A 57,671-nucleotide genomic window follows, 5' to 3' on the forward strand; every position below is an offset into this window, starting at 1 on the left:
TGAATATGGTACTCTTTTGATTAAGACAATAGACGAAAAATCAGGTGATGCGTTAAAAGGCGCCGAGTTCTCCCTTTATCATTATATGGGGGATGAGGACCTTGTTGCGAAAGTTGTGACGGATTATAAAGGCACGGCTGAATTTAAAAATTTAGCGGCAGGCAAATATATGCTGGAAGAAACGGAAGCACCAACGGGCTATACACGTTCGTCGGAAAGAACCGTTGTCACGATTAAAGGTGGCGAAATGACGGAGTTAACGTTTAAAAATGCGGAATCTTCAACGACTGAAGCGGCGATGACAAGTGGTACGAAATCAGCCGATACATTGCCGAGAACAGGCGAGGAATCATCCATGCTCTATATGCTTGGCACTGTGTTGCTCGTAGCGGGTGCGTATATGTTTATGAAAAAAGGGAAGCGTGCGTAAAGCAAGGCGATGTTGAGAAAAGTCATTGCGGTTATCTGTATCTTGGCAGCAACGGTATTAATTGCGGCTCCCTTTTTAAAATATGAACTGCTAGAAGCGAGTACGAAAAAGTATGCAACTGTGCAGTTATCGCCGGAGGAAATTCAACAAAATAATGAGCGGCCGGCGGAGTTTAATATGGAGACGATTGAGCCGTTGTCTGTTTTAGATGCAGTGACAAAAGAGACAGATGTGGAAAAGTCAGCGATTGTCGGGCACATCGAGATTCCGTCTGTTCATCTTCGTTTGCCTATTTTAAAAGGAACGACGAATGAGAATTTGCTTGTCGGGGCAACGACAATGCGGGAAGATCAGTGGATGGGGCTTGGCAATTATGCGCTTGCTGGTCATCATATGAAGAAAGACACGCTTCTTTTCAGCCCGCTTTTACGCGTGGAAAAAGGAGCGCTTATTACTGTAACAGATTTAACGTATGAATATACATATGAAGTAACAGAACTTGAAATCGTTCATGAAAGCCGTGTTGATATTTTAGACAATACAATTGATCCCGTCATTACGCTCGTCACCTGTTATGCATCGGATGAACCTGAAAAGCGATTTATTGTGCATGGCAAACTGGCCAAAACAGAAAAGTATGAATAAAAGAGCAGCACCAAGAAGCCGTGTAAGTAGGCTTGTGGTGCTGCTCTTTTGCGTTTCATTCGTAGGTTAAATAAGCATGCGCGCCTGCTGTATTGTACTGTACAGGATAAAAGCTTTTTAAGTCGCTCATGACGAGTACGGTGCCGCCTGTTGTGGAAGCTGTTTTTGCACCGGCATCCGTGAGCCGTTTTAAAACAGACGGATCGATCAGGTTTGCACCTGTTCCATGAGAAGCGACGGCATAAAGCGGTGTGACTTCGTCAATGAACGCCTGTGTTGTCGCTTTGGAAGCCCCATGCTGTGATACTTTTAACACATCTGCGTTTAAATGATAGTCATCGACAAGTTTATTTTCAATCGCTGCACTCGCGTCAGACATAAGCAAAAAGCGGACATCGCCATGTGTTAAATCGAGAACGACTGATCCGTCATCTGCATGTTGTGCTTCGCTGTTTGCGTTTAATACAACAGCGGAAACAGATGAATCAGCGGAAAGGTCCATGTTTACTTTTGCTTGTATAGGTGTTAAATCAGCTGCCTTTGCAGCGTTCGTATAGTCGGTATATTCTGGCGATGTACTTTTCAAGCCAGAGTCAATGATGCGGTGAACATTGAAGTTTTCAAGTACGTAATCCGCACCGCCGATATGTTCAGGATCGGGCTGTGTGGCAACGAATGTATGAATATCTTCGATGCCCATAAAATCGAGTTCTGCTGCAATGGATTCGTCATCCGGTCCGGCGTCAATAAGCATCACTTCGCCGCCCGGGAATGTAATGAGTGCAGCGTCACCATGTCCGACGTTTAGAAATTCAACGGCTAAGGAGTCAGCGGGCAGAGAGAAAAGGGCCCGTGACAGGAACGCGGCAAATTGTCCGCGTGTAACAGCATTATTCGGTTTGAAGGTGCCATCTTCATAGCCGTATGTAATGTCAGCAGCAACGATCTGTTGAATATAGGGATAAGCGGCAGCTGTTTTGGAGACGTCTGTAAAATCAACTTCGGCTGTTTCAGTTAAATCGAATGCTTTTGCTAAAATAATCGCCATTTGACCGCGTGTAACCGTTTGCCCAGGGCGGAATGTGCCGTCCGGGAAGCCGGAAATGATTCCTTCTTCTACAGCGGATTCGATGTAGCCGGATGCTGTATTGGATGTGTTGACGTCAGAAAACGATGTTTTTCGTTTCGTCCCGTCCAGTTCGAACGTTTTGCCGATTAAAATAGCGGCTTGCGCGCGTGTGACCGCCTGTTCGGGTTTAAATGTGCTGTCCGGAAAGCCGGTAATAATTTCGGCGTCTGATAAAAAGTCAATATCGTCAAAAAAACGATGTGAGTTAGGCACATCTTTAAAAGAAGCAGCCTGTGCAAACGGGGTAAAAAGACTGAATACGATGATGAAACTAAGAAAAACGGGCAGAAATTTTTTCAAGTAAAGTATCTCCTTTCGCGTATTACACCTAGTATAAAGAGTGGCTGGAATATCAAATAGGGTATAAATACCTATATAGGAGAGAGGAAGGATCAACATACAGTTTTTCATCAATCAGATCCTTTTTCGTTCTTGTAAACTTTTTATGGAAGATGTTGCATTTTTTAAAAAACACTGTATTATATATATTAATACAGTTAGTACGGTTTACGCAGAAAGGATGCGGGACGATGTTTACGATAGATACCAGAAGCCGGGTGCCGATTTACGAGCAGCTGACTGAGAAGCTGAAAGAGCTGATTATTCGTGAGGTGATGAAAGAAGATGAACAGCTGCCGTCCGTACGGTCGCTGGCACAGGATTTGACGATTAATCCGAATACGATTCAAAAGGCGTACCGGGAGTTGGAGCGTGAAGGCTACATTTATTCCATCCCAGGCAAAGGAAGCTTTGTGTCGCCGGTCAAAAACGAGATTAATAGGGAGAGACTGGAGATGTTGAAAAAAGAGCTTGAGCGTATTGTGGGAGAAATTTTGTTTTTAGGTGTACCGAAAGAGGAAGTCATTCGAATCATTCATACGATGAAGGAACCGGAAAGGGGCGGCGACGATGATTAAGGCAGATCATGTATCGAAGCGATTTGGCCGCTTTGATGCCGTGAAGGATGTACACATTCATGTGAAAAAAGGGTCCATTTATGGATTACTCGGGTCTAATGGGGCCGGGAAAACGACACTGCTGAAAATGATAGCAGGCATCATTCGGGCGGATCAGGGTGTGCCAACGATTGAAGGCGAATCTATTTTTGAAGCGCCGGATGTGAAAAAACGGGTGCTGTTCATTCCCGATCAGCCGTATTTTTTCCATCAAACGTCCCTTATGCAGATGGCTTCATTTTATGAAGCTGTGTACGACCAGTGGAATGGAGAGCGGTTTCATCAGCTGCATGAGCATTTTGCCCTTAATCCGAATGCATCGCTTTCCCGGATGTCAAAAGGAATGCAGCGGCAGGCGGCCTTTATTTTGACACTGTCCGCAATGCCGGATGCGCTTATTTTAGATGAACCGTTTGACGGCCTTGATCCAGTCGTGCGCCAGCAAGTGAAAAATTTGTTGATTCAAGATGTGAGCAGCCGGGAGATGACGGTGCTTGTTTCATCGCATAATTTGCGGGAGATGGAAGACTTTTGCGACGCGGTTGGTGTGATGCATAAAGGCGGTCTTTTATATGAACGGGATCTGGAAGAATTGAAGACAGATATTAGCAAGCTGCAGGTGGCGTTTAAGAAAATGCCGGATGAATCGTTTTTGGCGGGGATGGATGTTGTGCATTATGAAAAGCGGGGCCGTGTGCTGACGTGTATCGTACGCGGGACGGAAGACGAAATTGACCGTTACGTCCGTTCGTATGAGCCGGCCATTTATGATGTGCTGCCGCTTACGCTGGAAGAGATTTTTACGTATGAAATGGGGAGTGTCGGCTATGAAATCCGGAATCTTATCGTTTAATAAAGGGCTGTTCATGCAGCACTCACGCTCCGTGTTATGGATTAGTATTTTCTTTTTGTTATCGCAAATTATCCTGCTGCCGCTCGGACTGATGATGGTGCTGCGTAATGAACGGGAGTTTGAGTATATTCTGCAGACAGATTATCGCAATGTGCTGTTCGCATTTACGTACGCGTTTCAGTACTTGTCGTATCTTGTATTTCCAGTGATCACGGGGATTGTATTGACAAGTTACATGACGAAGAAAGGCTCGTCTGATTTTATGCATAGCTTGCCGTTTAAACGAAGTACGCAGCTCTTTCACGTTTATGCAGCGGGTGCCATCACACTAGCATTGCCGATTATAATTAATGCGGTTCTATTGCTTATCATGCGGCCGTTTATTAAGCCGCTTACCTATTCAATTGGACATTTACTTGAATGGCTCGGTGTCTCACTCTTTATTACCCTGTTTATGTTTATTGTGACGGTCATGATTGGTTTGTTTATCGGACCGGCTTTGCTGCAAGGCATTATGGTATATGGCATTCTTGTGCTGCCGGCAGGGTTAATTATGATTACGCTGTATAATGCACGTTATTTTGTGAAAGGACTGGCGATTGATTCGTACACGTCGAAAATAACGGCGGATGGCATCTTTTTAGTCCGCGCCGGTGAGTATGTAAACCGGCCGTTTACTGGGATGGAATGGGCTATTTATCTCGTCCTTGCAGCCGTAATAGTTGCTGTTTCTTTTTATGTGTATAAAGTGCGTCCGGCCGAAGCGGTGGATGAAACGATTGTGTTCCCGTTTTTCCGGTGGGCGTTCATTTTTGTTTTAACATACGCAGCGACGCTTGTTGGCGGCGTGTATTTCGGAGAATTTTTAGGTGGATCGGCGGCGTGGCTGACTGTTGGTTATGCGATCGGCGCATTTGCTGGCTACACATTGCTACAAATGATCGTTCAAAAATCGCTTCGTCTCGTTTGGCCGTGGAGAGGGTTTGCGTTTTACGCACTTTCCATTCTCGTGCTGCTCATTCCGGGTACATTTGCAGCGAAAGCGTATGAAAAAGCCATTCCGGAAGCGAATGAAGTGGAAAAAGTGTATATCGGTGATAGTGGGGAACCGTTTGAACACATATTTTACACAGGAGCGGAAGAATTTAAAAAAGCAGATGCTGGCTTTATGAAAGGGGCCGATTCAATCAATGATGTGCGGAATATTCATGCACAGTTGATTGACGCTGGAGTCGGTGTATCCGATATGGACGGGTATTCAGTTTCCGTTACGTACGGGTTAAAAGACGGAAGCCGCGTGCAACGCCAGTACACCGTGCCGATGGATGAATTAGGAAAGATGACAGAGGACCTCCGGAAAAATGTTGAATTTATTAAAACGTCAAATCCTCTATTTGCCATTGAGAAACCGGAGAAAATTACGTATTTAAGCGGGTATGACAGCACGACAGGCAGACAGCTCGCCAATGTGGCGGAAAAAGAAGATATTGAAGCGATCCGGTCCGCTATGGAAAAAGATGCATTGTCCGGAAAAGCAGAGCAATTTAATATGAATGGCGGAGCGAGTGCGGGGACGATTGAATACTGGATCGGGAAAGAAAATCAGATTCAAATATCTGTCAATGTGAATCTGGATGATGAACGTACAATTCAAGCGATTCGCGAACGTATTCCTGGAAGCGAGTCCTTTGCCTCTGCCGACAACGTGGAAAAAGCATTCATTGTGACAGCCAATACGGAAGAACAGAAAAAAGAGCTAACGGATTTTATCTGGACCGATAATGGAGAAGAGCCGAAATGGAGCGACATACCAGTGCCTTATGAAGAAATAAAGGATGAGGCCGCTATTAGCGAGTTGCTTAATCCGGCACGCTTAACCGAAGACAGCAGCCGTCTGCTCGTCTTAAAGTGGAAGGAAAACGGCCATGTGGGTTATACCGTTTCAGTCGTTGGGTTAAAAGAATAAGAAAGAAGGGATGATTCCTAGTCGGTTTTCACCGACTTTCGGGATAATCCCTTCTTTTTTTGTATCATCAGCATATACTCAGACGTTCGAATAAATAGAGGAATGGGCGCTACATTGCTTCATAGACTTAGAGAAGTAACAATCATAAAAAACTAGTTCTATAGAAATATTTTTATTTTTAAGCAGCAGGATTTAAATAGGGTATGAGCGAATATATATGAACATTGAGGGGTATAACGAACTGAATCGTTCATACTACATTTGCATTTTTAAGAGGGGGAATTAGGTTGTTTAAAAAGTTGATAGGAGGTATCCTTTTTCTGCTGCTTATTAGCATGGGGGCTGCAGTATATGCTCAAGATAATAACAGAGTAGAAGGAAATATTTCTAAAAGCAGCGGAAATATTGGAAACGGACTAACGATGGGAGAATTATCAGGTGTTTTGAATACTGATCAAAAAGTAACGGATTTCATTAATGGAAATCGAATGCAATTTGGCATTCAAAATAAAACGGAGAAATTAAAATTAACAAAGAAAACAATAAATAAAGAAACGAATAAAAAGCATTATTTGTACCAATTAACTCATAAAGGAATTCCGGTTTACGGAAACTATGCAGGGGTGCACCTTAATAATCAAAACAAAGTGTATGCGGTGGACAATGATGTAGAGATAAAAGCTATCAATCTACCTACTTCTCCGAATCTGAGCGGTTCACAAGCGATTGCTAACTTAACAACTGCAGTGGAGAAAGAATTGGGGAAAAAGATTGAACTGGGATCCAGTAACGAAATGATGCAAGTAAAAGAACCAAGCGCGAAATTAATCATTTATCCTTCAAATGGAAAACATTATTTGGTTTATGAAACGAAAATCAGCTTTTTAAAACCAACGATCGGAGAATGGGTCGGCTTTGTGGATGCCCATACAGGCCAAATCATTGAAAAGTACAATACGCTGAAAGATTCGAGCGCAACGGAACCTAGTAAAGAAAAGAAAACGCCTTTAAGCTCGTACACTGTTGAAAAAGGTGAAGGGGACAGTAATAATGGCGGGGTTAAAGCATTAAATATTGTGAAAGAAAACGGATGGTATTACTTGGTGGACACAACGAATCCAATGGCTAATGATGGAGCCATTGTCACTCGTGATGAGTTCAGCCGGGAGATTGTTTCCAGCGGTTCTTCTCATTTTAATGATAAGCATGCTGTAGATGCTCATTACAACGCTGACATCGTATATGATTATTATAAAGAAGAATTCGACCGCGACAGCATTGACGGAAAAGGAATGGATATTGTTAGTTATGTGCATGTTCCTGAGTATGGCGCTCCGATGGATAATGCCTATTGGTGGGAGGATGCCATGTGGTACGGAGATGGAGATCAATTGAATTGTTTCAGCTGTGCACTGGATGTCGTCGGCCATGAAATGACGCATGGTGTCACAGAGAAAACGGCAGGCCTTGATTATTGGAAACAATCGGGTGCTTTAAATGAATCCTTTTCTGACATTATTGGATCGCTTATAGACGGAGACTGGGAATTGGGTGAAGAAACAGGGTCTGTAATTCGGGATATGGAAGATCCAAATCGTTATGGCCAGCCAAAACATATGGATGAGTACATGTATATAGAGTGGGATAATGGCGGAGTTCATTTTAATAGCGGGATTCCCAACTTTGCCGCTTATCAGCTGGCGACATCATTAGATCAAAGAGGCTTGGACGGGAAAAAGATTTTAGGTCATATCGCTTATAACTCGTTGAATAATTATCTGCATCCAACTTCTCGATTTTCAGATGCACGGGATGCATTTCTTTTGTCTGTAGATGACTTAACATTCTTGGAAAGTAATCAAAAAGACATTGTAAGAGAAGAAGTGGAAAATGCCTGGGCAGCAGTTGGGCTTCCATTTGGAGAGCAGGCTCTGATTAACTTAGAGGTGAGCGAATCCTCTCTCAATTTAAATGTTGGTGAAACACATCAGCTAACGTTAACAGCTGTTTACTCTGATGGTTCTAGAGAAGACGTAACATCTTTGAGCAACTGGGAGTCAGGCGATCCGGACATAGCAACTGTGGAAGCCGGGCTTGTTGAAAAAATAAACGACGGTGAAACCATCATTTGGGCATCCTATCAGGGAGAAGAAACGGCTGTTGAAATCGTGGAAACGCCTAATGTAAAAGGAAAAGTGAGCGAAGGCCCCTCCTCTGAAGATATAGGAGAAGGCTTAATGTTTATTGAATCAACAGATGGGGATGAGTACGACTATTTTACTTTTGATGAAAACTCAGAATTTAGTTTTTATCTAAAGCCTGGGAAGTATAAAATTACAGCAATGTACTCTTATAAATCTGAAAAGGAAGAATACATTGATATTTTGGATCAACCATTTACGGTTGGCAAAAAAACACTTCAGTTGGATGTCGTCATTCCTCCTGTAACGGTTACAGGTAAAATCGAATTTTCTGACCCTGACATACTTGAACAATATGATGAAATTGGTCTGATTCTTGAAAATAACGACGAGTATTTGTGGATTGACGTTGAAGAAGACGAGTCGTATAAAGGACGCCTTTCAAAGGGTACGTATAACGTTGTCGAGGTTTTTGCTTATACGTCTGATGGTTCTTTAGAGGATCTGCTTATCCCGCTTCATGATTCCATTAAAATTACCAATGAATCAAAAGTGATCGTAAAAAATATTAAAGCAAACGGTGAAACTTCTCTTATACATGTAGATCCAGTAAAGGAAAACAGCACAGCTGTAACAGGCAGCACAGATCCCAATATGACTATTGAGATTTATAATGAATCATCAAAGACAAAGACGATTGGCAAAGGGAAATCAAAATCGGATGGACATTTCTCTGTTAAGATTCCGAAGCAAAAATTGGGCACGATTTTAACGGTTATGGTCAAAGATGCACATGGGAATCTAACAGCCGAAACAGAAATTAAAGTTCAAGATGGCACTCCTCCAGAAGCGCCAAAAGTAGATCGTGTCACTGATCAAAGTGAGGTTGTGGAAGGGACAACAGAATCGAATGCGACGGTAACTGTGAAAGCAGGCACTGAACACTACACAGGAGAAGCGGGTGAAAACGGTCACTTCAGTGTAGCAATTGATAAATTAAAAGCAGGCACGACGATTTTAGTCACAGCAACGGACATAGCAGAAAATATAAGTAAAGAAACGAAAATGGTGGTAGTGGATGGCACAGCGCCGGACGCGCCAACCGTAGATATTGTGAAAGAGCTTCAAAAAGCGGTAACAGGAATGGCGGAACCGGGTGTGACTGTTACGGTTACCCACGGTGGAACAGTTCTTAAATCCGGAAAAGCGGATAAAAACGGAAAATTCTCCGTGAGCGTGAAGATGCCAGCAAAAGGAAGTAAGCTGTCACTCACAGCGAAAGATGCAGCTGGAAACGAAAGTAAAGCGGCAGAGGCCATTGTTCAAGATGGCACAGCGCCGGACGCACCAAAAGTAGATCGTGTCACTGATCAAAGTGCCGCTGTGACGGGAACAACAGAAGCGAATGCGATCGTCACGGTGAAAGCAGGCGCAGATCAGTATACAGGAGAAGCGAATGACCAAGGTGCATTCGATGTAGCTGTCGACCAACTAAAAGCGGGTATAACGATTTTAGTCACGGCAGCCGATGAAGCAGAAAATGTAAGTAAAGAAACGAAAGTCGTTGTAGCGGATATAACGGCTCCGGCTGCACCAGAGGTAGATGATATTACGTCTATGCAAAAGGTTGTAACAGGCAAAACGGAACCTAATGTCACCGTAACGATTAAAAATGAAGCAGGAAAAGTATTGCGTTCCGGTAAATCGAATAAAAACGGAGAATTTAAGCTCAGTATTTCTCCCCAGCCAGCCGGATCTGAAATTTATGTAACCGCAACAGACAGTGCTAAAAACACAAGTGAAGCAACCGTTAAGGTTGTATCATCTGTAGTAATAGGTGTTTTATTACCTTAAGCATGAAGATTTATGTAAATAATAATAAAAAAGCTCACTGAGGATTCCTCAGTGAGCTTTTTTACATCAAATAGCTAAATCTTGAGGGTAAATGAATGGAAAGCCACTTACTTTACTAACTTTCGCCATGAACTGGCATGGTGGACAGCAATTTGACATTCACATTCTTTCCATACCTTTTTCATTTCCGCTTCGGCATATGCAGGACTTTTGCCGAAAAAAGAGATGCCTTCTGCTTCTGCATTCTCGATCGTTTCGACCGCAATTAATACTTTTTTACCAAGCGCTTTGCCGATATTTAATTCATTCTCTGCCGCTTCTATGATTTGATCTGCACGGTCACGGTAGGCCATAATGACGGTATAGTCGGCGGTTTGAATAGCCAGTTCAGCAAGAGACCCGCTACCCCTGGATGGAATTTCATCGTACCAGAAGGGGATATCAATACCGAGAAGAAATCCGCTGGCCGCTGCTTTTTTCAACAGCTTTTCATACCGGTCAATGGCCTGGCTTTGATCATTTTCCCATTCGGGTGATAAATACGGCTCTATATCAAGATGAATGCCATCCCAGTTCAGCCTTTTCACGTTTTGCAAAAAAAGAGCTAGATCTGCTTCTGTATAATCAGGCGATCCATCGAGTGCGTGAACACGAATATTGTGCTTGTGTGCCGCGGTTAAAAAAGAACGGTATGTACTATTTGCCGTATTTGGATCGACTTGAACATACACATCACGCACTTGCTTTTCTTCAAAGAACAGCAGCCATTTTTCCTGTTCGCCATGAAGTATAGACGCATCCCATATCCAGGTTGCATATTCAGGTTCATTCATACGGCAGCCTCCTAAAAAAAGTATCATTACAGCCAAAAGCCATTTTGTTTTCACAAAAGGATCAATCCCCATTCGTTGATTTTCCTATAAGTATAACTGACCACTCCCACGGCTGAAGCATGGGGTTCTTTTTCGCGAACATCCCACTTGCCTTCTTTCATCGAAAGAGGCAGAGGCGGAACTTAGGCGAACAACTCTTGAGAGAAAAACAGTCCTTCAAGAGGGCAAGGTCTGTGCCGACTACGCCATCCGACTGGCGATACATGATTCTTTTTTCGTTCGATCGTTTCGGTGTTTCGTTCTTTGTCTTTGTTCATCTGACAAAAACCGTTTATACCAAACGGGCTGCTTGTAGACAACAGATAATAGCTGCTTCACATCCACGTGGTGTTGTTTGCGGGCAATGTTTTGCGCGCCGTTGACATCACGATGGATTTCTGTTTGGTGAACAGAACAAGTAAAATGTCGTCCTCTGGCATGGTGCCGGCCGCCACAAAACGGACAGTCTTGTGACGTATAGCTTTCTTCTGTTTCTTCCACTTGGATGCCTTTTAACTGCGCCTTATAGGTGAGTTTTTGCTTGATCTTTCCCTGATTCCACAAAGAAAGCTGTTGTCTTCGTTTTTTGTTTGTCCTTTGTTTCTTTTGTCTGTTTGTCTTCGTGTTTTTTTCGATGCCCGATACATGTCCAATCACAAAATTTGTGACGTGTTCTTTTTCTAAAAACGCCACAATTTCTTTCGTTGTTTTATGTTCCAGTTCATGGAGTTGGTTTTTGCTTTTTTGACGAATCCGAATTTTGGCTTGTTTGTACTTTTTCCATTGGTTCGATCCTTTTTTGCAGCGGGACATTTTCTTGCTCAAATCCGCTAATACCTTGGCGCGAAATTGAGAAAGACTGCGCATCGCCCGTCCCGATACTAATAAGGCTTTGTCCTCCGTTGCCACCGTCACCGCATGAATTTCCCCTAAATCGCCACCGGCTACTTTCCTGTCATACGCAGAAAGATCTTTTTCAGGAACTTGAACGGAATAACAAAACCAATACGCTTCGTTTCGCCACACGATTTCCGCATAATTGCACGTTTCAAGATCTTCTTCGGATCGATTGGGAATAACAACTGCTTTGTTTTTCTTCGGAACCATTTCCGTCCACACATTCTTTTTCTTTTTTGTTAACAAGTCTGAAAGGGCGTATCCATATTCGGCTTTTTTAATCGTGATCGTGTCTTTGGAAATGGTCATGGACGCTTTTTTTAAAGGGATACAGTAATAGTACTTTCTCCGCCATGGATATTTGGCTTTTTTGTCCGTTTTTCGCAGCTGCCGGATCGTTTCATGGTTCGCCGCGTACTTATCCGCAATCGCTTGAACCGTTTGAGAATGAAGATCGTAGATTTGTTTTCGAATCGCTTGAATCTCTGTTTTACTCAGCCGTTTTTTACACGTGAAATAATAAGAAGTCGCTTCTCGAACGATGTCATTCCAAACAGAAGCGGCTTCCTGCTGCATCATTCTCAATTCATTGTATAGCTCTTCATCATAAGGAATTCGAAAGGAATGTGTGACAAACATATGGGCGCCCCCTTCCTCACTTGATACGATCATCATAACAGAATGTACGTTCCCTACACAAGGGTAAGCGTCGAAAAAACAAAAAAATCGAACGATTAATGTGCCAAAAGACACACCCCGCTCGACCTCACTCTCATCCCTTGTCTAAAGACGACGGGCTTTCCCGTTCGGAAAATCTGTAAATCGTCCTTATACACCAACAAAGAGTCTTTTTGTTTTTTTTGTGACAGTTCATTTTCCGCTGGAATCTGATTGATTTTCCTATATAATAGAAAAGATGCGTTTTCCGTATATAACCGACAATGAAAGACTCATTATGATATGATAAAAATCTACGAATTTGGAAGGAAAGAGGACTTTTCATTATGAAGAAAGAGAAGACATTTTGGCTGCTTGCTCTGGCATTTCTCATCTGGCAGCCGGTTATCGATGTGCTCACAAGCGCGTCATTGCTTCTGTTAAATGTAAATCTGACCATTGGTGTTATTGCCCGTGCTCTATTTATGGCTGCTATTGTGATAGTGCTACTACTTTTAGCCCGCAGCCATCGTTTGGCGAGAAAATATGTCTTTTATTTAATCGGACTGGCTGTGTTGATCGGTGTGAACATGGCGATGAATTTTAATATAAAAGATCCATATTACATTGCCAGCGAATTGAAGTATTTTAATAAAGTTGTTTATTTCCCTATTGTATTTGTTGGTTTTAACATGCTTTATCTTTATTTAAAGAGAGAACACGAGCCATTTAAAGAAAAAACAACCACGTATTTTCTTTACGCCTCGCTCATTATCAGTGCCGTTTTTATCGTCTCCTTCTTAACAGGGACAAGCATGTCAAACTATTCCCACACAAAAATTGGCTTTACCGGTTGGTTTTTCGCGGGCAACGAAATCGGTGCGATCATGGCAATCATTTTGCCGCTCACCGCACTTTATGCGATTGAACAGACAGATAAGATGAAAGAATGGCGCTACTGGATTCCGTTTGTTTTGCTGGCCGTTTCCATGCAGTTTCTCGGAACAAAAGTAGGCTATGGCGGTATTGTAATCGTCCTGGTTGCGACATTTATTACGATGTTTATCTTCTACATGACGAAAGAACGGACAGAAAAAATACGTTCCAATATGTTACTGTCACTCATTTTATTGGCGGTTCTCGTTGTGACGACACCGATTACGCCTGTCTTCCATAATATGTTTGCGCATTTAAGCTTGTTGAATATTGAATTGGACTTTGGCGAGAAAGAAAAAGAGTACGATCCGGAAACGGGAGAAGAGATTCCGTTCGAGGAGAATGAAGAAGAGCCGGAAGTGACGAATGAACAAATTCAAAATCTTGTTTTCAGCAGCCGTGAAAAATATTTGGCTGATATGAAAGATGACTTTGCGGATGCGCCGATCGAACAAAAATTGTTCGGCATGGGCTTTGCAGGGAATTATGTAGAACCGGGTCCGGGTGTTGGTCCGAAACTGATTGAAATGGATTTCTATGATCTCTTTTTCTCACTCGGTATCGTCGGCTTCCTTTATATGATGTCTGTACCGCTTTACTATGTTGTAAAGTTCATTCTTTATTTCGTCCGTAATATAAAAGAAACATTTACGATTACAAATGTGATGTACAGCGTGTCGTTTATTTTAGCGCTCGGTATTGGCGCTACTGCCGGACATGTGTTAACAGCACCAGCCGTGTCCATTTATGTCGCTGCTGTTATGGCATTGCTTATGGTACGTGAAGGAATTGTAAAAGAATAGTAGGATATAGAATAAAAAACCGCTCTGTTGTCGCGATCAGAGCGGTTTTTTGGTACCTCTTTTTAAAAAGGAGGATTGCAGAGAATAGGCGAGCCTGGTGAATTCTTTCTTTAATTCAGGAAGCTACGATAGAAATGTTAAATGAATGATGACAGGCTATGTTTCACTGATGAAGTTTATTAGTTCTCCCCGATCGACTAACTTTACACCGCTTTTTTTCGCAAGATTGCAGGCGTTTTTTGTAAACGTATTGTTCGTCACGATCCATGCCTCATGGGCCCTGTAATACGTTTTAGCAGAAAAAACTTGCTGGACAGAAGAAACATCAACTTTTTTTTCATATTTTATAACTTGAACAGCGATAAATTTACCGTCTTTTTTTAATAATAAATCCACACCGTACTTACCGGCGGAAGAAGTAATGTCCACTTTATAGCCCATGTTTTTAAACAGCTTTTCTACATACAGTTTAAATTCTATTCTGCGCATGGAATCAATCTTTTTCATACTGGATTGCAGGTTTTCTTTCTGTGTTTCATTATGTCTATTCGATCGTAGATATGCGTATACAGCAACCGAAATAACAATGAGTACGGTAACGATCAAAATTTCTAATCGGGCTTGAATAACTAAGGGAAGAACAAAGTAACTAATAATTAAAAAAGTCATTAATCCTAACAAAGTTTTATCAAAAAGTGTGTCTGTTTCTTTTTTATATTTCATCTAAGCCACCTATCTTATTCCTTTGATGTATTTAAGTGAAGTTAGCTTACTCTTTTATTGTATTCTTTACTGATTTATGTATCTTTATCCAGCGAAGTTGAACAGCCATATATGGCAGCGAATAAAGATGTTATGCGCCAAGTATTGACCATGCGTCATTCCTTCTCTTTACTCGAACGGAAATTTTCATTTCATTCCCTCAAATTTTCCTAATCAGGAAATAATGAAATCCTCTTCTTATTTATAAAATTGTAAATAAATGGGCCCTAGGCACATGGACAATGCTTTAAGCATAAGATGAAGTGCATTGCATTGAAAAAGAGGTAAAGAAAGGTGATAAAAATGGCTAATGTCAGAAAAGAATCACAAGATGAGGCAGGATCACAAGAGGTAAAACTTTCTGTTGGACCTAAAGGGCCGAGAGGACCGAGAGGAAATGCCGGACCACCAGGTCCCGCGGGAGCAGTAGGCCCACAAGGACCTGTGGGAGTAGATGGAAAAGTAGGTCCGCAAGGACCTGCTGGAGCAGACGGAGCAGCAGGACCACAGGGGCCTGTGGGGCCAAGAGGCCCACAAGGACCTGCTGGAGCAGATGGCGCCGTAGGACCGGAAGGTCCGCAAGGACCTATGGGACCTGCAGGCCCGCAAGGACCTAAAGGAGCAGACGGAGTTGAAGGTCCACAGGGGCCTGCGGGAGCAGACGGAGCAGCAGGACCGCAGGGACCTGCAGGGCCAATGGGTCCACAAGGACTTGCGGGAGCAGAGGGACCGCAAGGACCCGAGGGGCCGGCGGGTCCCGAAGGGCCAATGGGACCGGAAGGTCCAGAAGGACCTAAAGGGCCGGCAGGAGGACCGGAAGGCCCGCCAGGACCGGAAGGCCGAGTAGGACCACAGGGACCAGAAGGCCCGGAAGGACCAATGGGGCCAGAAGGTCCACAAGGACCTAAAGGTGATCAGGGACCGGCAGGGGCAGCAAGTACATTAAATGGGCTTGATTCCACTCAATTTTTGCGTTCAGATACATCAGGTACATTGAATGGAGAGTTAACCATTACTCAAGGTTTAACGGTAGATGGAGCTTTTATTCGTTTTCCATTAAGTTCTGTGCCGCCTGCATCCCCTGAAACAGGTATGGTTTTTTACAACACGGCCACTAATAAATTACAAATATTTACAGGTACGATGTGGAGAACACTGTTCACTATGTAAACTATTTTTAAAAAGGTATAAAGAATGTCAGCTAAAAGGGGTCTGGCTCGTCCTTTTTAAAAAAGAATAGATGCAAAAGGTCTAAATGCTCAAGAAGTAAAATAATTAATAAAACAAGGGGAATGTGATTGATCGTCTATTCCTCCGTGTTGCATCTTAAATAGCCTCGGTGAAAAGGAGGAAGATGAATGAGTACCAATAAAAAACGCAAATGCGCGATATGTGGCTGCGAGGAATGTTGCTGTGACTGCCCGCCAGGCCCACCAGGTCCACGGGGAAAACAAGGAGAAGATGGGGAGCGAGGAAGACAAGGAGCGCCGGGAGCACCAGGCAGAGATGGAAGAGATGGAATGCCGGGAACACCAGGAACACCAGGGGCACCAGGGGCACCAGGAACACCAGGAACACCAGGTGCGGGATTACTTGCTGAGTTTCAAGCTTGTGAAAGATTCCCAACAAATGCAACGAGGGGCAGTATTACAGTACCTCTTCAACCGACTCAGCCACCAAATCCCCAGAATATTCCGGGTGTAACTCTTTGCACAGTGACAGTTACAATTAACAACGCAAACAGCCGCGTCTTTCTTACAGGAACGGTTGGCTGGGATTCGAATGCATCGAATCAGGTGGAATTTCTTATTTACAAGGGACCTGTAACGTTCGGTTCTGAGGAATACAGTATAGTGGATGACTCACAGGGAAATCAGCTGATAGCAACAAGCTTCTCACATGTTGACAATGAACGATTTACGGTTGGACAGGTGGTTCAATATACGCTTACTGCTAGACAATTGACCAATAGTGGCAATCAAGCTGTTGTCGTTGGGCCCATTGTATTTACAGCATCAGAAATCTTGCCGAACCCGTAATCATTCAAGCAGGCCTTTATGAAACTGGGCCTGCTTTTTTCTTCCGATCAAACAAGTTTCAATTTGTTCATATAGCATGTTTCAAGAAAATGGAGGAAATGTCAGTTCATCAAGAAGGAGGACGTATGAAGGAGCCTGCAATTGTTCTTTGTGATGATCCTTTTATCGCCTGTTATGAGCAAGTGGTGACGGAGATAGAGTGTCTCCACTTGAGGGAGTTAGCGCGTACTCAGCTTAAGCCTGCTACTATCATTGGACCTTCAGGGCTGCAAGTTTCTAATTTCCGTATTTCGGATAGTACCTGGTTTTCTCATAATTCATATGAAATCGTTCGCCAAGTATCGGAACGGATAGCGTCCATCATTGGACAGCCGCTTCATCATGCTGAGAAGCTCCAAATAGCCAGATATAAAGTGGGCGGGAAATTTGGTGAGCACCTGGATTGTTATAATCCCCTCTCTCAAGCAGGGAAACTTTATATCGATCAAAATGGGCAACGATTGTATACAGCCCTTCTGTATTTGAATACAGTAAAGGAAGGCGGAGAAACGTTTTTTCCGGAGCTTGATCTTGAAATTGCCCCATCTGAAGGCACTTTATTGTTTTTTGAGAATTGTAAAAAGAACACAAACGAATCCAATCCTCTTTCGCGGCATGGAGCACGGCCAGTGAATGAAGGAGAAAAATGGATCGCCACTTTATGGTTTTGTGAAAAACCTCAATATTGAAGACACAACAACAATAAGGGGCTTTTTAGTATAAACATAAAAACTGGATATTCTCTTTAAACATACAAACAGCTGGAAATAAAGGGGATTTCCCCTTCGTTTCCAGCTGTTTTTCATAAAATTAAATCTGATTATTTCTTCTTTTTTTTCACAAACGGTGGTATAATCTTTCAGATAAAGCGGCATTTCCGCCTATAGTCAGCTAAGAATGCAAACAAGCAAGGAGTGGCAAATAAAATGATTGTATGTAAATTTGGTGGAACATCCGTTGCAAGCGCCGAACAAATTAAAAAAGTAGCGGCCATCGTTAAAGAAGAACCGGAACGGAAAGCGGTTGTTGTATCAGCGCCGGGCAAGCGCTTCGGTGATGATATAAAAGTAACGGATTTATTAATTGCCCTTGCTCATGCTTCGTTGCGTGATCAAGATGCAGAAAACGAATTGAAGGCCGTTGTCGACCGGTATGCAGATATTGCACAAGGTCTTGGTCTTGACGATACGATTGTAAACATTATTGAAAAAGATTTGCGCGGACGTTTGGAAGAAAACCGTGACAACCCGCCGCTCTTCATGGATCAGTTGAAGGCGAGCGGTGAAGACAATAATGCAAAATTAATTGCAGCTTATTTTACAAGCATCGGACTAGAGGCTGAATATGTGAATCCGAAAGAAGCAGGACTCATTGTAAGCGATGAGCCAGGTCGTGCGCGCGCCCTTCCAGAAGCATATGAAAACCTGGCAAAGCTTCGTCAAAACAGTAAAATTGTTGTTTTCCCAGGCTTTTTCGGTTACACAAAAGAAGGGGTTATGATGACATTTGCACGTGGGGGATCAGATATTACCGGCTCGATTTTAGCATCTGCGGTGAAAGCGGAGCTGTATGAAAACTTTACAGATGTCGATTCAGTATTCGCAGCAAATCCGAATGTTGTAGACAGTCCCGCTGAAATTAAACGGATGACATACCGTGAAATGCGTGAATTGTCGTATGCAGGCTTCTCTGTTTTTCACGATGAAGCATTAATGCCCGCATTTCAGCATTCTGTTCCAGTTTGTATTAAAAATACGAACAATCCATCTGCACCGGGTACAATGATTGTAGCGGAACGTGAATATTCGAAAAGTCCGGTTATTGGCATTGCCGCCGATAAAGGTTTTTCAACACTCTATGTTAGCAAGTATTTAATGAACCGTGAGCTCGGTTTTGGCCGCAAGCTTTTGCAAATTTTGGAAGATGAAGAAGTGTCTTATGAGCACACACCATCAGGCATTGATGATTTGTCTATTATTGTACGCAGCCACCAGTTAACACCGGAAAAAGAAGATCGTATTTTAGAGCGCTGCCGCAAAGAATTACAAGTAGACAAAGCACACATTGAACACGGTTTTGCCATGATCGTTCTTGTCGGAGAAGGAATGCACAATACACTTGGCCTTTCCGCACGTGCAACGGCAGCTATTTCTCGTGTCGGTGCGAACATTGAAATGATCAATCAAGGCTCATCGGAAGTCAGCCTTGTGTTCGGCATTCAAGAAAAAGATACAGACAACGTATTGCGGGAATTATATGAAGAATTTTTCAGCAAAAGTGCTGTGCTTCAATAAAGATGAAGGCCCCCCGGTGCAGATGCACGGGGGCCTTTTTTATGATTGAGGGGAAATGGACACACTTTGAAAATAAAAAGTCTCTGATTTTCATCAGAGACTAGTCAAACATTATTTTAATTTTTCAAGAATGCTTTTTCCAGACATGCGCGTTCTGTGTGAATCGCTATATGTCTTACGCAAGTTGCGTGTTCCCATGCGATCTTTTACTTTCGGGTAAACGATTGGAGCGATAATAGCACCGTACTTGATTAATTTCTTCAAATTCATCTTTTGTCATCTCCGTTCTAAAAATGTTCATTTACATTACTGTACCCTATTTAAACCAGTTCAAACATTAACTTATTATAACATATATTTCTTTTTTTCTGTAAAGTTGAAGCAAGTTGCCTGTCATACATGGTAAAATAAAGAAAGTTTATAGTGTAAAAAGGGGGAAATTGATTTGAAGAAAATAGTTTCAATATTTTTAGCGTCATTTCTATTTATTGCCGCAATGATGGCTCCTTCAGCAGAAGCAGCCATCGTAAAAGAGGATTATGTTGCACTTGGTGATTCAATTGCCGCAGGACAAACGCCATATAAGACAATCGGCACAGGCTATACAGATATGATTGCGGCAAAGCTGGATAAGCAGGCGGCGCTTGCATCATTTACCAAACGTTTTGCCACTCCAGGTGAAACAAGCACTGGATTATTGGCCAAATTACAAAGTTCGGATGTTCAAGCCGCTGTTAAAAATGCAGAGCTTATCACGATTTCTTCAGGAGCGAATGATTTACTGGCTTTTGTCAATACAGGAAGCAATGATCCGTTAAAAGCTTTAGAAGTTGTAACTAAAGTAAACCAGAATTTGACCGCAAGTATTAAAAAAATAAAATCAATAAATCCAAATGCGGATATTTATCTATTTGGCTACTATTTCCCATATTCAAGCATGGAAGAGGGAGCAAAGAAAGAGAATTTAACGATCGCATTTGACTATTTTAATAGTGAGTTAAAATCGACGGCAAAAGCTCAAGGTGTAACATTTATAGACGTATCTTCTTCGTTTAAAGCAGAATATTTGCCCAATGCAAATGATGTTCATCCGAATGAAGCGGGGTACAAAGTGTTTGCGGACCAATTCTTCAAGGTATGGGATGTTACCACAACACCAGATCCAGGCCCTGTGACACCAAATCCTGGCCCTGTGAAACCAGATCCAGACCCTGCTGCACCGGCAGATCGGTTTAGCGATATTAATAAGCTAAGTTCACAGGCGCGCATTGCCATTATAAAGTTAGCGGAAGCAGGTGTGATCAGCGGAAATATTGACGGCACATTTGCGCCGAAAAGCAATATTACACGTGCAGAAACAGCGATTATTTTAGCGCGTACATTGGATAAAACGGGCACGGCTCCAAATCCTGGATTCTCTGATGTTTCTTCAAAAATGAAGTCGTATACAGCGATTGCGAAACTTACGGAAGCGGGCATTTTTGCTAAAGCACCAAAATTTAATCCGGACAAGCCATTAACCCGAGCGCAGATGGCTCGTGTCTTGACGCAGTCCCTTCACCTTCAAGCAGGAGCGTCTTCCATCTTCAAAGATGTACCAATGAATCATTGGGCGAACGAAGAAATTAATGCTATTTATTCTCGCGGCATAATGAACGGTGGAGCAAACGCGATGTTCTATCCTGAAAACAACATTACACGTGAACAATTTGCTATGACGATGTACAATGTATGGAGTCATTCTCTTATAGGTACTCCTTAACAACGAAATCCGCAAAGAAATCTCTTTGCGGATTTTATTCTGTACATTGCAGGCACAATATGTTAGTATTTGAAAAGTATGAAAACACAATATATAGTATGTGATGAAAAAAAGGTACCAGTAATGGTTTAAAAGGGAATCCGGTTCAATGCCGGAGCTGTCCCCGCAACTGTAAGTGCAGACGAATGCCGAGCCACTGTGAAAACGGGAAGGCGGCAGGAGGACGACGCACAAGCCAGGAGACCTGCCTGTTTTTCTGAAAGCGACACTTTCTTCGGGGGTTGAGAGGTGGAAGCGGCGGATTCCGTTTGTTTCCCCATTTTACCCATTCAGAGCGATAGCTCAGCCGAAGAGGCTGCATCTATCGCTCTTTTTATTTTGTACAAAACAGGAGGAATCATATTGACAATCACAACCATTCCAGCCGTTGATCAGCTGCTGACCCGTTTAACAGACGAATTTGGCCAGGAGAAAATCGGTCCGCTTCTCCGAATCAGCGAACGATGGATAACAAAACATCAGGAATTTAGTGCCTCTGCCTGGTCCAAGGCAATGGTACTCGAGTCGCTTAGCTTTTTAGACGAAGAAGAACCATATTGGACATTCGTTGCTGCACGCATCCATCTGGAGGAAGTTTACCGCGAGCAAGCGGCTAAACGCAAAACCTTGGATGAAAGAGTTTATGAAGATTTCGCTTCTCATGTTCGAATTTTAACAGAGAAAGGCTTATATGATCGCCGTATACTGACCGCTTACACGAAAAGTGAACTTGAAGAAATAGGACGATTATTGCAGCCAGGGCGCGATCAATTATTTACATATATCGGATTGAAAATGTTGATGGACCGCTATGTTGCGTGTGATTTTGACAAGACACCAGCTGAGCTTCCGCAGGAGCGCTGGCTCATGATTGCGATGACATTGATGCAAAATGAAACGGAAAATCGTTTGGAGAAAATTGCTGAATCATACTGGGCAATGAGTAACTTGTACATGACAGTTGCTACACCGACATTGGCGAATGCTGGCAAGCCGTATGGACAGCTGTCGAGCTGCTTTATCGATACAGTCGACGATAGTTTGCAAGGTATTTACGACAGCAACACAGATGTTGCAACCTTATCAAAATACGGCGGCGGCATCGGTGTATATATGGGAAAAGTGCGGAGCCGCGGTTCTTCTATCCGCGGATTTAAAGGGGCATCAAGCGGCGTCATGCCATGGATTAAACAGCTGAATAATACAGCAGTCAGCGTCGATCAGCTCGGCCAGCGTCAAGGAGCCATTGCAGTCTATTTAGATGTTTGGCATAAAGATATTTTTCCATTTTTAGATTTGAAATTGAACAATGGTGATGAACGTCTTCGTGCCCATGATATTTTCACAGGCATTTGCCTGCCGGATGTGTTTATGGAGCAAGTCAAAGCGCGCGGCGATTGGCACTTATTTGATCCGCATGAAGTGCGGACGGTGATGGGTTTTTCATTGGAAGACTACTATGATGAAAAACGGGGTGAAGGGTCGTTCCGCACGAAATATGAGCAATGCGTCAACGATGACCGATTATCACGTGAAACGGTTCAGGCGATTGACATCATGAAGCGTATTATGCGCTCACAGCTTGAAACAGGCGTCCCCTTCATGTTTTACCGTGATGAAGTAAATCGCCGTAATGCCAACAAACATGAAGGCATGATTTACTCAAGTAATTTGTGTACTGAAATCGCTCAGAATACGAGTGCGACGTTATTTGAATCGATTCAGCTGGAAGATGATGTGATTGTAACACGTAAAAAACCAGGCGACTTCGTTGTGTGTAATTTGTCGTCGATTAACCTTGGCAGAGCGGTGCCGGCGGATGTATTGGATCGTTTGATCAGAATACAAGTACGGATGCTTGATAACGTTATTGATTTGAATATGATTCCGGTTCCGCAGGCGGAGCGGACGAACAGTCGTTACCGAGGTATTGGGCTAGGCACGTTCGGATGGCATCATCTCCTGGCACTGAAGGGCGTTCGCTGGGAAGCGGATGAAGCGGTTGAATACGCGGATTCACTTTATGAACACATTGCCCGTTTGACGATTGAGGCATCGATGGAACTGGCGAAAGAAAAAGGAGCCTATCCGTTATTTGCCGGATCTGATTGGGAAACAGGCGCTTATTTTGAGATGCGTGGCTACGAAAGTTCAGAATGGAATGAACTTCGCGCGAATGTACGTGAAAATGGGATGCGAAACGGCTATTTGATGGCTGTTGCACCGAACTCATCGACATCGATTATTGCGGGAAGTACAGCAAGTATCGATCCGATTTTCCAAAAGAGTTACTCGGAAGAAAAGAAAGATTACAAAATTCCCGTGACGGTTCCGGATTTGAATTCCGAGACGACATGGTACTACAAGTCTGCGTACTTTATCGATCAGCAGTGGACGCTCCGTCAAAATGCAGCGCGTCAGCGTCATATCGATCAAGGCGTGTCATTGAATTTGTACGTTCAAAATACGATTAAAGCGAAAGAATTGCTTGATTTGCATTTAACTGCGTGGGAAAGCAGATTGAAGACGACGTATTATGTTCGTTCGACATCGGTTGAGCTGCTTGAATGTGAATCGTGCTCGAGTTAAGGAGGATGTTGTTATGACAATGATGGAGAAGCGCAAATTAATGGACAAAGACGCACCAAACCGTTCGACGGCGATTGTGAACGGCCGGTCGTCAAACGTGCTGAACTGGGACGATGTGAAATTTGATTGGGCCTATCCAAAATATAAGCGGATGCTTGGGAATTTCTGGACCCCGTTTGAGATTAATATGGGAACGGATGTGAAGCAGTTTCCAGAGTTAACCGATTCGGAGCGGGAAGCGTTTTTGAAAACAATTGGTTTGCTTGCGCTGCTTGATAGTATTCAGACGGATTATGCAGGCAAAGTGGCGGATTATCTAACCGATTCAAGCTTGCAGGCATTGATGATTATTTTGGCCCAGCAAGAAGTGATTCATAATCACAGCTATTCGTATGTTTTGTCAAGTTTAGTAACGAAATCGGAACAGGATCGTGTGTTTGATTACTGGAGAAGTGAGCCAGTGCTTGAGAAACGCAATGATTTTGTGATGAAGGGATACGACTCGTTCGTGAGGCAGCCAACTGTGGAAAATATGCTTGAGTCGATTGTGTATGATGTGATTTTGGAAGGATTATTCTTTTATTCGGGATTTGCGTTCTTTTATCATTTGGCACGCCACCAGAAAATGGTGGCGACGAGTACGATGATCAATTACATTAACCGCGACGAGCAGCTTCACGTTGATTTATTCGTGAAAATTTATCGTGAATTGCTGACGGAATATCCGGAGCTGGATACGGACGAACGTGCCGCTGAAGTCGAAGCGATTTTCCGTGAAGCAGCGGCGCTTGAAGTGGAATGGGCGCGCGAAGTGATTGGAGACAAAATTGATGGCCTCGATGTAGAAGAGGTGGAGGCGTACATTTATTTTTACGCGAATGTCCGCTGCAGTCAGCTTGGCTACGATAAACCGTTCCCGGATTACCGCAAAAATCCATTGAAATGGATTAAAGCATATGAAGATGTTGATCTTGGCAAAACGGATTTCTTTGAACAGCGCTCACGGCAATACGTCAAAGTGAACGTGCAGGACAATGGATTTGACGAATTATAATATTCTTGAACGGCTTCCATTTTGGGAGCCGTTTTTTTTGTAAGAAAACAGCGCATAATATTCCGAAATACACCTTAAATTTGACGTTTGAATAAGGATACATTTAGCCGGGGTGAAAATTATTTTTTCTCTGTTTGGAAGACTATTCACCATTATTTACGGATTCGACATTTACTTCTTACACTGGCTAAAGATGCTATTTTAAAGGAGGAATTTTTATTTATGCGCAAGAAGCCTTTTTATTTACTCATTTTAGCCAGCTGTTTATCTGTCTTTATCCTCATGTTCCTCACTTCACCTGCCCTGGCAGTAAAAATATCGGCATCTAAGAAAGATACAGCTGCACCAATTATAACTCATACACCGGCTGAAAGCCTCTCCTCAGGAAACGATATGGTGATTCGTGCTTTGGTCAAGGATGAAACAGAGATGGATCATGTGAAAGTATATTACAAAGGATCAGAAAGCAGAAAATGGCTGGAGAAAGAGATGACAAAAAGGAAAGGCGATCAGTTTGAAGCGGTGATCGGCAAAGAAGAACTTTTATCTAAGGAAGTTAAGTACCGTCTGGAAGCATTTGACGGTCACCATACGGCAAAAACAAAAGAATATACGGTCAAGATAGAAGGAATGGATTATGATCCGCAGCAAGTGCCGTCCCTTCTTGTAACCGAGCTGGTTCCGAATTCGGACGATGTACACAGCCTCGACGGATATGAATTTATTGAGGTGTACAATAACCTGAACGAAGAGGTGAATTTAAAGGATTATAAAATTCGTTACCGCTATCCGGGAGAAGGTTCAGAAGCTGATTTAGTCTGGAAACCCGGTAAAGAAGATGTTGTTTTGCAGGCAGGTGAAGTTATGGTGTACTGGATTATCAATGCGGGCAATCAAGATAAAACGATTGGAGACTTTAATAAAGCATACGGCGTTAATTTAACAGAAAATGTAAACATCGTGAAAGTACATTCGAATGGAATGGCAAACGACAGCCACCGTGGCGTAGCGATTGCCATGAACACAGGGGAAGATATTTCAGCTGCTTACTATAATGATGAACCGAATGTAGATGACACGGATGCAAATAAAGGAATTTTCTACACATTTCCTCGCGTGGCGGGCGTGAAAGAGATGGAGAAATACAGCAGTGCAAGCGAAGAGGCTACACCGGGCACCGTCGCCTACATACAGGTACCGCCCGTGAAGCGATCAGGAATGTTTGATTCGATAGAGCCAGTAGTAGAAGACTTAACGGAAACAGCTCCTATTTCTGCACGCCACAATGTCACATTAACATTTGATGTTACCGACGATCAGTCGGTCAAAACGGTCCGCCTATTATACAAAACAGGAGAGGAAGCCCGGTATACATCGGTTGATTTAACAAGAGATGAAGCAACCAGTTTGTTTTTTCATACGGTGTATTCACCTGATTTACTTGGCAAAAAGAAGTTGGACTATTATGTACACGTTTCCGATGGAACAAATATCGTTGAAACGGACCCGACAGGCATCGCTATTTTAAATGACGATACAGAAAAAACCGGATTAAATGTGGAGGATGGCTCGGTTTTAAGTAAAACGGTTACGATTAAAGCTTTCGGAGCCAATTCGCAGCTTTCAATTGACCGGAAAGAAGTGACAAGTAAGACAGAGCCAGCGTTAGCGGCACAGGTATACTTTGCGTTTGATGTTAAGAAAGTCAATGTGTATTTTCAAAATGGCATTACAATTGGCGACAAAACATTGCACATTTTCGATGACACGATTAATCAATATAAGACGATGACCGTGCCGCTCAACCCCAATCAGTTTTCAATAGGGAAAGAAACGAAAATTTCGATTCGTGCAGGCACGAAAGTATCCCCGTTTGATACAAACTCAGAGGGAAATAAGGACGATTTTTACATAAAAAATGTTCGTCTTGTCCTGGAGGATGGAACGACTTTGTACGATCCCCGATACAACAATATTACTCAGGAAATAAGCATGGGTGACGGCGGGAGTGCAAAGCCGATGGTCGAATTTCGCTATACATTGCCGGATCAATTATTTACAGCGAAAGCATATAAATGGGATACTAGGCAGATTTCAGAAGGGAATCATGTGATTAAAGCGGATGGTACTGTTCCTGCAGAGGCCCAGGTTATTGTCGATAACAGTGCGCCGGTGATTACGCCATCGGTTGAAGAAGGAAAGGAATATAAAGGAAGCTTTACCATTCAGGCAGAAGCCAAAGATACCTATGCGGATGTTGAAAACGTCACCGCTTTATTGGACGGAAAAGAAATAATATTGCCATTGGAAACCTCTTCGGCCAAAATGGCTGCCGGTGTTCATACCGTCGAGTTTACAGCTGTAGATCGTGCTGGAAATGAAGCGGGAAAATCGATTTCGTTTACGGTTGTGCAAGAAAAACCATATGATCCTGAAATAAAGTCGCCTCTGAACGGATTGGAACAGGTTCATCCCGATCACGCAAAGCTTCAGGTAAAGGTAACCGATCCGACAAAAGACAGTTTGGATGTTGATTTTTACCGAGGTTTTAAGTACGGAGGAGCGGATGCAGAAGTCACTGTTTATGAAAACAGCGCCGACCGTGAGCCGCCAGCCCAGCTTTCGCCGCCAGATGAAACAACTGTAAAAGATAAAGTGAAACTGTCAAAAGCAGATGGAGAATACATTGAAACTTCTTCTGTAGAAAAATTTCCTTACCATCGTTTTGAAGTAGCTGTTGATCAAAAAGTTGATGTAAATGATGAAATTAAAATAAATTGGGAAGGAAAATCGCTTATCGGCCGGAAAGTGTCGATGTATGTATGGGATTATAAAAAGAAGAAGTGGGAAAGGCAGGAATGGAAAATTGCAAGGGACAGTCAAAATTTCACTCTCTCCGGCAGCGTAAAGGGCATTGATTATGTGAAGAACGGAAAAATGCAGGTAATAGTCCAAGATGAAATTGCCTCAACAACCGAGTTTGATTACTCTTTTGTCTGGATGTCTGACACACAGTATTATTCAAAAAGCTATCCGCACATTTTTGACCGAATGACAAAATGGATAGCGGAAAAAAAAGAAGCAATGAAATTAAAGTACGTATTCCATACGGGCGATCTTGTAGATGAAGCAGATCAGCCGATTCAATGGGAGCGTGCAGATACATTTATGCATACGCTTGACGATGCATTGATCCCTTATGGCGTACTGGCAGGCAACCACGATGTAGGGCATAAAACAGGTGACTATAATGAATACAGCAAATATTTTGGTGAACATCGTTTTGCGGGGCAAAAGCATTACGGGGAGTCGTATAAAAACAATCGCGGCCATTACGACTTAATCAGTTCAAATGGAAATGACTTTATCATGCTGTACATGGGCTGGGGAATAAATGATAAAGACATCACCTGGCTGAATAAAGTGCTCGCTGAGTATCAGGACCGTAAAGCGATTCTCAACTTTCATGAGTACTTGCTCGTTTCTGGAACCCGCAGCCCGATTGGCGACAAATTATTCAATGAAGTCGTGAAAACAAACGCAAATGTCATTGCTGTCTTGTCAGGTCATTACCATGACAGTGAAACACTTATTGATGAAATTGATGATAATCGGGATGGCAAAATGGACCGAAAAGTCTATCAAATGCTTGCTGATTATCAGGGTGGGCCTGAAGGAGGACAAGGTTTCCTTCGTTTAATGAAAGTGAATCCGATTGAAAACAAAATTTATATGCAGACGTATTCGCCGTATTTGGATCAATACAACTATTATAATCCCGGAGATTATCCGGGCAAGGATGAGTTTGTCATTGAAACGGATTTAACGCCGAAGGAAAAAGTCGTGGCAACAGATCTGTTTAACGTGGAAGTATTCACGGATGAAAAAATTGACTCACAAGCAAACATAAAAGATGGGGGCTTAGCGAAAGCAAAATGGAAAAACCTTAAGCATTCCACACAGTACGACTGGTATGTAAAAGTAAAGGATTCTTATGGAGGCGAGGTACGTTCAGACGTCTGGTCCTTTAAAACCGGCTCGCAAGGAATCGGCGACCGCAATAATGAGCATTGATCAGAATGACAAAAGGACAAAACACGATCACCTGTTGACAAAGATCTTGTTATGGATTTGACAAAGTGCATCATTAAAAAAGAGAAAATGCGTGAACGGTGAGGGCGAGCAGAGATGAAATGATGTGATTCCTATTTAATGGAAAAGGAAGAAAAGGGGCAGTAAAGAATAAAAACAGACGAAGGGGGGAAACCTTCATCTGTTTTTATCTTGGTCTATATACTTTTGCTGCTTTTCGTTTATTTAAATATTTTTTAATAAGTGGATAAATAATTGGTCCATATTTAATTCCCATTTTCATTAGGTTTTTCAGTGATCCAGTTGAACGCGCCATTTTTGTTTCTCACCTTTCAGTTTAAAGTGTTAGTTAATTCAAGTGTACCCGACACGATGAATTGTTAAACATCACTGCGGGAAAGCTGATATAATGAACAGCAATGAGAACTTTTAGGAAGGGTGTGCGTGTATGGCGCTTGAAGCGGGAACAATTGTTACATTAACCGTGAAAAATGAACAGGAGTACGGCTGGTTTTTAATGGATGAAGAGGGGGATTCTGTTCTTTTGCATCACAGCGAAGTGAGAGAGGGATTTGATCCGGATGAGCCGGTTAAGGTATTTCTTTATCAAGATCATGGTGGACGTTTAGCTGCAACGATGGATAAACCACTTATGACGCTGGGCGAATATGCGTGGGCGGAAGTTGTTGGAGAGGAAGTAAATAAACTTGGTGTATTCGTTTCAATCGGCATTTCCAAAGACGCGCTCGTATCTGAAGATGATTTACCTTATAAATATGAAGTGCGGCCGATTGAAGGCGACAAATTATATTGTACGCTGAAACTTGATAAAAATGGACGGCTGTTTGCAAAACCGGCGACAGAGGAAACCATTTGGGATATTGCCAAACGAGCAAACAAAACAGATTTAAATAGAGACTTTACCGGTATCGTGTACCGGACGGGAAAAGCGGGTTCATGGATTATTACCGCTGAACACCATCGGGCCTTTCTACATCCGACACAGCGTGAAGATGAACCGCGTGTTGGACAGACGGTAGAAGGCCGTATTATTGATGTACATGATGACGGTTCAATAAACATATCACTGCTCGGACGCCGCCACGAACGGCAGCTGGAAGATTCAGAGAAAGTGTATGAATACTTAATGAGCCGCAGCGGGAAAATGCCGTACTCCGATAAAAGTCTCCCGGAAGAAATCGAGAAGCGTTTTGGCATGAGCAAAGGAGCGTTTAAACGTGCACTTGGCAAGCTGATGAAAGAAGGCAAAGCCTACCAGGAAGATGGCTGGACATATGAGGGAACAAAGCCGACAGTCGAATCGTAAGCAAATTAAAAAAGGGATCGATGGGGTACCTGCCCCTTGATCCCTTTTCGTCTTATTCATAATCGTTTGAAAGCTTTAACTTATTAATGAGAGTAAAGAAAAGACTTAATAAAATAGCAATAACGGTAGCAAGTGCCATCCCTTTTAGCTGCAAGTATCCCCATGTAAATGTGGCGCCGGACAAACCGATCACAAGTACAATAGTGGTTAAAATCATATTTGTTGTTTTTGAGTAATCAACTTTGGATTCTACGAGCATCCGTAAACCGGAAACAGCGATAATGCCAAAAAGCAGTAAAGAAATACCGCCCATTACAGCTGTTGGAATCGTTGAAATGAGTGCGGCTAGTTTGCCGAAAAAGGATAAGAAAACCGCCATCACAGCTGCCCCGCCGATCACCCATGTTGAATATACTTTTGTTAACGCGAGAACGCCGATATTTTCGCCGTATGTTGTATTTGGCGTTGAACCGACAAAACCGGATAAAACAGTTGAAATGCCATTTCCGAACAAAGAAATGCCGAGACCGGGCTTTTTCATTAAATCACGATCGACGATGTTTTGCGTGACGACAAGATGCCCGATATGTTCAGCGATGACAACGAGAGCAGCGGGAGCAATGATGACAATGCTCGTCCAGTCAAATTCAGGCCGGTAAAAGTCGGGTAAAGCAAACCATTTGGCGTCGCGAACGGGCTGCAAGTCTACCATGCCAAAAAAGGCTGCAATGACATAACCAGAGATAATGCCAATTAAGATAGGGATGATTTTTAAAAATCCGCGAAACATAACGTTGCCGATAATTGTAATGGCAAGTGTCAGCATGGAGACAATAATCGTGTTGCGGTCGGGTGACCAGTCTGCTGCGCCATCTGATGAGATAATGCCAGCCATTCCTGCGGCCACCGGGATAAGCTCCAGTCCAATAACAGCTACGATTGCGCCCATTGCTGCAGGCGGAAAGACGACATCAATCCAGCCGCTGCCGGCCACCTTAATAATGCCGGCCACAACAATAAAAATGAATCCGACAACGATAAAAGCACCGAGTGCCTGATTGTAGCTTCCATTTGACATAACTAAAAAGACGGGTGATAAAAAAGCGAAGCTGGAACCGAGGTAGGCTGGAATTTGTCCTTTGCAAAGGAAAATGTAAATAAGCGTACCGACTCCGTTCATTAACAATATGGTCGCAGGATTTACACCGAACAAAATCGGCACGAGAACGGTTGACCCGAACATGGCGAATAAATGCTGAAGACTGAGCGGGATCAACGCCGGGAGCGGCGGCCGTTCATCAATTTGATAAGTGCGCAAGAAAAGATTCCTCCTAAGATTGACATATAAATCGTAGCCATTATACTCCAAAACGTGCTCATTTGACTATCGATTCTGGAAAAAGGCCGAATAAAGAAGCATGAGATGACGTCCGCTTTTTTCCGCAATAAAATGCCTAATTAACCAAAAAAGCGGTTTATATTTAAAAAGCGAATGAAAAAATGAAAAATTAACAAAATGTTCGTAATTGAAAACAGCGTTTGAAACAGGCAATGTAAGCGGAAAAAACGATGGTTTCATTGAAAAGATAGAGGAACTGCCCTTGATATGTGCGCCGTGTTATTTTATAATTCGGATATCAATAAAGTACAAAAAAGTACAAATTTTTTAAATTCCCAAAAATAACACGAATAAAGGAGTAAAATGATGACACGAGTGTATAATTTCTCAGCCGGTCCTTCTATGCTGCCTCTTGAAGTACTTGAAAAAGCGCAATCAGAACTTACAAACTATGCAGGTTCAGGCATGTCGGTTATGGAACTGAGCCACCGTTCAAAATGGTTTACAGATATTATTGAAACAGCGGAAGCGGTTCTTCGCAAGTTGATGAACATTCCAGATAACTACAAAGTGTTATTTCTTCAAGGCGGCGCATCCCAGCAGTTCGCAATGGTCCCAATGAATTTGTTTGCAGGAAGCAAAAAGGCAGATTACATTAATACAGGATCATGGTCAAAAAAAGCGATTAAAGAAGCGCAAAAGTACGGAGAAGTTCGCGTTATTGCTTCTTCAGAAGACAAAAACTACAGCTATATTCCAGAAATTACAGCGGATATGATTGATGCAGAAGCAGACTATGTACATATTACGACGAATAACACCATTGAAGGTACGGTTTTTAATACGATTCCGGATACAGGAAATGTACCGCTCGTAGCGGATATGTCATCGAATATTTTGTCGGAAGAAATAGATGTGTCGAAATTTGGCCTTATTTATGCCGGTGCACAAAAAAATATCGGTCCTGCCGGTTTAACACTCGTTATTATTCGTGAAGATTTAATCGGTAAAGCAGAAAAATCCGTTCCGGTTATGCTTGATTACAAAACACATTCAGAAAGCGGCTCACTTTACAATACACCGCCGACATTCGGCGTTTATGTGGCAAAGCTTGTTTTTGAATGGCTGGAAGAGCGCGGCGGTATTGCAGCGATGGAAAAAATCAATCGTGATAAAGCAGCTCTTTTATACGATTATTTAGAAACATCTGCATTCTTCCGTTCACCCGTACAAAAAGAAGACCGTTCACTGATGAATATTCCATTTGTCTCTCCAAGCGATGAACTTGATGCGTTATTTGTAAAAGAAGCGAAAGCAGCCGGTCTTGAAACATTAAAAGGACATCGTTCTGTTGGCGGTATGCGTGCAAGTGTATACAATGCACTGCCAGTTGCCGGTGTGGAAACACTTGTTGCATTTATGAAAAATTTCGAACAGACTCATTCAACAGAAGAGGGGAAGTAAAAACGTGTATACGATTAAAACATTAAACAATATTGCTGATGTTGGTCTAAATGTATTTGAAAATGCGGAAAATTTTCAAGTAAACGATGAAACGAATACCCCAGATGGAATTTTGCTTCGCAGTGCGAACTTGCATGACACAGTGCTAGATCATAATGTAAAAGCAATCGCTCGTGCCGGTGCCGGCGTAAACAATATTCCGGTTCAAGAATGTACAGAGCGGGGCATTGTCGTGTTCAATACGCCAGGTGCGAATGCAAATGCCGTGAAAGAATTAATTTTGACAACGATCATGGCTGTTTCCCGTAATTTATTTGACGGTGTAAACTGGACAAGAGAATTAAAAGGAAAAGGCGATGAGATCCCTAAACTTGTAGAAGCAGGCAAAAAGCAGTTTGTCGGCCGCGAAGTAAAAGGAAAAACACTCGGTGTTATCGGTCTCGGTCATATCGGTGCGCTCGTTGCAAACAATGCACTTGACCTTGATATGGATGTTATTGGTTTTGATCCATTTATTTCTGTTGATACCGCATGGAACTTATCACGCAATGTACAGCGTGCTTTAACAATTGAGCAGCTTTTTGCAGCAAGTGATTACATTACTGTTCACGTGCCGCTTACCGACGATACGCGCGGCATGTTTAATAAAGAAGCATATAAATCAATGAAAAACGGCGCATGCATTTTGAACTTCTCACGCGGCGAGCTCGTCAATGAAGTAGATTTGCAAGCAGCACTTGAGAGCGGAAAAATTGGAAAATACATTACAGACTTCCCGAATGAAAATGTATTAGGCATGAAAAATGTCATTCCAACACCGCATCTTGGTGCATCAACAGCGGAATCAGAAGAAAACTGTGCGTTGATGGCTGCTCTACAGATGAAAGATTATTTAGAAACCGGCAACATTAAAAACTCAGTTAACTTTGGTAATATTGAAATTCCATTCACAGGAAAACGCCGTGTATCTGTTGCACACAAAAACGTGCCAAATATGGTTGGTCAAATTACAGGTGCGTTGTCTGAATACAGCTTGAATATTGCGGATATGGTGAACCGCAGTAAAGGTGATTACGCCTATACACTGATTGATATCGATAATCAAGTAAACGGTGAAGTGATCCCTAGTCTAACAGAAAAATTATCAAACATCCCGGGTGTTGTTTTAGCCCGTATTATTTAATAAAACGAATGGTCCTGAATTCATTTTCAGGGCCGTTTTTTTATGTGAAAATAAAAAGAAAAATATTGAAATTGATGAAAAAAAGTGAAACTAATTTCCCTATTTAAAGGTAAGATAGAAAGAAGGCTAAGAGAATGGGGGATTCATTGTGAACAAATGGAAAAAAATGATGGCAGCAGCTGTCAGTGCAGCTCTTGTCCTGCCGGGGGCGGCACTAGCTGAAACACCGGTCGAACAAAAAGAAGCTGAATACAAAGCAGCACAGCAAGATCAGAAAATGACTGATTCACAGAGGCTTGTCATTAAATATTCAAAAGCGCTGCCAACAAGCATACATAAAAAAGCAGGTGTCGCAATCGTTAAACGTTTGCCATCTCTTGGGTATGATGTCGTTCAGATTCCGAAATCAAAAAAATTAAGTGACGTACTAAGTATTTATAAAACGCGTTCTGAAATTGTCGCGATTACACCTAGTGTGCAATATAAACGATTGGCCGCAGCACCCGATCCTAAAAAAAGCAAAATGGAGCACTTAGCCCTTTTAAATATGGACAAGGCACTTCTAGCTGCCGGTAAAAATGATGTAACGATCGCTGTTGTGGACGATGGCGTTGATTATAAGCACCCTGATTTAAAAGCCAATTTGCTTGCTCCATACAATGCGGCCGAGCCAGCTCGAAACCCGGTCCGTGATTTGCATGGGACACATGTGGCTGGGATTATTGCATCTGTAAAAGATAATGGAGTGGGAGGCCACGGTGTATTTCCGAATGCAAAAGTGCTGCCGGTCGATGTCTTTAATGGCAGTATGGGGGCCAATGATTACACCATTGCAGATGGCATCGTTTATTCTGTTGATAACGGGGCTGATGTGATTAATTTAAGTCTTGGCAGCTACATGCCGTCGTTAGTCGTTGAAGAAGCCATTCAATACGCTATTGATTCAGGTGTGGTTGTCGTTGCCGCAGCGGGGAATGAATCAACAGATGAATATTCTTATCCATCATCGTATCCAGGTGTCATCAACGTTGGCAATGTTGACGGCTTCAAAAAACTGTCTGACAGTTCCAACTACGGTGCATCGGTTGATGTGGTGGCACCGGGTGAAAACATTTACAGTACGGCTTATGGATCAGAAACAGGGTCCAAATTTGCCCGGCTGACCGGTACATCAATGGCTTCACCCGTTGTAGCAGCAACAGCCGGTTTATTAAAATCAAAATACCCTGATTTAACCGCTTTTGAGATTGAATATATTTTAGAACAGACGGCGACCGATCTTGGCGAAAAAGGCTATGATTTAACGTACGGTAACGGGTTAATCAATCCGCTCAATGCGTTGAAATTTGATATAAGCCAACTGCCGGATCGTCCTGATGAATTGGGAGAAGAATTGCTTCAAACAGCGAAAGAAGTGACATCAAGTAAACAAACCTTTACAGGTGCGTTTACATCACCGGGTACCATGCACTGGTATAAGGCAAATCTGGCAGAAGGTGAGCATGTCCAGACGGTGCTAAATGGAAGCGATCGCTACGATTATGCGATGGAATTGTATTTTGTGCCGGAAGATGGAGAGCCGGAATATGTACGTGATGTAAATGCGGCGCGCGTAGGCGAACAGGAAGGTAACTTATTTACAGCAGTAGAATCAGGAACATTGTTAATAGGTGTAAAAGATTCAAATGGCAATTACAGTGAATCAGGCAAGTCCTCTTTCACATTGGGAGCGGAAAAAGTGGAACCACTTGCACCAGACGCGACGTCGGAAGAAAACCCTATCTTGATTACGTCATTTCCATTTGTGAAAAATGATTTCACGCTATATACCAACGAAGAAGAAGTACCGGATACAGATTATTTTACGTTATCTGTAGATGAGCCGAAATTATTGTCTGTCTCGATTTCGGGCCTGCCAGGTGTCGATTCTGCATTGTCAGCGTCTATACTAACAGAAGAAAATGAAGATGCAGGCTATCACGAGGTTGCATATGCAAACAATGGGGGTACGAATGAAGGGGAGACATTGTCATTCCAAGCTGTACCGGGAGTCGATTACCATATTAATGTGACGAATTCCACATTTAGTAATGATTTACTTGGAGGATCACTGCTTGATTTACTATCGATGGATATTGATAAGCTGAATGAAGGTTCGTCTAGCTCATCTGCTTATCCGTATAAGATGAAAGTGGAAGAACATGAAATACCGGCGGATGAAGATGGATTGCCGAAAGAAGAAACTCTTGAAGATGCGCTATTAAATAAAAAGATTTCGCCAAATGAATATGGTGAGCTCAAAGAAGATTCATTGATGGACGAAGAGGCAGGTGAAGAAGAAGCGAATGAAGATACAGCCATTATGGAAAAAGCTCTCCCTTACACAGTCGGCCAAGAAAAAAGGGGCTATTTCCAAACAGAGTATGACGAAGATTATTACCGTTTAACACCTTCAGAGGATGGCATTTATCAATTTTCGATCAGTGAAGGCAACAGCCAGCTTGCATCAATGACATTGATGGAATATAACGAAGAGGCCGGGTCACTTGTACCTGTGTACGGCAGCGGCGGTGAAATGGATTTATTGATGAGCTTGCTTGGCGGAATGGGCAGTTCACCAGAACTAACTATTGCCTTGAAAAAAGGAACGACATACGTTGTACAATTGACGAATAATTTATACAATATTTCAGCAGATCCGTATACGCTCAAGTCGAAAAAAGTCGCAAACGTGCCGGCAGAAATAGATAATGATCAAAATATGCCAGAAGAAGGGCTCGATATTACGGCTGGAAAATCGTATGAAAATTACTTCGTGCAAGCCGGTGATACCGATTATTACTATTTTATGAATGATGGAAAAGCACGTATTTATACGCTTGATATTCTATCATCCATGCTTACAAATGCTCAAAAAACAAGCATTCCATATGAACTGCGTCAGGAACATATTTTCAACGGTGCAATTGTGGAAGATACAAATGGGGACAAGGTGATGGATCCAGATGAAATGGAACGGGCTTCTATATTTGGTCCTGATCTATTATCCTTTACGATTGAACGGGAAGTGCATTCATCGTTTGCAGCAAAAGAGGAGATGGGTTACTTTATAGAAGTTGCCCCATTTTTGCCAACAGGTCCAAGCCTGCAGCCGTATAAAATAAATGTTGGCGCAACGTTCAATCAGTTTGCAGACGGCGATGCGAAAGTCATCAATCATGTGCCAACGAAGCCGCTCGCAATGAAAACAGTGAACGGCCAGTACGGGGCGCGTGGTTACTTTAACACAGGCGTTCCATTCGGCGATACAGATTATTTCTTGCTGAATATGACGAAAGAAGATATGATTTCGTTTTCCTTCACAGCCGGACAAAACTTGGATGGTGTGGTGGAAGTGTATAATGAAAAAGGAAAACTTGTCGCCAAGTTTGACCGATACGGCCAGAACGACGAAGAGATCGGTACAGTGAAGCTCGCAAAAGGAAGGTATTTTATTGCACTCAGCGAAGCGAACGGTACAGCTTCTACTGCGCCGTATGAATTCATTGTGAAAAAATAGAAAGCAGCCACTGATCTTTTTGTGATCAGTGGCTTTTTTGTCGTTGTGAGCGAATAAGCGGAAATAGGTGCGATTTGGTGTAATTGTGAGCGAATGCGTGGAAATAGGTGCGATTTGGTGTGATTGTGAGCGAATGCGTGGAAATAGGTGTGATTTGGTGTGATTGTGAGCGAATCTGTGGAAATAGGTGCGCCTCGACGGTGTTGTGCGCGAATCTAAAAAACGAACTGCTGCAGCAGTTCGTTTCATTCTATCTATTGCTTAATATTTTCGTTGGCGAGCAGCAGTCCGATCGAGTTGTTTTGCTTCCAAATAGAAGAGAAGTAAACAAGCGGGACAGGACGATTACCGACGTAAGGAGCGACTTCAATCGTTAACCCGGGCTTTTGCTCCGACTGGATGAACCAATCGGTGTAGCCGCCGCCGCTTGGATTCAACCGTGGTGCGACAAGGCTGTAGCCTGTTTTACTGCTCACTTTTTTGGCAATTGCAGCATCTCTTGTTTTTAGGGCGCTTGATTGATGAAAGTGCCAGAAAATAATTTGACCCGAACTATGATACGCTGCGCTCGCTTTAAAAGAATGAGCAAGTGTAAAGTCATACATCGCTTTTGCTTCGGGCTCACTTAATGCTATCGGTCCTTTATAATTTTGCGGCGATGGTTTGCCTGGATCACAGCAAATCGTCGACCACTTGGCTGGATATTGGCGGTTTAAATCAACGCCGCGCACATTGGCTTTCCATTCAGAAAAATTCGATTTGCCGCCATTCATTTTCAAAACGGATGCTTTGTTTTTTGCGCTGCCTGCACCGAGCTGAACGAGTGATACGCCGTCTGGATTTACCATCGGTACGAAATAAATGGATGCTTTTTTTAAGATATTCTGAACGGAATAGCCATTCATTTCTCCGTTTGTTTTAAACAGGTGGGCGTATTGATCAGCCATCTCCATGATAACGTTCGTTGTAATATGTTCACGTGCATGATGAGAAGCATTTACCATTACTTCTTCTTTTCCCGAACCAATTTTCAACGCGTACAAATCACGGCCGTCTACTGATTTGCCGATCGTCTCTAGTGACGCGATGTCAGGATGCCACAGTATGAGTTCTTTTAAATCTTTCTCCATTTGACTATATGTAATGGCTTTAAATGGATCCACGTAGTTGCCTGTATAGAGCGTCACATCCGATTTACGCACATAAGCGGTACGGCCGCCAATATCAATGATGTAGTAATCTCTATAAGCAGCACGCGTTTCAAACAGGACACCTGATTGGAGACGGCCCATTGAGGTTAATGTTCCGTTTTTCGAATAAAGTAAATCTGTCGTTTTTCGTGTGATTGCGCGGTTTTTATATGTTCCGCCTGGCTGGACGCCGCCGGCAAGCACCGCTTCTGTTAAAAATGTAACATCTGCTTCCTTTACGTAGCCGGTCGTATGGCCAAATACAAAGGCGATATAGCCATTTTCAGTGCCGGTCTTTTTCCATACTTCGCCTGCCAAAAGACGACCTGTTTTCACCATTTCCCCATTTTGCTTTTTAAATAATTCGGCGTCAGCCGCTAACTGAAAATAGCCATCCGAGGCAGGTGTGTCGGGATGTACTGCAGACACGTCACCGCCAGATAAATATTCACGGGCGATAAATCCGTTGATACCTTGCCAAGTAATCCGAATCCGCTTTTCTTCTGCACTAATAACAAGGACGTTCGTGTTGGCTGGGATGGGTGTTAATACGGCCGCCTTTCCGCCAGATGGCGGTGTATAAATGTGAGTATCCGCAATTGTCAGCATGTAAGAAGCAGCTCGGGGCATAAGCGGAAGTACAGACATGGTGATCAAAACGGCACTTAATAGAAAAAAAATCCACTTTTTCATGGTTTCCTCCAATTATTCGTTATTTATTACCATTTTAACAGAATAGTAGATAAGAGGGAGAAAACATGAAAAAAATGCGCATTCTGCTCGTTATAAAAGCAGAATGCGCATAGATTAAGATAAAACACCTAGTAAAATATATTTCATTTTATCTGTACGAGATAGATCATTAAACGTCTTCTTTTTCACATGATCCGCATTAATAGGCGTAATGAACGGTCCGCGTTTCACCACAAGTTCATGTGGATGAATGACGATTGCTTCGCCTGATTCAATGCCGTCGGTTACTTGAAAAACGCCATCAACTGTTAAGTCTGTTTTAATGAGGCGGCGTTCTAGTTTCCCTTGTGTGTTCATGACAATCGCATATTTTTTTTGATTGCTTTTTAAAATGGATGTGCCAGGAACCGTGACCGCTTCAAGTGCTTCTGCCGTGATCACATTCACATTCGCTTTTAAACCGGGATACAGGTCAGACGATTCAACACCGCTTAGCTGGGCTGAAAATGGATATAAACTTTGCCGTTTTACAGATGGTTCTTCTTCAGGCTGTTGACTGACATCGGTAAGCGACCCGTCAAATTGTTCGGCTGTTGTATCAACCGTTACTTCAACGCGCTGACTCGCTGCCGCTTTTTTCACCTGCTTTTCATCTAATACACCTTCTACTGCCGGAACGGAGGAATTAATAATCAGAAGCGGATTGTTTAAGCTGCGGTCAATCTTTTTTACATAGCCTTCATTCATACTTTTAACAATTAAATTCCTTTTCTTCACTTCTTGCGAGGTAATTAATTTATCATATTTCTTTGTTTCTTCCTGCAGTTTTTGTTTCTCTGTTTCTTGCTGCAAAATTTCATTTTCAATCGTTGTGCTAGCGTCTCCTGAGCTGATGATGGTCGTGTTGCTGTCAGGATCGTTTGTCCGATCAGTATTCCTTGAAGTCTGCCTGTCGTTTTCTTTACGCTCCGCTTGTGATAATAGCACGCGCAGCTGGCTTAATTGATTGTCGATAAGTGAAATTTGCTGCTCTGTCTGTTCTTTTTCTACCGTTAAACGGTCAATCTCTTCATCGATGTCTGTTGATGAATATTCAAACAGTTCATCGCCCGGCTGAATGGCATCGCCTTCTTTTACAAGCACTTGTTTAAGGGAGCCCATACTTTCATCAAAGTAGATGGGATATTCATCGGATGGTACGACAACACCTTTGGTTGAAAATGATTGGACGACATCACCGGTTGATGCCCGGTCCCACTCCCGCAGCCATTCTGTGCGGTCCGCTTTGCTGTCTTCTTTAAATGTTAAATATAAGTTTCCCGCAATAACGACAGCACTCGCTGCCAGCCATACTTGTTTTCTTATTTTTTTCAATATGTTCACCTCTTTCAATTAAAACAAATTCTCGACATAAATCGATGTGAATAATGTCGATAAAATCCAGAATGCAAGCCCGATTAGGAAGACCATGAGAAAAACGAAAAAGGGTCCTTTCGCTTCAGAGGTACGCAGGAAGCGATACTGGATGATGAGAATCCATACTTGAAAAATCGAAATAAAGCTGAAGAAGCGGATCGCAATACCATTCTCAGTTGCATACTGGGCGACAACACCGAGTGAGAAAGGAGAGGAATCACGCGGGATCGAGAAAAAAACGTTCCACGCAATTAAAAGCGCATATTCAATTAAGTAAATCGTTAAGACGATACATTGCAAACCAACTAATTTTTTAAAGTCGATTTCAAGAAATGTCCAGAATAGCAAGGCCGGAATAAAAATGAAAAACAACGGAAAGAACAGCCCCCATAGACCTGAGCCTGCCGCAAAAAGCACTTTTAGCCATTCATAAGTAAACTTATCCGATTCGGCCATATACGTGGAGATACTCTCGCCTTGTATGCCGAGGTAACCGGCAAGCAGAGATAAGAGAACACTGCTTAAAAGCAACAGTGAAAACTTTGTCCACAAACCGTGAATTTTCTCAGTTTGAGATAACTGATAAAGTTGATCAGTAGAGCGAAACAGCCCTTTAAAAAGCTGAAGCCGATAAGCCATCTTAAAATCTCCCATCAAATAGAATAAGGAAAGCAAATAACATTCTATATTATATACAACTATGAACATATGAACCAATATAAATCATGTGAACGACTATAATTTTAAAAGGTCAGAATTATTAATCAATTGAAATATGAATGTAATGAAACGAACATCCTAGTGTAATAGTCTTGAAATAGTAGAATGGTACAATCGTTCCATTGTTACAACTACTAGGGGGTAATTATTCGTGAAAAAAATGGCAATGTCAATTCTAGCTGCACTGATGATCTTTTCAGCTTCTGCGGCTCAAGCAATGGCCGCTACTCACACAGTTCAAAAGGGAGACACACTCTATAAAATTTCGACTCAATATAAAACAACAGTGGATCAATTGAAACAATGGAATAAGCTATCTTCTAATCTCATTAAAGTTGGTCAAAAGTTAACAATTGGCAAAACAGCGGCAGCCACAAGCCAGCCAGCTCCAGCCAAAGAAAATAAAACAACAAATGCAGTAAAAGAAATTACTGTTAAAGCAACAGCCTATACAGCCTATTGCAAAGGATGTTCCGGTATTACAGCAACAGGTATTAACTTAAAGAAAAACCCGAATGCGAAAGTAATCGCTGTTGATCCAAACGTCATTCCGCTTGGAACAAAAGTGTATGTAGAAGGATACGGGGAAGCCATTGCCGGTGACAAAGGCGGCGCGATTAAAGGAAATAAAATTGATGTACATATGTCAACGTCTCAAAAAGCGAAAAACTGGGGCGTTCGCACAGTAAAAGTACAAATTTTAAAATAAGGTTTTTGAAAGGGAGACGGATTAAACGTCTCCTTTTTTATTTGCACATTTCTCGTGTATGTCAATTAGATGACAAAATGGAAATAAGAGTTTACTTGTAACAGTTATGTCATATTTCCACATCTAACCGTAACCTCCTTTTAAAAACATTACGTTCTTAAGCGTGTTACAATTAATCTCGTTAGCGGAAAACGCAGTAGAGCGTTAAGCGCTTTTTATATAAAAAGGATCAAAGGCTAAAATAATTACTATGCCTTTGTGACCCGTATCTGCAGTCGTCCTTACAGTCACGGAGAGTTATAGATTTAAACAATTCTTGCGTACAATGATTGATCAGATCATACCGGCAGGAACAACCCAGGAGGTTTTCTTAACTATGAAGAAACAAATGATGGCACTTGCAGCAACAACAGTAATCGGCGGTAGCCTATTCGGCACTGCTGCATCAGCTAGCACATATACAATACAACCAGGCGATACACTGTGGAGTATCTCACAAAAAAGCGGTACGACAGTGGAGCAATTAAAAGCAGCTAACGGTATTTCTTCTCACCTGATTTATGCAGGCGATACCATTTCAACAACAGGCTCAAGCAAATCAGCATCAGCATCTTCTAACGGTACATATACGGTTAAAGCTGGCGATACATTATTCAAAATTGCATCAGCACACGGCATTTCAGTGAGTTCACTGAAATCCATCAATGGTCTTTCCTCCGATATGATCTACCCTGGAGACGTTCTTTCAACGAGCGGAAGTGCAGCAGCACCAGCAGCTAAAGCTTCAGCACCAGCAGCCCAAACGAAGCAGGCGGCTGCACCTGCACCTGCAGAAGCAGCACCACAAGGCAATACAATCGCGATGAAAGCAACAGCCTATACAGCTGATTGCGCAGGCTGCTCAGGGATTACAGCGACAGGTATCGATCTTCGCAATGACCGCAGCAAAAAAGTTGTTGCCGTTGACCCGAATGTCATTCCATTAGGTTCACGTGTATACGTTGAAGGATATGGGGAAGCCGTTGCCGGTGATACTGGTGGTGCGATCAAAGGAAATAGAATTGACCTTCACGTCGCGACAACAAATGCAGCAAACAACTGGGGCGTACGTACGGTAAACGTCACAATTTTAGACTAACACATACATGGTGAAAAATGCCTTCCCTCGCCTGGGAAGGCATTTTTTGTTTTGTTGTGCACATTCATCGATTTTTGAGCACTTGCTGTATATAATAGTAGAAAGAAGAAATGAGGAATGACGTTGAAACGTTATAAACATTTAGCGGAAAGTGTACGGTTTCAAAGAAAAAAGGGAACGTGGAAACCAATTGTTCATGATGAGCGGCTGCTGCATGAAGGAGATGGGCGAAGTGCTGTTGTGTACCGCATTCAAGGAACGAATAAAGCATTAAAAGTCTTCTATCCTGATAAAGTGTATATTGCAAAAGAAGAAGCGGAGATTTACCGGCTGTTATCCGGTTTGTCAAATTATCCAGAGCTTCACGAATCGGGTGATACCTATATTGTCATCGATTGGATCGATGGGAAAACATTATTTCAATGTTTAGAAGAGGGAATTGATATTCCGGAAGAACTTGTTCAGGAAGCAGATTTGGCCCTGAAAGATGCGCGGAAAAGAGGATTAAATCCTTCTGATGTTCATTTGCGAAATATTATGGTTACAGGAGAGGGCAGAATTGTACTTATCGATGTTGCCAGGTTCCGGCAAACGAAGGATTGTATGAACTGGGAAGATATTAAAAATGCATATATTCATTTTTATACGAAACCTTTTTTTCCGAAGCGCCTTCCAACATGGCTGCTGAATATGATCGGCACGATGTACAGAAAACGGCTTTTGCCTATTCATCGCAAAAAAGCCGGAATCATTCAGCATCATTAAAAAACCGCAGAGACGAATTTGTCACTGCGGTTTTTCGTTAGAACTATTATCGCCTTTGAGTGCGTATTTTACACTGGCCGCCAGCACATCAGCACCGATTTTAATAATACGCCTGTCAAATGTCATATTAGGATGATGAAGACCCGGTACAAGATTCGAACCAAGGCCCATCATGGCTGCTTTAATATGAGGACGTTTAATGGTATAAAAATGAAAATCATCACTTCCAGGTGTAATGAGCGGTTCAGCAAGCGCCTCACTTCCAGCTACTTCAATAATTCCTTTGCGCAAAAATGCTTCAGCATCTTTTGACACTTCGGCTGCCGGAGTGAAATCCATCCATTCATAATCAATTTTCACTTCATAAAGCAGACTAATTTGTTCAATTTTATGCTCAATAGCTTTTTGAAGTTCAAGCAAAATCTTATTTCTCTGGGCACGTACATCTAGACCAAACTTACCTGATCCAGGAATAATATTTAAACTTTGTCCGCCCGCTTCCAAACGTGTCATTTTTGCCGAGTATGGTTCAAAAGGTGAAAAGTTGATTGTGTTCAATTGACGGCTAAGTGATGACATTACTTCAATGGCATTTACCCCTTGATATGGCCGGGCACCATGCGCATCATCGCCAATCACTCTTCCGTTTAAAAACGCAACAGCGCCGTGATAAACGGATGGCGTAATTTTCCCGAATGGAACTTCTTCAATTGGCCGAAGATGCATGCCAAACAAATAATCGACATCATCGACGACACCTTTATTGACCATTTTTAAGGCGCCGGTGCCTGTCTCTTCAGCAGGTTGGAAAATAAACCGGACCGTACCTTCTGTGATTTCTTCTTTTAATTTCAACAATGCCCCAATTACAATCGACATATGTGCATCGTGTCCACACGAATGATTAGCCCGGAACTCCCCGTTTACTTGTTGCCAGAGTGCATCAATATCTGCGCGTACAGCCACAACAGGAGATCCAGTGCCGATTTCGGCAATGAGTCCGGTGCAGTCATCAAATGTGTACGAGCGGACTCCTTCACTTTGTAACAAGCTTGAAATATAAGCTGTCGTTTTCGTTTCCTTCCAGCTTATTTCTGGATGTGCATGCAAATGTTCGAAAATCTCAAGAAGTCTGTTTTCAAATATTATGTCCGTTTGAGCCATCAGCAAGCCCTCCCCCGGTAATCCTTTCTCTATAGTATAAGCCAAAACAACATGTTTGGCTTGGGAAATGACTGAAAATCCTTATCTTTTTCCTTTTAATAAGAAAAAACTAATAAAAACAGCTGGTAAAGCGACGATCGCCATCCCTAAAAATGACAGTTGCGGAGAAATCTCGTATAAGTATCCCGACCCAACTGTTAAAATGGCAACGCTTAGTCCCATGCCAAGTGAGGAATAGACACCTTGAGCCGCTGGAATTTCTGATGAATCAAATTCTTCATACAATAACCGGATAAAAGCGTAATGAGCGAGCCCGAATGTGAACGCATGAAAGAATTGAGCGAACATGTAAACAGCAACAGACGGAAATAAAAACATGATCATCCACCGAATGACAGCCGCAATCGCTGCCCAAAAAAACATGACAGGCACACTCGTATGACGTAAAAAGCGATCGGCTACATTAAAAAAGAGAATTTCAGCCGCAACCGCGATATTTAAAATAACGCCAATCCATGCACTGCCAACACCGAGATGCTGCAAGTAAAGAACACCATAATTATAATAAGCGGCATGAGCACCTTGAATGAAGACACAGATGATGAGCGCTGTTAAAAACCGTTTTGAGCGAAGCAGATGCCGCAGCGGCACGCGCCGCAAATCACCGCGTTCACGGAGTGCAGGCGGTGTATAATAAAACGCTGCAGCAATCATAAACAGCGTACTCGCAATGAACACATATAAAATGGCGGAATCGGTAAAAAGAGCGGTTGCGACACCGATAAACAGGACAGAGGCTATATAACCGATCGATCCCCATGAACGGCTTTTCCCATAATGAATACGGTCTGTTTTCATTAACAGTGCCCCCATGCTGTCCGCCATGGGCATGATAATTGGATAAATAAAGTTGAATAAAATCATGACAATAAAGAGTGTCATATAGCCGGAAGCTGGAATGAATAACATCGCCGTTAAGGCAGTAATGATGGTAAAGAACTTTAATAACGTACCCGCCGGATATTTTGCACTGAGTGCCGGATAGGCAAAAAAAGTGGAAACGGCTCTGACAAGAAACCCGATTGAAATAAGCGAAGAAGCTGCTTCAACCGTCATTTCTTTTTCAGAAATGAGCCACGCGTTCCAATAGGGCATGAAAATACCCCATGAAAAGTAAAAAGCGAAATAGGTGATAGAAAGCCAAAACTGTGCTTTATAAATCATGTCATCTTCCTCTTCTATAATAATCATTTCCCATTATAGCGAAAAACAGCCGCTGTACAGATATAAAACGAAAAAACAGTGCAAGCATTACCGGTGTTTTTAGCCGGAAAGAATGATTTAGCGTTTATAAAAATACAGATAAAAAGGTTGAAATTAGACGAAAAATGAAGGATATTAGGTAAAAGTGTCGAAATCAAATGGTATATATTACTTATTATTCAGGTAAAGGAGACTAGTAATGGATAGGTCTAATGATTTTGGAGATGGATTGCTTGTTTTTTCGACAAAGGAAAATGCAGAATGCTGCATACGATTGATGACTCTCTTTCAAGAAAACGTCATCATTGATGCTGAATTTATAGAACCTTCTCCTGTTCTGGATCACGAATGGCTGCTTGGGGAAAAGGGTGCAATTAAAATCACAGCAGCTGAAAGCGGTGCTTGGAAAGAATTAGTGATCCATTATTGTCTCAAAGCGGGAGTCATTACCGTGACAGCGATCAAACCAACTTATTTATCTGCCAGGACCATATCGTCTATTGCCAGCCAGTTTTTTATTCGAAAAGGGAATATGCTTCAGTTTTTATCTGTTCCATCTATTTGTGAAAGTCTCTTTTTTAAAAACAAAGCCATTCAAACTGTTTCTATTTACACGAAATAATCAAAGGCAGCCTGCTTTTTTTAGAGGCTTCTTTTTTATTTTGTTATAATGAAAAAGAAGATAGGAAAGGAGTGGATAAAATGAAAAGAATTCCCGTTCTTTTTTTATTGTTTACGGTACTATGGCTGAGTGGCTGCTCGGGCCCAGCCTCGCCTGCAGAACGGCTTACGGAATATACAAAAGCTTGGACAAAAGGTGATTTAAATAACATGTACATGTATTTTTCAGCGGAAACGAAAAAAAACATGGACAAAGAAGAATTTATAGAACGGTATGAAAAATTGATGAACGACTTAGAAATCAAGCCGTCAAATGTCAAATTGCCCGATGAAGAAGACGTTCAAAAAGATAATGAACAAACGGTGCGGCTTTCTTTTTCAGCAAAAATGAGCACGGTCGCAGGGGATATCCCATTTGAAAAAGAAGCAGTGATGAAACTGGAAGAAACAGAAGAAGGAGAATCTTGGATGATTGACTGGGATCCATCCTATTTTCTACCCAACCTTGAAGAAGGTGACAAAGTACGTATCCAGCGGTTGGATGGGGAGCGAGGCCGTATTTTTGACCGGAATGGAAGCTTACTCGCTGGCAATGGAACAGCGGTCCAAATCGGTGCGACAGCGGGAGAGATGGATGACAAAGGGAAACAACAGCTTGCAAAGGTGCTTTCGATGTCTGTGGAAGACATTAATAAACAGTTGACGCAAAGCTGGGTGCAGGCCGGTTATTTTGTTCCGTTAAAGACAGTGGCGGAAAAAGAAGAAGCGCTCCTTAAAAAAGCGACAGCCATCCAGGGAGCAACGGCATCAGCTAAAGCTGTGCGTGTCTATCCGTATGGAGCAGCGGCTGCTCATTTAACCGGCTATGTCGGCGATGTGAACGCAGAAGAAATGGAAGAAAATGAAGGTAATTATAAAGAAGGCGATCAGATTGGCAAACGCGGGCTTGAACAGCTCTTTGAAAAAAAACTTCGTGAAACAGACGGCGTGCAAATTTTTATTGAAAAAGAAAAACAGGAGCCGATTGTTATTGCGAAAACAGAGCCGAAAAAGGGCCAGGATATTCAGGTAACGGTCCATGCAGAACTGCAAAAGCTGCTCTACGCAGAAATGGCGGGGACGGCGGGAGCGGCATCAGCCATTCATCCAAAAACGGGAGAAGTAATGGCCCTCTTGTCGTCGCCATCATTTGATCCGAATGAATTTGCACGCGGTATAGCTAGCGATCGGTATAAAGCACTGCAGGATGACCCGCTTCAGCCACTGTTAAATCGGTTTGTGGGAGCGTATTCCCCGGGTTCAACCATTAAACCGATTACAGCGGCTGTGGCAATGAAAGCGGGTAATCTTGATCCCGCGGCAGGTAAAGTAATTGAAGGGCTTCAATGGCAAAAGGATTCATCATGGGGCCAATATCATGTCACACGAGTCAGTGAATCAACAGCACCTGTTACACTGGAGTCAGCAATGATCGCGTCGGATAATATTTATTTTGCGATGGCAGCACTCGATACAGGTGCAGAGCAGATGAAAAAGGGACTGCAAGAATTCGGGTTCGGTGAGGAATTTCCATTTAAATATCCGCTGCGGGATTCACAAATCTCCAACAGTGGTGAATTTGGCAATGACATCATGCTTGCGGATACCGGATACGGGCAAGGTGAAGTGTTAACAAGTATGACTCACCTCGCATCCGCGTATGGTCCATTTTTAAACGGAGGCACGATGATGAAACCTGTACTGCTTATGGATGAAGAACAGACTGTCTGGAAAAAAGAACTTGTGACAGAAGCACAAGCAACGCTTATCCAAAAAGGACTCCGCGGTGTGGTGGAGAAAGGAACAGCGAAAGCGGCAAATGTAGAAGGGATGTTGATTTCCGGAAAAACAGGTACAGCTGAATTGAAGAGCGAACAAGGTACTACAGGAAAAGAAAATGGTTTATTTGTCACGTATGATGCGAATCAGCCTGATTTCGTTTTGGCGCTGCACGTAGAAGATACAGCCGAACAGGGAGGTAGTAAATTAGCCGTCGATAAAGCAGCTAACTTGTTTTTAAAATGGAAGGATTATCAATAAATATGAAAATAAAGGGTTATATACAAAACTATATACCTGAATTTAAAGAAAAAGAAAGGAAATAGGTGAATAAAAAAGAATATGTGTCGATATATGTAGGGAAATGATTTAAAGAAAGCGGGGAGCGATTGAATGAATAAAACGGTTGTTTCGTTAACGGCTGCAGCTTTTATTTCATCAGGGGCGGCAGCCGTGGCGGAAGCTTCAGAACTTCACAAAGTAAAAGCAGGAGACACGCTATTCAGCATCGCCAATCAGTATAAAATCACTGTCGTTCAATTGATGGAATTGAATGAATTATCATCTGATCATCTTTCCATTAATGACGAACTGCTTGTATCAAAAGAAGAGACAGCGGCAGCGATTGAAACAAAACGAGCAGGAGAAGAGAAGAAACAAGAAGTGGCAGCGAATGAGCAGACGGCAGGAACTTCAGTCGTATCAGCGGCCGCCGTTTCTGCCTATACGGTTAAAAGCGGTGATTCACTTGGCTCGATTGCCTCCCGTTATAAAACAACGGTTGCTGCGTTGAAGCAGATGAATGGTTTAAAATCCGATGTGATTTATGCCGGCCAGAAGCTGAAAGTAAGCGGCACAGTACCAAAAACAACGACCACAACGACGAGTAAGCCGTCTGCGAAAACATCGGCCAGCACGTATACAGTAAAGAGCGGTGATTCACTCGGGGTAATAGCTGGCCGTTATAAAACAACGATTGCCGCATTGAGGCAGCTAAATGGTTTAAAATCCGATGTGATTTATGCCGGCCAGAAGCTGAAAGTAAGCGGCACAGCATCCAAAACAACGACTACCACGACAAGTAAGCCATCGGAAACGACGACGAGCAAACCATCGGCGGCAACGGGTGCATACGTGGTCAAAAGCGGCGACTCTCTTGGTGTGATTGCCTCTCGTTATAAGATGACGGTTGCTGCGTTAAAGCAGCTAAATGGTTTGAAATCCGATGTGATTTATGTCGGCCAGAAGCTGAAAGTAAGTGGGAAATCAACACCATCAACAAGTAATCCATCAACAACTGGTTCCTCTACAACAAGCGGCACGTACGTAGTAAAAAGCGGGGACTCCCTCAGTATCATTGCTTCGCGAAATGGAATGACTGTGTCAGCGTTAAAACAAATGAACAGCCTGAGGTCAGACATTATTTTTGTCGGCCAAAAGTTAAAAATTGCAGCGGGCTCAAAAGGCGGAACAACGGCGAAACCGGTAAATGTCAGCAATACACCTGCTTCAGGTTCTTATTCGAGTTCGGATCTGCTTGGTGCAGCGAATTCCATGCTTGGTGTTCCGTATGTATGGGGCGGTTCATCACCGTCAGGCTTTGACTGCAGCGGATTCATTTATTATGCATATAAACAGGCAGGGAAAAGCGTTGCTCGAACGAATACGGAAGGATTTTACAGCCGTTCATACGAAATTTCGAGCCCGAAAGCAGGCGACCTTGTTTTCTTCAGCAACACGTATAAAAAAGGTATTTCTCATATGGGTATATACATAGGTGGAAATCAATTCATTCATGCAAGCTCTTCGCAAGGAGTCACAGTGTCCAGTCTAAACAATTCTTATTTCGCTTCTAAGTTTGATAGTTTTAAACGATTCTATTAAAAAACGGCCTATCATTTTGATAGGCCGTTTTTTAGTTCACTTCGTCATCTCTATCTTTTTATGAATCTCAGCCAAATGGCTGTCGATATTTTCTTTCGTTATATAAACACCAAATGAGTTTTGAGCGTGGGGCCCTTCATTGATCCGTTCAGCTATTTTGTCCCCGACTTCCGGATAAAAATGATGGCCGTCAAAATAATTTGTTAAATCATTCGTGATCTCGTTCGGGTACATAAAGTTATAGACGCCGCCAAACACGTCGACAACATCATGCAGCCACTGTTCATAATCGTCTAATTGTCCTTCTTCGACAAGCGTTTGAAAAAGAGCTGTAGAAATAGGCGTCGTATAGACGATGGTTTCCACATCGGGATGACGATCTGTAAAAATGGTTAAATATTCTTTATAGCGCGGGTTATATACATAATTTGAACCGTAAAACTCTTCTTTGAAACGCTCGATTTTTTGAACCGTATTCGCGTTACGTTCTTCAGCTGAAATGTGGCGGGCGAACGCCACGTTTTCATGGTTGTAGGCGCGCTCTGCTTGTACTTCGTTTGCGATCGACATCCGGAGATTTTTAACGGAGTAGCGGAATGAATCGATTGAAAACAGATTTTTCACCCGGTAAAGCGGATCGTCGAGTTTTTTTTCATAGTTTACGAGTGAAACAGGACGATCGCTTTCCTGTACAGATGTTTTAAAGAAATCAAGGCCGATAATGACCCGTTTAATGGGCTGATCGCTTTGGCGTTTGGCAAACGCGAGAAAGGTGTCATATTCGCGAATAGACAAGTTATTAACTGAAAAATTGTAAACGTTCATATTTTTAAACGTGTTTTGGTTAATATAGGTGGAGCGGCTTGATCCTAGCAAAATCGTATCGTATGAGAAGGGTTGAAAAAATATGCGTCCCGTTTTTTGCTGGCGTTCGTCAATAACACTTTGATAATCATTAAACTTGTGTTTTTGATTATACGTCCATAGGGGGTCCATCATATAATTAAATGACACGATCGTTGTCAATACAAGACAGACGATCGCAGAGAAAATCAAGATGAATTGTCTCGATTGCTTCAAGCTTATCACACCTTAAAAGTTGAAATAGAGAAACTCGGATACTTGCTGAAGGCGAGTGGCCGAATAGATAAATAGACAGGCCGTCATAACAGCAATCGATCGCTTCGGTGTAAACTCATCACGCAGCTGAATTGAATTTTTCGCAAATAAGACGATAAACAGCGTAACGATCGTCCAAATAGCAATTTCAATAAAGGGAGCGCCAAGTTCGAAGCGGAACAGAAGCACACTGCCGATCGGCAAATCGAGAAACTGGATGAAATCTTTTGGTAACAGTACACCATTGAATCCAGCCATGCTGCGAAGAACAGAGATGGCTGTCTGCAAGTCCGGCGACCGAAAAAATACCCAAGATAGATGAACAAATAAAAATGTTAACAGCCATGCAAAAGGTTTAGACAATGCCCGGCCTGAAGATGTCCAGGCACGGTTCACCATACTTGCGGCTCCATGCATCATACCCCAAATAATAAATGTCCATCCGGCGCCGTGCCAGAAGCCGCTGACGAGAAAGACGATGAAAAGATTAAGATAGGTGCGTGTGCGCCCTTTCCGGTTGCCGCCAAGCGGAATGTAAATGTACCGTGTTAGAAAGGTGGACAGTGTTATGTGCCAGCGCCGCCAGAAATCCTGAATACTGGTCGCTTTATAAGGTGAAAAAAAGTTGCGGGGCAAGCGAATATTAAAGAGCAAGCCCAAACCGATTGCCATATCAGAGTAACCGCTGAAATCAAAGTATAGTTGAAAGGTATACGCAAGTGTCGTTAGCCAGCTATCGACAAATGTGAGTGATTCGGACATGGCGTAGCCTTTATTTGCCCATATGGCAAATGTATCTGCAATGACAACTTTTTTAAATAAACCGATGCTGAAAACGAATAGCCCGAGTGCAACGTTTTTCGATTGAAAGCGCCGGTTCTCAGACAATTGAAACTGATCCATTACTTGACTGTGATGAATGATAGGCCCAGCGATTAACTGTGGGAAAAAGGTTACAAACAGCGAATAATTTAGAAAGTTATATTCACCCGTTTCTTTCCGATATGAATCGACAAGATAAGCAATTTGTTGAAATGTGTAAAAGCTGATTGCCAAGGGCAGCAGTAAATTTTTTAATTCAATCGTTGCATCAAAAAGAACATTCATATTTACCGCAAAAAAGTCGTAATATTTAAAGTAACCGAGCAATAAGACATTAAATAGAATACCAAGTATTAATAGTTTTTTGCGATGTAAATCTGGATAATCTTTGCTCAAATAATGGCCGGTCAAAAAGTTAACAGCCAGCGAAAGTAAAATAAGCGGCAAGTAAGCAGGATTCCAATAGCCGTAAAAGAAGAATGAACTGATAAGAAGCCAACTTTTCGCTAAAGTAAAATTCCATTTGTTCAGTATAAAATAGACAACGAGAACAATAGGCAAAAAGAGAAAAATAAATTCAAAGGAATTAAAAATCATTGGGTCTCCTCCAGAGAGAAACGATTAACGACAGCGTTAATAATACTATATTTTACTATTTTCGACAATGCAGCAGTAGATGTGAAAAATTCGACAAATAATAGTTGTAAGTGAATAAAAATATGGTAAAATAAACATGTAGTTCCGTTTTGTGTGTAAAATAACTCGTTTTCAAGAATATGGTTGGTAAAAGCTGTGAGCATCTGTCCATTTGGCAGGTGCTTTTTCCTTATTTTAACACCGAATAAGCTAAAAGGCCTCCTGAAACTGTGAGGTTTGAGGCGAAATGCGCCAACATTCTTCGACAACCATCTTAACATAGCTTTTCAACTAAAAAATCCGGCGAAAACTCGCCGGATTTTTTATCATTATGTGACATGCACACTCCATTTGGATAAATCAGGTTTTTCTTTCTTAATAAGGACAGCAGGGAATATAAAGGTCCATGGTTTTGCCGTATTGGCCCGCACTTCGAGATTACCGACATTAAACTGGCCTTCAGCTGCGATATCGCCGGCTGCATCGATCAGTTTCAGCGGCAGCTTTTCAATATTTACATTCCGCTCGTATCCGTTACGGATCAACAATGAAATTGTAAGGTTTCCATTTTTAAGAAATTGGGCATTTAAACCGGTGAAATTCAATTCATCTTTTGGGGGAGCACCTAATTTTTCAACCAATTCTTCAAGCTTTTCTTTTTCCAAAGCGGGGAGGGACTCTTCCCATTTTGGGTCTAAGTCCAGCTTATGTTTCCCTGACGTTAAATCAAACGCAATCAACCAGTTCTCTTTGCCAAGTTCCACATGTTTATTTACAGAAGGAAATACAAATGTCCATGGACGGCTTGAGTCAGGAGGCAGTGCACCGAGTTCACTTAACGGAAAGGTATGGCGTGCTTTTAATTCATTTTTTTCATTTAATAAAAGCAGCGGCACGTCTCCTAGCGAGATTTCTTCATCCACTGTATTGCGGACAAAGGCGGATACGGCCAGTCCAGCCGGCTGTTCACTCCATTCGATTCCGGAAAGTGACAATTGATTCCGTTTTAACGGCGGGAGCTCATTGTTTAAAAATTGAAGCACATACATTTGTTCTTTCGGGATAGCAACGGATGGATGAAGTGAAAGAGCAGTCGTTACTTCTTCTTCACTGTCAGGTGCTGTTGCATCACCGGTAATATCACTAGCGGATACAGCACTTTCACGTCCATCATTTTTTAAATCGGCATCCGATTTTCCTTTACGTTTAAAAAAAGATACCATAGCGGTTAATTCTCCTTTTTTGTCACTTCGTTTAACAACGCAGCGGTTTTGATTGAAATATCACGGAGCAAATTCCGGTACGTATTTTGAAATAACTGCAACCCTTCACGCGCATAAATACGCAGCGGGTCTTCCTGTTGATAATGCCTTAGACCAATTCCTTCTTTTAAGCGTGTCATCTGTTCCAGGTGCTGAACCCAAAGCTGGTCAATGGTGGTAAGCATAATTCGTTTTACAAAATCATCCCATTTCGGCTCGTACTGTTGTTGGAGCCATTCAATATGCAGTCCTGTCACAGATTCGACAGCTGAAGCAATTTCTTTTACATGAGAAGGCTCTTCCGGAAGAGGAACAGCACGCCCGGCAAACATCGCCTGTAAATGACCAGCTAAAAGATCCAATTGCCATTCTTCAGACGAGACGTCCTCCGCGCAATAAAAGTCAATTTCTTCGCGGACAGCCCGTTTAATAATATCAATAAGACGATCCTGCTGTGTCTCATCTTCAATGACCGCGTTGCGAAGGCTGAAAATAACGCCGCGCTGTTCATTAATGACATCATCAAGTTTTAAATTGTACTCACGCATCGCAAAGTTGGAACCTTCAACGATCCGCTGCACACGGTCTACGAATTCAATCATCTTTTTATTTAACACAAGTCCATCTTCGTTTGTTTCCAATTTTTTCTCAAGCTTGATAAGATCATCTTTTGCAAAACGGCGGAACATATCATCTTCAAGTGAAATAAGAAATTCGCTTGAGCCGGGATCTCCCTGGCGGCCTGAGCGCCCTTTTAGCTGATTGTCAATTCGGCGGCTTTCATGCCGTTCTGTTCCAAGCACGTATAGCCCGCCAAGTGCAGGAACGCCCGTGCCAAGTAAAATATCTGTTCCGCGTCCTGCCATATTCGTGGCGATGGTAATGTGGCCCGGTTGGCCAGAACGGGAAATAAGCTCGACTTCCTGTTCAACGCTTTTTGCATTTAACAATTCAAATGAAAGACCTGCTTTTTTGAAGTGATCTGCAATTTTTTCTGATTGTAAAATGGATGTTGTCCCGACAAGAACAGGCTGTCCTGTTTGGTGGCGAGATAAGACTTCCGCCGTTACCGCCGCGTATTTTTCTTCCTGTGTCCGATAAATACGGTCTGGCTTATCTATGCGCTGAATAGGGCGGTTTGTCGGCACTTTCACTACGTGCATATTGTACACTTCAAGCAGTTCCTTTTCCTCTGTTTTCGCTGTTCCCGTCATGCCGGATAAAAGTGGATACATGCGGAAATAGTTTTGAATCGTGATGGACGCCTGTGTTTTATTTTCATCGGTAATTTCTAAATTTTCTTTTGCTTCAATTGCCTGATGAAGACCGTCACTTAGCGTGCGGCCTTCCATTGTGCGGCCCGTAAACATGTCCACGAGTAAAATGGCACCGTCTTTAACGATATAATCGACGTCGCGCTCAAACATAACATGGGCGCGAACGGCCTGAATCATGTAATGATAAAGCGTTTGATGCTCAATTTCATATAAGTTATCAACACCGAACGCCTTTTCCACCTTTTCAATTCCTTTATCGATCAGGCTGACGGCTTTCGTTTCATCATCGAGTTGATAATCTTCATCACGGATGAATCGTTTGGCCACGCGTGCGCCAATATAATGGAGATCAGCTGCCGGGGGCATTTTGCCGGCAATGATGAGCGGCGTTTTCGCTTCATCAATTAAGACGCTGTCCACTTCATCAATGATGGCGAAATGATAAGGACGCTGTACACGCTGTGAAGGGTGCCAAACCATATTGTCGCGCAAGTAATCAAAGCCAAATTCCGTTCCGACACCGTACGTAATATCTGCTTGGTAGGCAGCCTGTTTTTCAGCAGGCGTCATCATTGGCAAATTTAAGCCAACTGAAAGGCCCAGAAATTCATGAAGGGGTCCAATCGTATCGCGGTCACGTTTGGCTAAATAGTCGTTCACCGTGATAACATGAACACCTTTTCCCTCAAGGGCACGCAAATAACTCGGCAATGAGGCGACAAGTGTTTTCCCCTCACCGGTGGCCATTTCAGCAATATTTGCATCCGTCAGCACAAGTCCGCCCAGTAACTGGACGTCGTAATGACGCATACTAAGAACACGTCTGGCTGCTTCACGGACAACCGCAAACGCTTCTATTTTAATGTCATCAACGGAGGCGCCGCCTGCTAGCTTGCTTTTAAACTCGTCTGTTTTCCCCCGCAGCTGTTCATCGGTCAGTTCAGCTATTGTTGATTCGAGTTCATTAATAAGGTTGACTGTTTTTGTATATGATTTAATCTGCCGGTCATCGGCACTTTTTTTTCGAAATAAAGAGATCATTTTCTTGTTCACTCCTCTGGAGAACTTTCCATCATCTTATCTTATCAAAAGACGAACTAAAAGAAAATATAAGGTTCTTTTTCTTCATTTTGATGGATATAAAATGCTTTTACCTTTATAATTATTAACGATGAAATGAAATTGTAAAAAAATCGTTTTACAAAATATATCAAAAGATGCTTCTGAATGAACAGAGGGAGGAAAATATGGTTTTACTTGCCTTTATCATTTGCGTGCTGGCCTCGATTGCGATTACGCCGCTCGTAAAAAAGTTTGCCGTTGCCATAGGGGCTGTTGATAAGCCAAATTACCGGAAAGTGCATCAGCGGATTATGCCGCGTATGGGAGGCTTGGCAATTTTTATCAGCTTTTTAATTGGCATAATTGTGCTGCGGCCAGCTGCCCCATTAGAACAGCCGCTCATCAATCCAGCTATTATTATCGGGAGTATC

The 57,671-nt window shown here is 42.5% G+C and carries 42 protein-coding genes and 1 riboswitch (2 of these 43 running past the window's edge); of the genes, 26 read left to right on the forward strand and 16 right to left on the reverse strand.

The genetic code is table 11. The features are described from left to right. Nucleotides 1-430, forward strand: the end of a protein-coding gene (locus tag ACZYRN_RS06435; protein WP_488910705.1) for a SpaA isopeptide-forming pilin-related protein. Its footprint begins 1,040 nt before the window's first position; 430 of the gene's 1,470 nt are visible here — the last part of the coding sequence; the start codon falls outside the window, past its left edge; its stop codon occupies nucleotides 428-430. A 9-nt stretch (nucleotides 431-439) separates the two neighbouring features. Further along, nucleotides 440-1,075, forward strand: a complete 636-nt coding sequence (locus ACZYRN_RS06440; RefSeq protein WP_488910706.1) for a class A sortase — start codon at nucleotides 440-442, stop codon at nucleotides 1,073-1,075. A 55-nt stretch (nucleotides 1,076-1,130) separates the two neighbouring features. On the opposite strand, the gene ACZYRN_RS06445 is transcribed toward ACZYRN_RS06440, so the two are convergent. Beyond that, nucleotides 1,131-2,504 (reverse strand): S-layer homology domain-containing protein, encoded by a 1,374-nt coding sequence (locus tag ACZYRN_RS06445; protein ID WP_488910707.1) that lies wholly within the window; start codon nucleotides 2,502-2,504, stop codon nucleotides 1,131-1,133. A gap of 230 nt (nucleotides 2,505-2,734) precedes the next feature. On the opposite strand from ACZYRN_RS06445, the gene ACZYRN_RS06450 reads away from it, so the two are divergent. The 4 genes from ACZYRN_RS06450 to ACZYRN_RS06465 all read left to right on the forward strand — a co-directional run bounded on the left by ACZYRN_RS06450 (nucleotide 2,735) and on the right by ACZYRN_RS06465 (nucleotide 9,974). After that, nucleotides 2,735-3,121 carry a GntR family transcriptional regulator gene (locus ACZYRN_RS06450; protein WP_488910708.1) on the forward strand — a complete coding sequence of 129 codons (387 nt, stop codon included), beginning with the start codon at nucleotides 2,735-2,737 and terminating at the stop codon, nucleotides 3,119-3,121. After that, nucleotides 3,114-4,013, forward strand: coding sequence for an ABC transporter ATP-binding protein (locus tag ACZYRN_RS06455; protein WP_488910709.1), 900 nt, complete (start codon nucleotides 3,114-3,116; stop codon nucleotides 4,011-4,013). The genes ACZYRN_RS06450 and ACZYRN_RS06455 overlap by 8 nt, the downstream gene beginning before the upstream one ends. Further along, nucleotides 3,988-5,979: a hypothetical protein gene (locus ACZYRN_RS06460; RefSeq protein WP_488910710.1), complete on the forward strand. Its 1,992-nt coding sequence runs from the start codon at nucleotides 3,988-3,990 to the stop codon at nucleotides 5,977-5,979. Before ACZYRN_RS06455 ends, ACZYRN_RS06460 begins: the two co-directional genes overlap by 26 nt. A 287-nt stretch (nucleotides 5,980-6,266) precedes the next feature. Then, nucleotides 6,267-9,974 carry an Ig-like domain-containing protein gene (locus tag ACZYRN_RS06465; RefSeq protein WP_488910711.1) on the forward strand — a complete coding sequence of 1,236 codons (3,708 nt, stop codon included), beginning with the start codon at nucleotides 6,267-6,269 and terminating at the stop codon, nucleotides 9,972-9,974. Between the two features lie 107 nt (nucleotides 9,975-10,081). On the opposite strand, the gene ACZYRN_RS06470 is transcribed toward ACZYRN_RS06465, so the two are convergent. Together ACZYRN_RS06470 and ACZYRN_RS06475 are read right to left on the reverse strand one after the other, a co-directional pair. After that, nucleotides 10,082-10,807 (reverse strand): hypothetical protein, encoded by a 726-nt coding sequence (locus ACZYRN_RS06470; protein WP_488910712.1) that lies wholly within the window; start codon nucleotides 10,805-10,807, stop codon nucleotides 10,082-10,084. Between the two features lie 240 nt (nucleotides 10,808-11,047). After that, nucleotides 11,048-12,382: an RNA-guided endonuclease InsQ/TnpB family protein gene (locus ACZYRN_RS06475; protein ID WP_488910713.1), complete on the reverse strand. Its 1,335-nt coding sequence runs from the start codon at nucleotides 12,380-12,382 to the stop codon at nucleotides 11,048-11,050. Nucleotides 12,383-12,747: 365 nt separating this feature from the next. Here ACZYRN_RS06475 and ACZYRN_RS06480 point away from each other — a divergent pair, with 365 nt between their 5' ends. Next, complete coding sequence (locus tag ACZYRN_RS06480; protein ID WP_488910714.1) at nucleotides 12,748-14,139, forward strand: O-antigen ligase family protein; 1,392 nt, start codon at nucleotides 12,748-12,750, stop codon at nucleotides 14,137-14,139. A 156-nt stretch (nucleotides 14,140-14,295) separates the two neighbouring features. Here ACZYRN_RS06480 and ACZYRN_RS06485 read toward each other — a convergent pair whose 3' ends face one another. Further along, nucleotides 14,296-14,862, reverse strand: a complete 567-nt coding sequence (locus ACZYRN_RS06485; RefSeq protein ID WP_488910715.1) for a restriction endonuclease — start codon at nucleotides 14,860-14,862, stop codon at nucleotides 14,296-14,298. Nucleotides 14,863-15,204: 342 nt separating this feature from the next. Between ACZYRN_RS06485 and ACZYRN_RS06490 the strand changes: the two genes are divergently transcribed. From ACZYRN_RS06490 to ACZYRN_RS06505, 4 genes are all read left to right on the forward strand, one after another. Then, on the forward strand, nucleotides 15,205-16,071 hold the full coding sequence (locus ACZYRN_RS06490; protein ID WP_488910716.1) for a collagen-like domain-containing protein: 867 nt from the start codon (nucleotides 15,205-15,207) through the stop codon (nucleotides 16,069-16,071). A 188-nt stretch (nucleotides 16,072-16,259) separates the two neighbouring features. Continuing rightward, nucleotides 16,260-16,940, forward strand: a complete 681-nt coding sequence (locus ACZYRN_RS06495) for a collagen-like triple helix repeat-containing protein (RefSeq protein WP_488910717.1) — start codon at nucleotides 16,260-16,262, stop codon at nucleotides 16,938-16,940. A 98-nt stretch (nucleotides 16,941-17,038) separates the two neighbouring features. Continuing rightward, a complete protein-coding gene (locus ACZYRN_RS06500) occupies nucleotides 17,039-17,668 on the forward strand; it encodes a prolyl hydroxylase family protein (RefSeq protein ID WP_488910718.1) in 630 nt (209 codons plus the stop codon). A 237-nt stretch (nucleotides 17,669-17,905) separates the two neighbouring features. Continuing rightward, nucleotides 17,906-19,273, forward strand: a complete 1,368-nt coding sequence (locus ACZYRN_RS06505) for an aspartate kinase (RefSeq protein ID WP_488910719.1) — start codon at nucleotides 17,906-17,908, stop codon at nucleotides 19,271-19,273. A 111-nt stretch (nucleotides 19,274-19,384) separates the two neighbouring features. On the opposite strand, the gene ACZYRN_RS06510 is transcribed toward ACZYRN_RS06505, so the two are convergent. After that, nucleotides 19,385-19,543, reverse strand: coding sequence for a hypothetical protein (locus ACZYRN_RS06510; RefSeq protein ID WP_018394700.1), 159 nt, complete (start codon nucleotides 19,541-19,543; stop codon nucleotides 19,385-19,387). A 175-nt stretch (nucleotides 19,544-19,718) separates the two neighbouring features. Here ACZYRN_RS06510 and ACZYRN_RS06515 point away from each other — a divergent pair, with 175 nt between their 5' ends. The 4 genes from ACZYRN_RS06515 (at nucleotide 19,719) to ACZYRN_RS06530 (ending at nucleotide 28,791) form a co-directional block, all read left to right on the forward strand. After that, a complete protein-coding gene (locus ACZYRN_RS06515; protein ID WP_488910720.1) occupies nucleotides 19,719-21,035 on the forward strand; it encodes an S-layer homology domain-containing protein in 1,317 nt (438 codons plus the stop codon). Nucleotides 21,036-21,130: 95 nt separating this feature from the next. Then, a riboswitch (cobalamin riboswitch) is annotated at nucleotides 21,131-21,301 on the forward strand. A 151-nt stretch (nucleotides 21,302-21,452) separates the two neighbouring features. Beyond that, nucleotides 21,453-23,663 (forward strand): ribonucleoside-diphosphate reductase subunit alpha, encoded by a 2,211-nt coding sequence (locus ACZYRN_RS06520; RefSeq protein WP_488911123.1) that lies wholly within the window; start codon nucleotides 21,453-21,455, stop codon nucleotides 23,661-23,663. A 13-nt stretch (nucleotides 23,664-23,676) separates the two neighbouring features. Beyond that, on the forward strand, nucleotides 23,677-24,717 hold the full coding sequence (locus ACZYRN_RS06525) for a ribonucleotide-diphosphate reductase subunit beta (RefSeq protein ID WP_488910721.1): 1,041 nt from the start codon (nucleotides 23,677-23,679) through the stop codon (nucleotides 24,715-24,717). 222 nt (nucleotides 24,718-24,939) lie between these two features. Next, entirely contained in the window at nucleotides 24,940-28,791 is a 3,852-nt protein-coding gene (locus ACZYRN_RS06530) for a metallophosphoesterase (RefSeq protein ID WP_488910722.1), read from the forward strand. Between the two features lie 205 nt (nucleotides 28,792-28,996). Here the strand turns inward: ACZYRN_RS06530 and ACZYRN_RS06535 are convergent, their stop codons facing one another. After that, nucleotides 28,997-29,125, reverse strand: coding sequence for a hypothetical protein (locus tag ACZYRN_RS06535; protein ID WP_488910723.1), 129 nt, complete (start codon nucleotides 29,123-29,125; stop codon nucleotides 28,997-28,999). A 132-nt stretch (nucleotides 29,126-29,257) separates the two neighbouring features. Here ACZYRN_RS06535 and ACZYRN_RS06540 point away from each other — a divergent pair, with 132 nt between their 5' ends. Beyond that, on the forward strand, nucleotides 29,258-30,136 hold the full coding sequence (locus tag ACZYRN_RS06540) for a CvfB family protein (protein ID WP_488910724.1): 879 nt from the start codon (nucleotides 29,258-29,260) through the stop codon (nucleotides 30,134-30,136). Nucleotides 30,137-30,188: 52 nt separating this feature from the next. Here the strand turns inward: ACZYRN_RS06540 and uraA are convergent, their stop codons facing one another. Next, complete coding sequence (uraA, locus tag ACZYRN_RS06545; protein WP_488910725.1) at nucleotides 30,189-31,454, reverse strand: uracil permease; 1,266 nt, start codon at nucleotides 31,452-31,454, stop codon at nucleotides 30,189-30,191. Between the two features lie 387 nt (nucleotides 31,455-31,841). Between uraA and serC the strand changes: the two genes are divergently transcribed. The 3 genes from serC (at nucleotide 31,842) to ACZYRN_RS06560 (ending at nucleotide 37,681) form a co-directional block, all read left to right on the forward strand. Then, nucleotides 31,842-32,939 carry a 3-phosphoserine/phosphohydroxythreonine transaminase gene (serC, locus tag ACZYRN_RS06550; protein WP_488910726.1) on the forward strand — a complete coding sequence of 366 codons (1,098 nt, stop codon included), beginning with the start codon at nucleotides 31,842-31,844 and terminating at the stop codon, nucleotides 32,937-32,939. 4 nt (nucleotides 32,940-32,943) lie between these two features. After that, nucleotides 32,944-34,122: a phosphoglycerate dehydrogenase gene (locus tag ACZYRN_RS06555; RefSeq protein ID WP_488910727.1), complete on the forward strand. Its 1,179-nt coding sequence runs from the start codon at nucleotides 32,944-32,946 to the stop codon at nucleotides 34,120-34,122. 148 nt (nucleotides 34,123-34,270) lie between these two features. Beyond that, nucleotides 34,271-37,681: a S8 family peptidase gene (locus tag ACZYRN_RS06560; RefSeq protein WP_488910728.1), complete on the forward strand. Its 3,411-nt coding sequence runs from the start codon at nucleotides 34,271-34,273 to the stop codon at nucleotides 37,679-37,681. Between the two features lie 254 nt (nucleotides 37,682-37,935). Here the strand turns inward: ACZYRN_RS06560 and ACZYRN_RS06565 are convergent, their stop codons facing one another. The 3 genes from ACZYRN_RS06565 to ACZYRN_RS06575 all read right to left on the reverse strand — a co-directional run bounded on the left by ACZYRN_RS06565 (nucleotide 37,936) and on the right by ACZYRN_RS06575 (nucleotide 41,619). After that, nucleotides 37,936-39,564 carry a M14 family metallopeptidase gene (locus ACZYRN_RS06565; RefSeq protein WP_488910729.1) on the reverse strand — a complete coding sequence of 543 codons (1,629 nt, stop codon included), beginning with the start codon at nucleotides 39,562-39,564 and terminating at the stop codon, nucleotides 37,936-37,938. 114 nt (nucleotides 39,565-39,678) lie between these two features. After that, complete coding sequence (locus tag ACZYRN_RS06570) at nucleotides 39,679-40,938, reverse strand: efflux RND transporter periplasmic adaptor subunit (RefSeq protein ID WP_488910730.1); 1,260 nt, start codon at nucleotides 40,936-40,938, stop codon at nucleotides 39,679-39,681. Nucleotides 40,939-40,956: 18 nt separating this feature from the next. Further along, nucleotides 40,957-41,619: a hypothetical protein gene (locus ACZYRN_RS06575; RefSeq protein ID WP_488910731.1), complete on the reverse strand. Its 663-nt coding sequence runs from the start codon at nucleotides 41,617-41,619 to the stop codon at nucleotides 40,957-40,959. 232 nt (nucleotides 41,620-41,851) lie between these two features. On the opposite strand from ACZYRN_RS06575, the gene ACZYRN_RS06580 reads away from it, so the two are divergent. The 3 genes from ACZYRN_RS06580 to ACZYRN_RS06590 all read left to right on the forward strand — a co-directional run bounded on the left by ACZYRN_RS06580 (nucleotide 41,852) and on the right by ACZYRN_RS06590 (nucleotide 44,312). Next, a complete protein-coding gene (locus tag ACZYRN_RS06580; RefSeq protein WP_488910732.1) occupies nucleotides 41,852-42,409 on the forward strand; it encodes a 3D domain-containing protein in 558 nt (185 codons plus the stop codon). Nucleotides 42,410-42,785: 376 nt separating this feature from the next. After that, nucleotides 42,786-43,547, forward strand: coding sequence for a 3D domain-containing protein (locus ACZYRN_RS06585; protein WP_488910733.1), 762 nt, complete (start codon nucleotides 42,786-42,788; stop codon nucleotides 43,545-43,547). 117 nt (nucleotides 43,548-43,664) lie between these two features. Beyond that, nucleotides 43,665-44,312, forward strand: coding sequence for a protein kinase family protein (locus tag ACZYRN_RS06590; RefSeq protein ID WP_488910734.1), 648 nt, complete (start codon nucleotides 43,665-43,667; stop codon nucleotides 44,310-44,312). Nucleotides 44,313-44,333: 21 nt separating this feature from the next. On the opposite strand, the gene ACZYRN_RS06595 is transcribed toward ACZYRN_RS06590, so the two are convergent. Together ACZYRN_RS06595 and ACZYRN_RS06600 are read right to left on the reverse strand one after the other, a co-directional pair. Next, the gene (locus ACZYRN_RS06595; protein WP_488910735.1) at nucleotides 44,334-45,476 is read right to left on the reverse strand and encodes a M20 peptidase aminoacylase family protein; all 1,143 of its coding nucleotides are present in this window, start codon (nucleotides 45,474-45,476) and stop codon (nucleotides 44,334-44,336) included. Nucleotides 45,477-45,557: 81 nt separating this feature from the next. Continuing rightward, complete coding sequence (locus tag ACZYRN_RS06600; protein ID WP_488910736.1) at nucleotides 45,558-46,700, reverse strand: MFS transporter; 1,143 nt, start codon at nucleotides 46,698-46,700, stop codon at nucleotides 45,558-45,560. 238 nt (nucleotides 46,701-46,938) lie between these two features. Here ACZYRN_RS06600 and ACZYRN_RS06605 point away from each other — a divergent pair, with 238 nt between their 5' ends. From ACZYRN_RS06605 to ACZYRN_RS06615, 3 genes are all read left to right on the forward strand, one after another. Further along, nucleotides 46,939-47,361, forward strand: coding sequence for a hypothetical protein (locus ACZYRN_RS06605; protein WP_488910737.1), 423 nt, complete (start codon nucleotides 46,939-46,941; stop codon nucleotides 47,359-47,361). Nucleotides 47,362-47,441: 80 nt separating this feature from the next. Next, nucleotides 47,442-49,439, forward strand: coding sequence for a penicillin-binding transpeptidase domain-containing protein (locus tag ACZYRN_RS06610; RefSeq protein ID WP_488910738.1), 1,998 nt, complete (start codon nucleotides 47,442-47,444; stop codon nucleotides 49,437-49,439). A 132-nt stretch (nucleotides 49,440-49,571) separates the two neighbouring features. Continuing rightward, a complete protein-coding gene (locus ACZYRN_RS06615) occupies nucleotides 49,572-51,062 on the forward strand; it encodes a C40 family peptidase (protein WP_488910739.1) in 1,491 nt (496 codons plus the stop codon). A gap of 36 nt (nucleotides 51,063-51,098) precedes the next feature. Here ACZYRN_RS06615 and ACZYRN_RS06620 read toward each other — a convergent pair whose 3' ends face one another. From ACZYRN_RS06620 to secA2, 4 genes are all read right to left on the reverse strand, one after another. Further along, nucleotides 51,099-52,142: a hypothetical protein gene (locus ACZYRN_RS06620; protein WP_488910740.1), complete on the reverse strand. Its 1,044-nt coding sequence runs from the start codon at nucleotides 52,140-52,142 to the stop codon at nucleotides 51,099-51,101. Between the two features lie 12 nt (nucleotides 52,143-52,154). Beyond that, entirely contained in the window at nucleotides 52,155-53,600 is a 1,446-nt protein-coding gene (locus ACZYRN_RS06625; RefSeq protein ID WP_488910741.1) for an MBOAT family O-acyltransferase, read from the reverse strand. A gap of 368 nt (nucleotides 53,601-53,968) precedes the next feature. Further along, a complete protein-coding gene (locus tag ACZYRN_RS06630) occupies nucleotides 53,969-54,862 on the reverse strand; it encodes an accessory Sec system S-layer assembly protein (protein ID WP_488910742.1) in 894 nt (297 codons plus the stop codon). Between the two features lie 5 nt (nucleotides 54,863-54,867). Continuing rightward, nucleotides 54,868-57,219 (reverse strand): accessory Sec system translocase SecA2, encoded by a 2,352-nt coding sequence (gene secA2, locus ACZYRN_RS06635; RefSeq protein ID WP_488910743.1) that lies wholly within the window; start codon nucleotides 57,217-57,219, stop codon nucleotides 54,868-54,870. A 206-nt stretch (nucleotides 57,220-57,425) separates the two neighbouring features. Between secA2 and ACZYRN_RS06640 the strand changes: the two genes are divergently transcribed. Further along, nucleotides 57,426-57,671 carry the 5' end (the start) of a glycosyltransferase family 4 protein gene (locus ACZYRN_RS06640; protein WP_488910744.1) on the forward strand. It continues 822 nt past the right edge of the window, so the window shows 246 of its 1,068 coding nt (coding positions 1-246); its start codon is at nucleotides 57,426-57,428; its stop codon lies off the right edge, out of view.

It is taken from the genome of Domibacillus sp. F004 (assembly GCF_057814295.1).

What these genes read in the sequence shown, in the direction of transcription:
- ACZYRN_RS06440 (WP_488910706.1), top strand. Translation starts at nt 440, where the DNA reads ATGTTGAGAAAAGTCATTGCGGTTATCTGTATCTTGGCAGCAACGGTA.
- ACZYRN_RS06450 (WP_488910708.1), top strand. Translation starts at nt 2,735, where the DNA reads ATGTTTACGATAGATACCAGAAGCCGGGTGCCGATTTACGAGCAGCTG.
- ACZYRN_RS06455 (WP_488910709.1), top strand. Translation starts at nt 3,114, where the DNA reads ATGATTAAGGCAGATCATGTATCGAAGCGATTTGGCCGCTTTGATGCC.
- ACZYRN_RS06460 (WP_488910710.1), top strand. Translation starts at nt 3,988, where the DNA reads ATGAAATCCGGAATCTTATCGTTTAATAAAGGGCTGTTCATGCAGCAC.
- ACZYRN_RS06470 (WP_488910712.1), bottom strand. Translation starts at nt 10,807, where the DNA reads ATGAATGAACCTGAATATGCAACCTGGATATGGGATGCGTCTATACTT.
- ACZYRN_RS06475 (WP_488910713.1), bottom strand. Translation starts at nt 12,382, where the DNA reads ATGTTTGTCACACATTCCTTTCGAATTCCTTATGATGAAGAGCTATAC.
- ACZYRN_RS06480 (WP_488910714.1), top strand. Translation starts at nt 12,748, where the DNA reads ATGAAGAAAGAGAAGACATTTTGGCTGCTTGCTCTGGCATTTCTCATC.
- ACZYRN_RS06485 (WP_488910715.1), bottom strand. Translation starts at nt 14,862, where the DNA reads ATGAAATATAAAAAAGAAACAGACACACTTTTTGATAAAACTTTGTTA.
- ACZYRN_RS06490 (WP_488910716.1), top strand. Translation starts at nt 15,205, where the DNA reads ATGGCTAATGTCAGAAAAGAATCACAAGATGAGGCAGGATCACAAGAG.
- ACZYRN_RS06495 (WP_488910717.1), top strand. Translation starts at nt 16,260, where the DNA reads ATGAGTACCAATAAAAAACGCAAATGCGCGATATGTGGCTGCGAGGAA.
- ACZYRN_RS06500 (WP_488910718.1), top strand. Translation starts at nt 17,039, where the DNA reads ATGTCAGTTCATCAAGAAGGAGGACGTATGAAGGAGCCTGCAATTGTT.
- ACZYRN_RS06505 (WP_488910719.1), top strand. Translation starts at nt 17,906, where the DNA reads ATGATTGTATGTAAATTTGGTGGAACATCCGTTGCAAGCGCCGAACAA.
- ACZYRN_RS06510 (WP_018394700.1), bottom strand. Translation starts at nt 19,543, where the DNA reads ATGAATTTGAAGAAATTAATCAAGTACGGTGCTATTATCGCTCCAATC.
- ACZYRN_RS06525 (WP_488910721.1), top strand. Translation starts at nt 23,677, where the DNA reads ATGACAATGATGGAGAAGCGCAAATTAATGGACAAAGACGCACCAAAC.
- ACZYRN_RS06530 (WP_488910722.1), top strand. Translation starts at nt 24,940, where the DNA reads ATGCGCAAGAAGCCTTTTTATTTACTCATTTTAGCCAGCTGTTTATCT.
- ACZYRN_RS06535 (WP_488910723.1), bottom strand. Translation starts at nt 29,125, where the DNA reads ATGGCGCGTTCAACTGGATCACTGAAAAACCTAATGAAAATGGGAATT.
- ACZYRN_RS06540 (WP_488910724.1), top strand. Translation starts at nt 29,258, where the DNA reads ATGGCGCTTGAAGCGGGAACAATTGTTACATTAACCGTGAAAAATGAA.
- serC (WP_488910726.1), top strand. Translation starts at nt 31,842, where the DNA reads ATGACACGAGTGTATAATTTCTCAGCCGGTCCTTCTATGCTGCCTCTT.
- ACZYRN_RS06565 (WP_488910729.1), bottom strand. Translation starts at nt 39,564, where the DNA reads ATGAAAAAGTGGATTTTTTTTCTATTAAGTGCCGTTTTGATCACCATG.
- ACZYRN_RS06575 (WP_488910731.1), bottom strand. Translation starts at nt 41,619, where the DNA reads ATGGCTTATCGGCTTCAGCTTTTTAAAGGGCTGTTTCGCTCTACTGAT.
- ACZYRN_RS06585 (WP_488910733.1), top strand. Translation starts at nt 42,786, where the DNA reads ATGAAGAAACAAATGATGGCACTTGCAGCAACAACAGTAATCGGCGGT.
- ACZYRN_RS06590 (WP_488910734.1), top strand. Translation starts at nt 43,665, where the DNA reads ATGACGTTGAAACGTTATAAACATTTAGCGGAAAGTGTACGGTTTCAA.
- ACZYRN_RS06595 (WP_488910735.1), bottom strand. Translation starts at nt 45,476, where the DNA reads ATGGCTCAAACGGACATAATATTTGAAAACAGACTTCTTGAGATTTTC.
- ACZYRN_RS06600 (WP_488910736.1), bottom strand. Translation starts at nt 46,700, where the DNA reads ATGATTTATAAAGCACAGTTTTGGCTTTCTATCACCTATTTCGCTTTT.
- ACZYRN_RS06605 (WP_488910737.1), top strand. Translation starts at nt 46,939, where the DNA reads ATGGATAGGTCTAATGATTTTGGAGATGGATTGCTTGTTTTTTCGACA.
- ACZYRN_RS06610 (WP_488910738.1), top strand. Translation starts at nt 47,442, where the DNA reads ATGAAAAGAATTCCCGTTCTTTTTTTATTGTTTACGGTACTATGGCTG.
- ACZYRN_RS06615 (WP_488910739.1), top strand. Translation starts at nt 49,572, where the DNA reads ATGAATAAAACGGTTGTTTCGTTAACGGCTGCAGCTTTTATTTCATCA.
- ACZYRN_RS06625 (WP_488910741.1), bottom strand. Translation starts at nt 53,600, where the DNA reads ATGATTTTTAATTCCTTTGAATTTATTTTTCTCTTTTTGCCTATTGTT.
- ACZYRN_RS06630 (WP_488910742.1), bottom strand. Translation starts at nt 54,862, where the DNA reads ATGGTATCTTTTTTTAAACGTAAAGGAAAATCGGATGCCGATTTAAAA.
- secA2 (WP_488910743.1), bottom strand. Translation starts at nt 57,219, where the DNA reads ATGATCTCTTTATTTCGAAAAAAAAGTGCCGATGACCGGCAGATTAAA.